Genomic DNA, 57,671 nt, shown 5'->3' with positions numbered 1-57,671 from the left:
CCTCTTCGATGCTAAGCCCACTAATCCGTGTGAAGAAGTCAATTTCGGCTGCCGTATATGCTTTAAGCGTAACGTCAGGGTACTTTTCGTGTAAAATACGCAACGAATCAACATAATATTGGAAAGGCACATTTGTATTGTGACCGCCTACAATATGGAATTCGCGTACACCTGGGTGAATATGTGGCTCTACATAGTCAATCATTTGCTGACCTGTTAACGTGTAGGAACCTTCTTGTCCTTCATCACGGCGGAAGCTGCAAAATGCGCAGTGTGCTTCACACACATTTGTGAAGTAGAGCGACATATTTTCAATAAAATAAACTTTTTTACCGTTCTTACGCATGTTCGCGAGATTCGCCAATTGACCCAAGGTCAAAAGGTCATCTGTTTTGTACAAATAAACGCCGTCTTCTAACGTTAGACGTTCGCCGCGTTCTACTTTGTCTGCAATCTCGGCCATACGAGGATCAGCATGACGGGTCATGAGCATCGTCATTGGATTGCCTCCTTTGTTATGAGCAGCATGTTGAACATGAATCATAATCATGAAAATGTGTGTTAGTAAGGTTGTTCGTCCCTAGACAAAATAAAAACTCCGCGGCGGAGACGTTCCGTCGGAGATGCAGTGAAACGAATCACATATAAAGACATTAGTTTGTCACCGCGACTAAAAATGTTCACATCTATTATACCCTTGCCTTACGAACGGGGCAATACATTCCACAACCATACAAGGGGAGTTTTCCCATTGCACATAATCCCTTGTAGGATGAAATCGGGATGGTTATACTTAGAAATATGAGGAGGGATTTATAATGATTACAATTAGTGAATTAGCGATTGAAAAAATACAAGATATGATCGCCCAAGAGGAAAACGAGGGCTTATTCTTACGAATTGGTGTTCGTCCGGGCGGATGCAGCGGTTTCTCTTACGGCATGGGCTTTGACGACGAGGAAACAGCAGAGGACGTAAACTTAGAAGTTAGCGGCATGAAAGTCGTTATTGATAAGGAAAGTGTACCTCACCTTAGCGGACTCGTCATTGACTATAAAGAGTCGGGCATGTCTGGTGGGTTCACGATCGACAACCCGAACGCCGTCGCTTCGTGTGGCTGCGGATCATCTTTCCGTACAGCGATTGCTGAAGGCAAAGCGGAGAAGTGCGACGATTAATTCGCGTGGTTGAGCGCTTTTTCAAATCGGTGGTCTGATCGCTTGCCTACGCGTTAGCTATGTGCGATAAATGACGAGGGTTGCGGATTACACCGCAATAATGAGCGTTAACAACCCCGAAAATGTTTAATAACAACCCTTATTTCGGTGTTTTAGGATTGTTAATCACGACCTCTCGAACGGTAGATTCGTTAATTACCGTGCGGGAGGTTTTTATTTTGACTTTGAAAAAACGAAAGAGATGGATTTCTATTGAAGAAATTACTTACCCGGAAATCACGTTAGAGCAGGCTCTTGAGCTGGCCGTGAGTGTTAAATGATTCGGAAGGGCTGTGCAAGAGAACGCTAAAGGATTACGCAAAAGATTACGGATGCTTCTTGAAGTGGTTAGCGAAAAACTTTTCGCGGTATCTGACCTTTTGCAGTGGATATGGCGTTCACGTATACGAAATAAAACCCCGTGTTATTCAACGGGGCCTTTTTCGTATGATTTGCGATCTGTAACGCCTAAATATTCTTTTAATCCGTCTTGAAGAATCCGAGAGAAATTAACGTTTGCTTCCTCGGCAGCGTCATTAAGCCATTTCGGAATAGTTAACGTCTTTTTTGTCGCTTTCTCCGCCATATAGTCGCGAAACGGAGGCATCCACACTTCAATTAAAGCGGCGGACTGGTTAGATTCAAGGATAATGTCAACCGTTCTCGACGATGCTGGAATGTCGTCGCCGTCCTCTTCCAATCCGTAAAGGTGTAGCGCCAGGCATTCCTTCGCCATATTGAACGCTTCCTCTTCGGTATCTCCACATGTTAATGCTCCCGGTAAATCGGGAAACTCAACGGAGATACCATCGTCTGCGTAGTCAAAGATTGCGGGATATATATAACGATCTTTCACATTTTCCACCACCTTGTATGTGCCAAAGCTGTATAAAATACTTTCTTTGGCTTTTAGCTATATAAAACTTCCACAGGCTAGGGACTATTTAAGCCCCGCCTGTTTCAGTATACTTTCAAATGTTTTTCGAGGTAAGTCTTTCTTAGGGTGAGGGATGGTGACTTTTCCTTTTTTGGTCGGATGTTTAAATTGATGATGACTACCTTCAATATGTACCAAAAACCAGCCGTCTTCTTGTATTAGCTTAATGACATCCCTCGAAGGCTTGCTCGCCATTACTGCACCTCCTCGTAAATTGATTATAGTACGTATAAAAACACGTGTCAATATTATATAGGGATTATTTTCCTTGATACTAAAAAACCTTCGATACTGTCGTTTCACCCCTTCAGTTACCCTATATTATGAGAGTGAATTGACCCGAGTCACAAGGGAATGACCCCACAAATTGCACCGTTTGCACCGTTAGAGAGGTTTTATTTATGTGCGGTCCTAACTTTCAATTTTGTCATGCAAGGTAATAAATTTCGATGGCAACTCGACTTCTCAAGCACTATATTTACTAGAGAAAACATTTACTAGAGGAGTGTTAGTCTTGAGAAAATCACCGCTTAACAAAGTGAAAATGTTCGTATCTGCCTTGCTCGGCACAAGCTTGCTATTCAGCAGTGCAGTCGCATTCGCGGCACCTGCACCGAAGCAGCAGGAGAAGCCGAAGCAGGTCAAGACGATTTGGGATAACATGAATGCGAATAAGATGTACAACGATATCAAGCATTTGTCAAAAGCACCGCGTGTGGCTGGGACAGATGGAGAATATAAAGCCGTTCAATATATTCATAATCGATTTAAAAAACTTGGCTATGAAACGAAAATTCAGCAGTTCGAGTTTAAAGATTGGGACAAGAAGAAAGGGAAATCCCACAATGTCATCGCAACGCTGAAGCCTAACACAAGCAAAAAGACAAATGAGATTGTCATTATTGGTGCGCATCACGATTCTGTAAAGGGTTCACCGGGTGCGATTGACGATGCTTCAGGCGTAGCAGTTATTTTGGAGCTAGCTCGTTTATTTGCGGACCAAAAACGGGATACAGAGATCCGGTTCGTTTCTGTTGGAGCGGAAGAGTTTGGACTATATGGCGCTAAACATTATGTGAACACGTTAAGCCAAGACGAAATCAAACGAATTGTTGGCCAGTTTCATATCGATATGGTAGGTAATAAGGCTGCCAAACAAATGGCTGCCCTTACGGTGGATGGCAAGAAAAATATAGTGACTGATTTGGGAGCAACATTCGGGCAGAAATATGCAAACAAATTTTCAACTTCCCAAATTAGTGCGAGTGACCACGCGGCATTTGCAGCAAAAGGTATTCCTGCTGCCGTGTTCTCGCATATGCCGTTAGATTTGGCGTATCATGCACCAACAGATACGATCGACAAAATAAGCAACGCGAAATTACGTGAAGCGGCGACTGTAGTGGGTGCTTCCGTGTACAAAATTACAGATCCTGCGACGCCATCTTTTAAGCAGGTCCATACATTTTTTACACCAGTAGATTACAAGTTTATAAGTTTAGAGGAACTGTTTGGCCTACCGCCAGTAGAAAACAATGAAGAAAAAGAAGAAAATAAAAAGTAAAGAAACGTGCAATTGAAGTAGCCGCTTCAAAGGGGTGGCTTAAAACTAAAGGTATTACCAAGATAGGCCGTTACCTTGCCGCGGACGGCCTATTTCTTTATGTTCTGGATAAATGGATACATATACAGCTAAAGGAGTACCTTGCATATGAAGTCTCAACCCTCAAAGCGTATTAAAGTTGAGCCAGGATTTTGGGCAGGTTTACGTCAACTAGGGATTGCAGCCCACGATGTAGCTCGCAGAGCACAACTGCCACTCACCATTATTACGGAAACAGTAGTCACTACCGCTCAATATTTTGCGATCTGGCAGGCCTATTCCGATCTCATTGGTGACACTGCCGAAGGAATCATCAAGCTTGCGACCGCATTTGACACAGCGAAGTATCCTCCGACCGTCTTAGCGACTTACCACTCTCGTGACTATCGCGATGCTCTAAACCGAATGGTTCGGTACAAACAACTGTGTCCCCCTGAAAGCTTGCGTATAACCGAGGAGGGGGAGTACTGTACAATCAAACTGGAATGGCTAAATACAGAGCAACCCGGTCCGCCGATGCTGGTTGGTATCACGCTGGCATTTCTTCTGGAGCTTGGACGTCGGGGCACAGGTCAGCCTTTGACAGCGGAGCTCGTCGAATTTTCGCACGCAATGGGAGACGTACAAGCTCTTGAAAATTACTTTGGCTGCTGTATCCGGGTTGGTGCAACATGTAACCGGCTGACGCTACATCGAAGCGATTTGGACCTCCCCTTTACGTCGTATAACGAAGAGCTGTTAGAGATCCTTACTCCCGTGTTGGACAGATCGTTGAATGAACACCAGCACAGCCACTCATTTACCGAAATGGTCAAATGGATCATAAAGCGTAGTCTTACAGGAGGAAATCCTAACATTCAGGCTGTCGCCAAGGAACTGGGTATGAGTGATCGAACCTTACAGCGCCGGCTTACTGACAAAAATACGAGCTTCAAACAGCTGTTGACACGAGCTAAACATGAGCAGGCACGTGAGTACTTGAGAGATCCTTCCCTCGATATTAAAGAGATAGCTTTCTTAATTGGATATGAAGACCAAAACTCATTCTACCGCGCGTTCCGCCTCTGGGAAGGTGTTACTCCTTCAGCTTGGCGCAATGAACATCTAGGTTCAAACTCGAACTAAGTTTTATCGTTTGGCGTGTGAAGCAAGAAATTTGGCGCAATAGGCTAGTTACTGTAAGATCCAGACCAAGTAATATAATCACTATTCGAAGTGCGAAATTTTAACTACAAACAGTACAAGCACTTTTTAAAGGAGAAATGGTTGTATGGATATGGGATTAAACAGCAAAACCGCTTTAGTTACAGGATCAACTAAAGGTATAGGTAAAGCAATTGCTATTGAACTTGCCAAAGAAGGTGTAAATGTACTCATTAATGGGCGAAATTATGATGAGGTAGAACGGACAGTAAATGAAATGAAGTCAGATTTCCCGACTACTTCTCCTCAAAATGCTACATGCGATATCGTCGATATTCAACAAAGAGAGGCTTTATTTCTTAAATACCCCCATATAGATATTTTAGTTAACAATATGGGTATTTATGAAGTTATGCAATATGAGGACATTGACGATGAAGTATGGGAAAAGTACTTCCGTACTAATGTTCTTGCTGCTAATGGATTATGTAGATTTTATTTACCTAAAATGCTGGAAAATAATTTTGGCCGCATGATCTTTATTGCAAGTGAAGAGGCAATTATGCCTTCAGGACTAATGCCCCAGTACGGTATGACAAAGTCAATGCTCTTATCATTGTCAAGAAGCTTATCTAAATTAACAATAGGAACAGAAGTTACCGTTAACACGATTATGCCAGGACCAACACTCTCTGAAAATGTGTATCAAATCATTGAGGGGATGTACCCTAATGATGATAGGCCTTTTTTAGAAATAGAAAAAGAATTTGTGACAACGAACTTGCCTCAATCTGAAATACAGCGATTTATCAAGCCGATTGAAATCGGGAGACTAGCTACATTTATGTGCAGTCCTTATGCATCAGCATTTAGAGGTTCGCCAATCCGGATGGATGGGGGAATGGTGCCGGCTATTTTTTAAAAAACAGAAAAAGGGCTCTCCATACACGGTTTACAAGTGTTGGAGTGCCCCATCTATGATCGTCTGAATTGATTATTTTACAATTTTAAGGTTCGTTTTGAAGTAATCGAACTCCATCATAAGGCTATTGAATTGTTTGCCCTCTTTGGATTCTGGTTCAAATGGGTTAGATTGCGGCGTTGTGCCCACCCATACAAATTCATCGTTCTCTGCGATTTTCTCGCCGAGTCCAGGACCTTCTTCTTTGCTCATCGCTTCGAAGTTTTTCTTCGACATTTTATGAATAGTGAACAAAGATTCGGAGTCTTTTTTACCGTCTGGTGTAAAATTGAATTCTACAATCAAATCGACACCTGGAAGTTCCTGCATATCTTTACGCTCTTCCATTTTCACTGTATTAGCCCATTTCTCTGGCATAGCAAGTGTGAATTGTCCTTCTTTGCTCGTGAACACGTTAGCATTTGGCGTTTGAGTCTCTTGTTTATTATTGTTAGTCGTGTTGTTCGTTTCTGTTTTTACTTCAGGCTTTGCTGTTGCTGCCTCTTTATCCCCACAGCCTGCTAGTAATGCGATAGACATGACTGCTCCAAATAGAATCATCCACTTACTTTTGTTGTTACGCATAATTGTTATCCTCCTGATGTATACCGCTTGTTGTTTATGTGTTCATATTAACAATAAATAAATCGTTAATTGTAACAGATAGGTAAAGAAACCATAACAATCTAATGAAAAATCGGTGAAAATTTTGTCATACTATGAATATTTTCAGAAAAATCGAGTTCGAAGCAAATAAAAAAGCCTCGCTGCGTTAAGTTCATACCTAACGTATCAAGGCCATTTTAATTAGATATAAAGATGTAGGCTATCTAAACTATAAAAACGTTTTGTTTACCATTATGCCAATCAAGTAGAAACAGAAAAGGGAAAACACACAGCTAAATACGCTGAGGGCACGATGTTTTTGTTTCCAAAAGCGAAAGCTAACGACTAGAATAGCGACGTTTACAACGACTAATGCGATAGACATGGAAACGATAGCGATCCAATATAACACTTCAAAAAATCCGGCTTGATCCATGACGGCCTCCCACCTTATGTACAAATATCATAATAAATGAACACGTGCAATTACGATTAAGTCACTTTATACGATACCATCCGAAAGTTGGAAATGACAAGCACGAATCTGTGTCCATTTCGTTTCAATCCTCGATTCTATTTAAAATAAGGCAAGTGCCTTGGACAAAGATACAGGAACGACTGCCTTCCCATGAGTATGTATAAGTAAGAAGGAGGGGGATGTACGCATGGAAATGAGACAGTTGGCTAGCAAATGGATCAAAACCGAGGTGCTCTTGTCAGATTCACGCGTAGCGGGTTACATCCCAGCAACACGTTTTTATAATACGTCTAATTTGTTTCATATGTTGAATCAGTTTGGATTCGTGGTCATCAAGCCTGTAGTGGGTGGTGGCGGAGCAGGTGTAATTAAGATAACGAAGGAAGGTCACACATACAGCTATACGAATATGGACAAAAAAAGCTCGTTTGCTGGATTTGATGCCATGGTTCGGTCTTTATCCACCGTGAAAAAGAAGCGAGCTTATTTAATCCAACGTGGTATTCGGCTCGCGACCATTGAAGGGCGACCAATCGATTATCGGGTAAAAGTGGTTAGAACGAACGGTGTATGGGAGTTTCGTTCTATGGTCGGTAGGCTGGCACGAAAAGGATTGTTTATTACGAATTTATGCAAAGGTGGGACGATGATGACGGCGGCGCAAGGGATTGGTCAGTCGTTGTCGGAACGATTTGTGCAACCGAAAAAAAATGAGATGCGTGATCTGACTAACATTTGCGCGTCTATATTTGAAATGAATTTTCCGGAACTCGATAAACTTGGATTTGATTATGGCCTTGATGAAATGGGGCAAATCTGGATATTTGAAGTAAATACGCGACCGCAATAACAGAGGCCATATAGGATGATAACGAAACATATGAGGCTACTATAAAATGTTTTTTCAAAATCTGCAAATATAATTAAATCTTTTTATTAAAAATCGACAAAAAAAGATGTGAATAATCATATCCACATCATCCCCATTGGTAGAAGCCGTATTTCGACAGTTATTAACAATCTATACACAATTTTTCCACATCAACCTGTGGATAAAGGAACGCTTGTTCCGCTTTTTGCCGAGTGCTATGATGAAGATCGCTTAATTACATTTAGGAAAGGTTGTGATTAGGATGGCTTTACTTTCCGACGATATGCTTATGGACTCATATGAGCAAGCCGTCAAATTACGATTAGATGAAGAATTTATCGTGTTGTTGCTCGCGGAAATGAAGAAACGCCGCCTACTACCAACCCTCTTCCAGATGCCGGTAAGCAGATAAAAGAACCGGAAATAAAGCGGCTTTACTCCCAAACCAACCCGTTAATGTACGCTGAAGCATGGCAGTGCTCGCAGTACATGATATGTAAGCATACGAGATCGACAGAACTATTATTTTGTGTACCCCACATTTGTACGGAAAGTTCGTCCGGTTGGTATGGAGCGTAAGGTCCAATATAATCTTCGAGTTTGCCGCTGTCGACGGCTGGGTTCGCACAATTCGGGCAGAGTAGTTCCGGGTTGATGATGCCGTTGCAAAGTGGACAAACATGGAACAAGGGTATCCTCCTCCAACAAAAACAGATTAGGAGTAGGATACCCTTTCTTTCGTTGTCTATGACAACGACTGATTAGCGTTTCATGCTGCTGCTATGTCCAGGGGACAGCTTGGCAGATGGATCAATATATACTTTCGCGTTGTTAATCGCGGTGGGTGCTTCACCAAATCCGACGGCAATCAACTTCAGCTTGCCTGGATATGTCGTAATGTCGCCAGCTGCAAATATACCTGGGACGTTCGTCTCCATGCGTGAATCGACAATGATCGATCCGCCATCAATTTGCAAGCCCCATTCTTCGATCGGGCCAAGCGAAGATACAAAGCCGAAGTTCACAATTACTGCGTCAACATCGATGTCTCTTGCCTCTTTCGATTTCACATCCGCAATCGTAACACGGTTAATACGGTTTCCGTCACCGTGTAGGTGGGTGATTTCAGTAGGTGTTACAACTTGCACCTTCGAATTCATCAGCGTTTCTACACTGTGCTCATGCGCACGGAACTTGTCGCGACGGTGAATAAGCGTTACTTGCTCCGCAATCGGCTCAAGCATAAGTGCCCAGTCTACAGCAGAGTCGCCGCCGCCGCTAATTAACACCTTCTGGCCTTTAAAGCGCTGCAAATCACTAATAAAGTAATACAAGTTCGAACCTTCGTATTGCTCTGCTCCTGGCAGATCAAGGCGGCGTGGCTCAAATGCGCCGATGCCAGCCGTAATGATAACCGCTTTAGCTTTATGCACAGCCTTGTTCGTTTTGACCTCGAACGAGCGCTCATCCAGCTTTTTCACATTAATGACCTTCTCTTCCAAACGAACATCTGGATTAAAGAACTCCATCTGCTCCTTTAAGCGGTCAACAAGCTCTTGTGCCGTGACTTTAGGAAACCCAGCCACGTCATAAATATATTTTTCCGGGTAAAGCGCGGCTAATTGTCCGCCAAGTTGCGGCATGCTGTCAATAATTCGAACGGAAGCATGCCTCATGCCACCATAAAATGCAGCGAACATACCTGCTGGGCCGCCTCCGATAATTAAAATATCAACAACATCCTGCTGTGTATCTGCTTGTGTAGTCAAGGTAAGAGCACCTCCAAAGTAACGATGTCAGACCAACGATGTTGGTCAATCTGCGTGTATTCGCATCCCCATTATAAACTTCCTTTGCACAGAATGAAACTCTGAATTTCTAAATCTTTCAAGTTCGTCGACAATAAGTGCTCGAAAAATATTCCCAAAACTATCGCGGTTAAATTTCACCCTCCAAAAAAGATAATTAAAGCGCTTTCACAAATGCCTATCAAGAAAATATGCTTGTAATTTGGAGCGAAACTTAGTATGATTTCATTTGAATTGTTTACAATTTTGCGACACTTTAATTGGTATTGGACGAACCGAGTTGTTGTTTCTTCGTATGGCCCATGCTGATCTTTGGATTTTCAGTACGTTATTATTAAGGTACAACGATTGGATTCGTTTCAGTAATAGCATCAACATGCGTATTTTTGTGTAGTTTTTCACAATTTAAATTTTCACCTAATGCGCAATCGTTTTTAACGATATTTAAGGCTTAATGTGGCATGATAAAAACAATACGTTTTTCGATCTTGGAAGGAGTAGAAATGATGAGCAACATACCTAAAATTGTCATTCTCGGTGCAGGTTATGGCGGTATTATGGCAGCACAGCGTTTACAAAAAGAATTGAACTACAACGAAGCGGACGTGACGTTGGTAAGCAAGCATGATTACCACTACTTCACGACACACTTGCATATGCCAGCTGCTGGTACGGATGCGATTGACAATGCTCGCGTATCGATTTCCAAACTTGTCGATGAGTTCAAAATCGACACGGTTAAATCGACTGTGCAAGAAATTCGGATTGAAGACAAGAAAGTTATCTTGGAAGACGGAACATTGTCTTACGACTACTTGGTTATCGGCGTTGGTGGTGAAGTCGAGACATTCGGTATCCCAGGTATGACTGAAAATGCATTCTTCATTCGCAGCATTAACTCTGTGCGCGTAATCTGTGAGCACATCGAGCACCAATTTGCTTTGTATAAGCAAGATGAGACTCGTGCAGACCGTCTGAACTTTGTTGTTGGTGGTGCTGGCTTTACAGGTATCGAGTTCGTAGGTGAGTTGTCTGATCGCATTCCACAATTGTGTAAGCAATTCGACGTGGATCCTTCCCTCGTTAACATTTACAACATTGAAGCGGCTCCTACAGCACTTCCAGGTTTCGATCCTGCGCTTGTTGAATACGCGATGAACGTCTTGAAAAAGAAAGGCGTTACGTTCAAGCTTGCAACAGCAATTAAAGAGTGCACACCAGAAGGCGTATTGCTTGCGACTGATGAAGAAATTAAAGCAGCAACTGTTGTCTGGACAGGTGGCGTACGCGGTAACAGCATGATCGAGAAAGCGGGTATCGAAGCTATGCGTGGTCGCGTTAAAGTTGACGAGCACTTGCGCGCTCCAGGTCATGACAATATCTTTATCGTGGGTGACAACTCTTTGGTAATCAACCCAGAGATCGATCGTCCATACCCGCCAACAGCGCAAATGGCGATGCAGCAAGGTCCAGTAGTTGCAAGCAACATTGTTGCTTCCATCCGCAATCAACCATTGAAGAAGTTCACTTACGAGAACAAAGGTACAGTTGCTTCTTTGGGTAAAGGCCAAGCAATCGGCGTAGTAGGCAAGACGAAGTTGACAGGCTTCTGGGCAGCTCAACTTAAAAAAGTTATTGATATCCGTTGGTTGTTCATCATCGGCGGCTTCTCCTTGGCATTCAAAAAAGGGAAGTTCTTCTAAGCCATATGCGACATTGCAGCGTACAAGTGCGTGGTTTGTTGACTCGTGATGAGCTAGAGCGATACAACGCCCTGATGGAAGTCGGGACATTTTTGGAATCGCAACAACAGTATGATCTTGCATATACGGTGCAAAAAGAGGTCGATATCCTCATTCAGCCGGCTATTGAGCGACTGAAGGAAAAAGGCCGCGATCGCGACCGGATGACGGCTGAGTATTTGGCTCGTCTGGAACAAGACGATGACGAAGAATTAGCGTAACATAGAACCGCCAATCGCACGATTGAACTCGTGCTGTTGGCGGTTTTTTTGTATGTACAATCATCCAAGCTGTACGTGGAAATGGGCATGAAAAAGCCGGAACCATAAGATGTTCCGGCAGGTAAGGATGTGCTATTCGTTACAGCTTCATCATATCATTCATTTTGTCAGGCGTAAGCAAGTTGCCGACGAAGAAAGAGCCGAATTCGCCAAAACGAGCGCTTACTTCATCAAAGCGCATTTCGTAGATTAATTTCTTGAATTGCAGCATATCGTCGCTGAACAACGTAACGCCCCACTCCCAGTCGTCGAGACCGACGGAGCCGGTAATGATTTGCTTTACTTTGCCAGCGTAACCGCGGCCAATCATACCGTGGCTGCGCATCATTGCGCGACGCTCGTCCATCGACAACATGTACCAGTTGTCAGCCAGTTCGCGCTTCTTGTTCATCGGATAGAAGCAAATATGTCTCGTCTTCGGCAATGTTGGCTTCAAACGAGCAATGACTTCAGGGTTTTCCATTGGATCTTCAGTTGAACCAGGCTTAGCCATGTAGTTGCTTAATTCTACGACGCTTACATAAGAATAAGAAGGGATCGTAAATTGAGCGAAAGATGTTTTGTTAAACTCGTTCTCCAACTCGTTCAACTCTTCCATCGTTTCGCGCAAATGGAACAGCACGAAATCCGCTTTTTGGCCTACGATGCTGTACACCGCAGTGCTACCTTGCTTGCTTTCCTCTGTATCCGTCCATTTCTGCCACAGCTCATGCAGCTCGTCCAAAGCGTGTGCACGCTCTTCGTCATCTGCCTTTTTCCAAAGTGTCCAGTTAATAGAACGGAATTCATGCAGGGCATACCAACCGTCTAACGTCATTGCTGCTTCGCTCATGCTTTACTCCTCCGTTATCATAAGGATTGGCTTGCAATCCATGGATATTTTTGTTGCATAATGCCATTGTAGCCTATACAAGTGTGCAGGAGCAACGGGCGCATGACAAATGTCACCGAATGTTCGTTGATTTTTGACAGGTGGATCAGTACACTTAAACTAGCGGATCAATATGAAAAATATGTCTGTGAATCAATTATACATAATGAGAAATGTGTAGAGGAGGATGAGCATGGGTTTAGGCTGGGTGATGATTATCATCTTAATGGTACTTTTCTTCGTGATGATGTTCGGTATCGGATTTATTTTGAACATGTTAATGAAGACGACGTGGTTTCCAGTCGGTTTTTTCGTTATTATCGTATTCCCGGCTACGTTTTACCTCATTTGGGATGAGAGCTTATCTTGGGGCGAGAACATTGCAGCATACGGGCCATACGGCTTCTTAACGGCTGTGGCAGGTTTTGCTGGCGCTATTGTAAGCGGTATGACGATTGAAGCACTACGCAAAAGTGGATACAAAATGTATTAAGGCGTGAAGGATGCTTCGCGTCTTTTTCTACTTAGGTCTTACGTTATAATCGTTGGAAGTGGTCAGCACAAGGAAGGACATTAGCGGATGAAATTAGAACGAGAAATAAAACATTCGGAACGGACAGCTGTTGTGATAGGAGCGACCGGACTTATTGGTCGCGAGTTAGTAAAGCTATTAGCTGCGGAGCAATCGTATGCTCGTGTTGTGGCGCTCGTCCGGAAGCTGCCTGAGCAGGGAGAGGCAGCGTGGTTTGAACACCCGAAGCTGGAATGGCGCGTCGTTAACTTTAACCGTCTGCATGAAGCGGAGCCAATGATGGCCGACGTAGATGATCTGTTCTGTTGCCTAGGCACGTCGATTAGAGTCGCGAAGTCGCGCGAAATGTTTCGGCGCGTTGACTATGAGTATCCGCTGGCAGCTGCGCGTGCAGCGTTGCGAGCAGGGGCGGCACGCATGTTCGTCGTGACCGCGCTGGGGGCAGATGCCAAGTCACGCATTTTCTACAGTCGCACGAAGGGCGAGCTGGAGGACGCGTTGCAGGAACTGCCGTTTAGCGCCCTCTATTTGTTCCGCCCGTCGTTGCTGCTCGGCGATCGCAGCGAGCGGCGCCTAGGCGAAATGGCAGGGGCAATCGTCATGCGGGCGCTGGACCCGATTATGGCCCGTGGCCGGCTCAAACGCTACCGTGCGATTACGGGTCTGACGGTAGCTCAAGGCATTGTTGCTGCTACGAGGCAGGAGGCGCGTGTCGTACATGTAGTTCCCTCCGACAAGATTGAGGAGTGGGCGGCATTGACATAGCTATAACCGAGATCGACCCATTGACGGGGTGGATTGAAATCCTTTACAATGGAAACGTTAAAGGGTATACGATACGAATGAAAGGGTAAGGTACAACGTCTAATGTGGAACTAATCCTATCTGTTACAAGACATTTTGAGCTAAATAATTTATCAAAATGACAGTTCAGAGGGGATAGTCTGCCTTTTTTAGGCGGTACATCAGCCATTCATTTCTTCATCGTATATGAGGTGCAACAACAGCGAGGGCATGAGCAAGAGCAGCAGATGGATTCAGAATCGTGGAATCCGGCTAGGCTGTCGTCTATTCGCTTTAGGGTTGTCACCCCCATTTTCATATTAGCCGCTATTGTTTGTGTACCCGTGATGGATGTATCTCACCTCACGTGCAGACGAGATAGTGTTGTTTGGCTAACGTGAGATGTCCGTATGAATGAATGTTACATAGCTGATACGATATCCTCTCTGGGCAACCAGGGAGGTTTTTTTGTGTACGGAAACAATGAAATGAACAACGACAACGATCGCCTTGATCGGAAGTCATTCCGTGAGCCTACAGGTCGGCTGCTGCTAGAATCGAGCGATCTTGAAGCTTATGTAAGCGGGCGCTTTTTGTTCAAGTTGCCTCATATGCTTCGCGTTTACGCCGGTGAGTGCATCGGTCTTATCGGTGCAAATGGGGTTGGAAAAACGACATTGATGCGAATGTTGGCAGGTCTACGTGAACCTGATCAAGGGAATGTGACAATGAACGCGTTAGCGTCTTTCGTGCCGCAGCTTGATGATGTGCGTGAAGAACGGTCAGACGAAGCTCATTTAAGCGGCGGAGAGCGTACAAAGCTGCGCTTGGAGGCGGCTTTAAATGAGGGTGTTGAACTGTTGCTGTTGGATGAGCCGACGAGCCATCTTGATGTCGAAGGCTTGGAAGAGCTGGAACAGCGTCTGGCTGCTTTCTTGAAAAAAGGGGCTGTTGTGCTTATTTCCCACGATAGAACGCTGTTGAATCGTTTATGTACGCGGATGTGGGAGTTAGAAAATCATAAGCTTGCGTTCTACAATGGAAATTATGAGCATTTCCAACGGGAAAAAGCGCGCATGCGGCTGGAACAGCAGCGCGCGTATGACGGTTATATAGCGGAACGTGCTCGCTTGCGTGAAGCTATAGAAGACAAAAAGGTACACGCACGTCGTGTAGGCAGTACGGCGAAGCAAAAAGGCCAAAACAGCAAATCGATAGCCTTTGCAAGACCTTTTTTCAATAAGAAGAAAGGTAAAGTAGAGAAAACGGTCAAAGCGATGGAAAAACGTTTAGAACAGCTAGACGTTGTCGAGCGTCCGTTTGAGCTTGCCCCTTCACTATTCGATGCGGCTTGTCATCATCCGCTGCGCAGCAAAAGTGCAATCGAGGTGAAGGAGCTAGAGCTTCGCCTAAGCTCGTCTAATCGCGTACTGGCGCAGGATGCGGCCTTCCGGATTCGCCCAGGCATGCGTGTGGCGCTGATCGGACCGAACGGCTCCGGTAAGACGACGCTGCTGCGCGCATTGTGGCAAGCATTTGGCGCTGAACAGCCATTATCGAATGGACACAATGGGCAGTTCGATCAACATGCAGAATACATGCAGAATTCCTTCAATAGCATCGCAAATAGCATGGCAAATAGTATCCCAAATAGCAAGGAGCGCACGATTTCTGAGCAACTCGACGCTGCTGCAGCGGAGCATGCACTTTGTGTCGAAGGCAGCATTCGCTTTTCACCAAGCGCACGTATGGCTTATTTTGACCAGAAGTTATATGCGCTTAACCCTTACGATTCTGTATTAGAAAACGTAATGAAGTGGAGCGCTTATGACCAGACGAAAGTACGCACCGCGCTGGCCAGACTTCGATTGCGTCGGGAAGATGCGCTTAAGCCCGTATGGCAATTAAGCGGAGGTGAGAAAGTAAAGGCGCAGCTTGTAAAGCTGTTTATGAGCGAAGCAAATGTGCTGCTGCTGGATGAGCCCACCAATTACTTGGATATTGACGCTCGCGAGGACTTGGAGCAGGTGTTGACCGAATATCCGGGAACACTGTTGTTCGCTTCGCACGACCGGGTATTTATGGAGCAAGTTGCTACTCATGCGTTGATGTTCTCGGAGGGGCGTATCGTTTGGCTGACGGCAGAACAATTGCGCAACCGCCTTGGATTGGGGGCTGGATCTCAAGAAACAACGTCAGTGGATCTCGCTGAACACGAACATAGCGATCATGGTTCACTGTCTTTCGATGAGCAAATGAAGCTCGAATTAGAATGGTCCACCCTGCTCGGGAAATTGTCTGCCCCGCGCAAGGATGACGATATGGCGAAGCTGGAGCAGCGCTATACAGAGCTATTGCAACTGCGTCGCCACCTACTGAAGTAAGTTGCGAAGCCGGAGTTTGTACGCTAAGCTTGAATGATTGGCCCAGTCATTGTCATTTAAGACTGGCATATATCTAAATTGTTGGATAGGGGCGATCATGATGTTTATTGTGCAAGGCAGCGCTCGCGATGGTGGCAATACGGAGCAGCTAACCGCGATTGTTACAGAAGGAATCGAGTCAACAACGGTACAGTTGCGAGACAAACGACTGGAACCCATTGTGGATCAACGTCATGATCCGAACGGATTTTCCCCGATTGATGATGATATGAATCAACTCGTACGCGAGATGATGGAGCACGATGCGATTGTATTTGCAACGCCGCTTTATTGGTACGGTATGTCAGGGCATATGAAGACGTTCATCGATCGCTGGTCGCAATGTTTGCGTGACGATTCTTTGCAATTCAAAGAGCGAATGAAAGGCAAGAAAGCTTATGTTGTCATCGTCGGCGGACCACAGGCGAAAATGAATGGTTTAGCGCTGGTACAGCAATTCCGGCACATTTTTGACTTTATGGGCATGCAATTTGAAGGTTGGATTATCGGCCGCGGCTCTAAGCCTGGCGATATATTAGAAGATACGCAAACACTCGCTGAGGCAAGGGCGTTGAATGTGATATTGAAAGCACAGAAGTAGTGCTAGATACAAGTAAAGAGCTAGGGGATGATCCCTAGCTCTTTTTATACGTTAAAATATTTTTTTGACTCTCCATTGTTGGTTCAGACCGCCTGAGTTACTCCACAGATGTACTTTTCCGCCATCTTTGGAAGCGAACTGTTCCACTTCAATGACTTTTCCGCTGTGTGCGGAAACGATTGTATAGTAACCATCACCTGTGTCAACAAATCTCCACAGTTGATTCGAACCGCCTGTGTTGCTCCATTGGTGTATTTTTGCTCCATTATGTGTACCGAAATGCTCGGCTTCTAACACTTTACCACTGTGCGCTGATACGATGGAAAAAGTACCGCCACCAGCGTCTACGATTCTCCACTGCTGATTCGTGCCGCCTGTGTAGCTCCATTGATGAATTTTTGCACCATCATGAGTGCCATATTTCTCGACTTCTAACACTTTGTTGCTATGTTTAGCGTAAAGCACGTATGTACCGTTCGGTACGAATGGTGCATTTTCTTCAGCTGCGGATACATTCTTCGCTGGACTTGCAATCATGAGAAGCATGAAACAAAAGCATAAAAATAAAATCATCACTTTGTTACGATTAGCTGTCAGAGATTGAAACATGTCCTATCACTCCTTAAAAATGTTTTCAAAGATTAACAAAATAGATCATGATCTTTCTTTGATGCCTGCTTATCTGTGCATTCATGATGAATTATTTACATCTGCTTGCTTTGCTCCTCCTTTTTCCAAGTATTTATATTCCACATCATGAATAATAACACATCACCTCACTTCTTGATACATATTTTAGGTGAAAAAATATTTAATTTATTAATTTAAAATTTAATACCAAAATATCAATTGAATAATTAAATAATATGTTTAATAGTTAAATCACACATAAAATTTAAATTTTATATTTAATTGCGTATTTAAATCAATTAATGAATTTTTGTGCGCATCCAAAAAAACCGGAGATACTACTCAAGCAGGTGTCTTTTCTTGCTGATACCTGTTGCCGTTACCACCATTTTGTCGGACGAGGGGGTGCTTTTTGTGTTACAATGAGTAAACATGAAAGCACGGAGGAGAAGGTGATAAACGCGATGCGGATGTCAAATATGCTTCATTTTACAGAGCATCATCGCTATGTGACGTACCGAGAATTCAGTCTTAGCGAATTAGACAACAAAATGCTGTCGCACGTTTACCAACCGATGGTTGGGGCGTTTGCGATCGGACTGTACCACCTTCTCAGTCAGCACGTTCCAGCCGACCAAGTCGGATATTCGGTGGTGGATTCGCAGCGGCGGTTATTTTTGCTGCTAGGATTAGAACCGAGTGAAAAGGGACGTGCTTACTTTATTGAGCAATCGTCTAAATTAGAAGCCGTTGGGCTGCTGCAAACGTCCCGTTTGCTCATGCCGGATGCGGATGATTATATGTTCGAATACGAGCTTCAGCAGCCGCTAAGCCCGAATGATTTTTTCCAGACGCAGCATCTAACGTTGTTGCTGCGCGACAAAGTAGGCAAATATGCAGTGCTGTCACTGCGCGAGCAATTTGGTACAAAGGAACCTTTTGACTGTAGGCAGGCAGAGGTGCAGCGTGAAAATATTTCAATCCCGTTCTATGAGCTATTTCGTCTCAATACGCACGTGATTGACTACGAGTTGGAGCAAGCGCTACAAGAAGTAGCTCCAAGCCGCAGTTCAAGCAACAGTGCGGAGAACGGAACGGATACAGCTACTGATTTGAATTACGCCGACATTATTACACGCTTTCCGAAGCAGTCGTTCAATCGTTCTTTTGTAGAGAAGTTGCGATATGATCGTGAAAGTATGGGCATCATTAATCATGTTGTGCGCAAATTCGATCTCACGTTGCAGGAAACGTGTCGTTTGTTGGATGAGGATGGCGTGTTTGAATCAGACGGCCGAATTATACTGGACGAATTGCAGCATCGTGCACATTTGCATTTCCGCCAAAATAAACGTCGCAGCGAATGGCGTGAACGGGAACAGAGCAAAATGTCGAATGCTCAGGAGGCACGCTCAGCACAGCCAGCGGCAACCCCCGAGCATGAGCAGGAGCAAGAAGTCGCGGTGCAAATGGAATTTTACGTGGAAGTGCCTACGCAATTTCAGAGCAAGTGCGATGTGCATCAGTACAATATGATGCTGCGCAACACGCCGTATACGCGCTTGCTGGAGCGATTTTTCCCAGGTGCGGTACCCGATTCATTTCTTGATATGTTTACTAAAATGGACTTGAATTATAAATTGCCTGATGAAGTGATTAATGTGCTCATCCACTATTTAATGACGATGTTGGCTGAAGGCTCCGAGCAGCGCTTGAATCGTAACTTTGTGGAAGCGATCGTCACGAATATGTTAGCGAAGCAAGTGAAGACGTACGAACAAGCGGTGCTGTATATTCGTCAGCAAGGCCAGCAGACGCAGCAACTGCAAGCGAAAGATGGGCAGGGAACGCGGAGCGCTAGTAACGGACAAGCACGCAATCGAGGCAGATATGGCAATAAGCCAGCGAAGCCCGTTATTCCAGTTGTGCAACCCAAGCAAACACCAGGTGGCAAGACTTTATCGCAGGCTGATTTAGATCGGGCGCTGGAGCTTGCTAAGCGTCTCGATGGAGGCAGTCGTTAATTATTGAAATTATACGTTATTATAGCTAATCAGACGAAGAAGGAGGTGTTGCGCATGGAATCATTAGGTGACATTATGAAGCAGTTGCCGCTTAGTGGAAGGCGGGCTCAAGCGGAGCAAAAGATGGCGGAAATGTTAGAAGATCCGCTCATTATGCAATTCAGGAGCAAGTATCCTTGGTTGGACGACCGAACACTGCGAATTAATATGAGTAAGTTATATCAATATTTAACCGAATATCGTCGCTGTTCGAATTGTCCGGGACTCGATAATTGTCAGAACGACTTTCGTGGTCACTACACAATGCTGAGTGCTGAAAATGTTAATGGCCATGCGCTCATCTACGATCGGAAAGTACCGTGCAAAAAGCTTACCGCTTATGAACGTCAGCGTACGATTCAAAATCGCGTGCGTTCGTTCTATGTAGACGAAACGGCGTTCAAGCAAGGCTATTCGCCAGAAGAGATGATTCGCAATGATTATGAGCGTACTCCGGCTGTTACGGCTGTCATGGAGTATGCCGTTCAAATTAAAGAGAACGGCTTGCAGCCAGAAGGTCTGTATTTGTACGGGCCGTTCGGCACGGGCAAGACGTACTTAATGAGCTATGTGCTATACGAGTTGGCACGGGTTGATTATACGGGCGTCATCGTGTACATGCCCGAATTCGTTGAGGACTTGAAGTCAATGTTCCAAGAGCCGCAAAAGCTGCGCGATACGATCGAGATGATGAAGGAAGCGGATCTGCTCGTGTTTGACGATATTGGTGCTGAAAATATGACACCTTGGGTACGCGACCATGTGCTCGGCTCGATCTTGAATTATCGGATGAATCGTAAGCCGACACTGTATACGTCCAACTATGATATGGATGGTTTAATGAAGCATTTTAGCTATACGCGTGATGGCGAAGATATTCATAAAGCAGAGCGGATTATGGACCGGATACGTCCTTTTGTGAATATTATTGAGGTTCAAGGTAGCAATAAACGTGGCAACGGGCCGGCTCCCAAACAATAGCATCCTAAATGATAGGCGACAAACCGTCTAACACCGCTGTAAGCGTGGTGTTAGACGGTTTTTTCATGTTACGTGGTCGTGATTCAAATGGAGTCGCGTAATGGAGCGGGAATTGTCGTCACAATAAACACAGCGCTTTAATCTTGTAGTATCGAGTAAAAGGGGTCTACGGGCCTTTTATTTTGGTGGTAGCGATTTCGAATGAAAGGTAGCAATTGCACTTAACACACAGTGAACGAATCCTTGCACAGCAAACAGGATAAGCACAAATGGCACAAACAGCTTCAGCTTCTGCTCATCTGTCACGATCATAACGATATCCTGTACAATCCGATCAGGTCTCACAAACACATCCCAGCTATTCCAGCGCACAAACCTGCCGATATAAATGCCAAAGCTGCTCAACAACAACACGATAATGGCAAACGCCCAACTCGTAGCGGCACCGTACGCTTTTTTTACGACCTGTTGAACGGTGTATAACGAATAGAAGCTTAACAAGACCCCGATTAGGGCAGCAGAAAAAAATAAGATCAAATGATACCAAAATTCAATATCGTGTGTGAAGCGAACACCAGGTTCAGGTTTGAAATGGATGAACAGATGCAGCATATCGGTGATTAAATAGGCGGAGTTCGGAAAAAATAATAACCATAGCAAGCCGACGACTGTGATCAGCAAGGTGCGCGGCCACTGTTTAGGTTGCATATGATAAAAAACAAGATGTAGCATACAGGCGAAGCCAACAGGAACCCATGCCAAGAACATATCCCAGTTGAGGAAGGTGTAAATGGTTCGGCCCGTATATGCTCTTACGTACATGCCTAATAACGAACAGCATATTGTCGCGGTCAATAAAAGTCCTAACATGATGATGGAGTGTAATGGAACAAATGGCGCCGACATTTTGCGTGATCGGGGATGGAACGAATCCAATAAAATGACCTCCAAGCAATACGTTATGAGATGTTCATAATAAAAAGCCCGGTCGCTCACGTGCGAACCGGACCTTGGGCATGTTAGGTGACTGAAGCAGTCATCAAGCTTCTCAATTATTCAAGAATGAACTTCACGATCACCATGCCGAAGAAGACGACAGTCATGAAACCGCCCATGGCTGCAAAGCCCATGAATGTATCACCCAAGTCATCCCGCGGCTCTTCCATAACATGCTCTCGAGGGTCGACGTTTCTTACTTCCATAGCGAGTCCTCCATCTGTTATGTCTTATCGTCGCAATGAGCTGTATCATACAACGATGACAGGTATTTTAACCCAATTTGCTCGTATATAGTATATCGAACTGCGCTACGACTGTAAAGTATTGGCCCTACTTAGGGTGTGACAAATTGGGTACAATTGTACTGGTCACTTTCGCAAAAGTGACCGAACTGTGGTATACTTTACTTGTTGACTCAGAATATAAGCTCTTTATAATAAAGGAGGAACCTATCATGGCAATCGTAAATGTGTCTGACAAATCATTTAAGTCTGATGTTGAAGATAAAAAAGGTGTAGTTCTCGTTGATTTCTGGGCACCTTGGTGTGGTCCTTGCAAACAAATCGCTCCAATCTTGGATGAGTTGGATGCGGATCTCGCTGGTGCAGCTACAGTGGCAAAAGTAAACGTGGACGAGAATCCAGAGTCTGCTTCCCGCTTTGGCGTAATGAGCATCCCTACACTCATCGCATTCAAAGACGGCCAGCCTGTTGATAAAGTTGTAGGCTTGCAATCTAAAGATGCATTGAAGAACTTGATCGGTAAACATCAATAATTCAACACACATAACCCTCCCGACGTTAGAGCTCTCTCTTTCAAGGGAGGGTTTTTTTGGTTGTCTTGCAGTACGTGATCACGATGAATGTACATACTTTATTAACTTTTCAACCCATTATTTGTATAGATTGATCGTTTGATTTGTGATATGTTCCATCAGGACATATACAACAAGATTAGAACGAGGTGGGTCGCTGTGACTGAACAGCAAGTGGAAAGCTTTAAAGGATTTAATTTGGATGATGTAAATCCTCCAGAACGGAAACAACATCAAATGACGATGGAGGACGTTGCTTCTACCTACGGAGCCTCCCTTTTTTTCAAGCGCTGGGCTGCGTATGTCATCGATTTCGTATTTTTAGGGAGTTTGCTCGCGGGGTTATTTCTTTTTGAACATAATAAGACGGCGTCGAGTTGGTTGCTAATTAGTTGGTTAGCGTTAATTTGCGCTTATTTTTTGTTTTTAGAAGGGCTGACAGGCTACACATTAGGCAAATTTGTGCTGCGGATTCAAGTGGTGAAGCGGGATGGTAAGCCGCCAGGCATTGTGAAGTCGCTCATTCGTTCTTTCATGCGTTTAATTGAAGCGAATCCGATCTTAATTGGAGCGTTGCCAGCTGGTGTTGCCGTACTGGCATCGAGGAAGAAGCAGCGTCTAGGCGACATGTTGGCCGATACATTTGTCGTGAATGTAAGGGATTTATTTGAAGTCAGCAAAAGAAAAAATATCGTATTGCTAATTACATTTTCCATAAGTGCTGTTGTGGCGATGCTGTTCGTCTTTTTTGGTATTCGTGCTATAGCTTCGGATTCCGCTGTCGCGGCGGAGAAGAAGTTCAGAACGAATGATGGTTTATTTCAGATTACAGCGACTGAGGACTGGATTCATGATTATAAGTTCGATGCTGATCGTGAGACCGGTCTTGCCATTAAAGATAAAAGAGAGCAACGTTTACTGTACATAAACTCTTACAAAAGAAGTGAGCTGGCTACAACTTACACACTGGATACTTATGTGGAAGAAATAAAAGAACAATTTCCAGCTAAAGTTAGCGTATCATCAGAGCGACGTGTGACCCTTAAAAACGGTGACCCTGCGATGGAACTGATCATGAAAGAGGATAATAGTACATATATTTACACGGTTGTAGGTACACAAGATTATTATCATCATGTCATCGCGGGTGTTGTAAATTACAAATACGCAACATACAAAGATGAGCTTCATAAGATCGTGGCCAGCTTTAGGCCGGCATACGGTAATTAATAGCTCTTACAAAGCTTTCCTAGCTTTCCTGTTAGGAAGGCTTTTTCTTTGTTGCTCACTCGTATACAATAAGAAAAGGGGAACAATAGGGGAACAAGCGGAAAGGAGATGCCCGTTTGAGTGAAGATGACAAGCAACACCCATCCCATAAAGGGAATGGCGGGAATGGTGCAGCTGAAATAGAAAAGCCTGCTATCTCGCGCTCTGAGCGCTGGAAGGAACGTTGGCATGAACGATACGTAGACGAGAAAGAGCAGGAGCTGACGGGCAAAGACCTTGAGGAACGTGAACAAGCGTTGGAACGTATCCGCAATAAGCTTGCTCTGCTCCCTGATTCGTCAGGCTGCTATTTGATGAAAAATCGCGATGGCCACATCATATATGTAGGGAAAGCGAAAGTGTTAAAAAATCGCGTCCGCTCTTATTTTTCAGGTAGTCATGACGGGAAGACGCAGCGTTTGGTGTCTGAAATACGTGATTTTGAGTATATTGTTACCTCGTCCAATATGGAGGCGCTCATTTTAGAGTGTAACTTGATTAAGAAGCATCATCCGCGTTATAACGTCTTGCTGAAAGATGATAAGACGTTTCCTTATATAAAAATTACGAACGAGCGCCATCCCCGCTTGGAGGTGACTCGCAAAGTGTTTAAGGATAAGGCGAAGTATTTCGGCCCTTATCCGAATTCGTATGCAGCCCAGCAGACGAAAAAGCTGCTTGATCGCTTATATCCGCTGCGCAAATGTCGCACACTGCCGGATCGGGTCTGCTTGTATTACCATATCGGGCAGTGCTTGGCCCCGTGTGTAGAGGAAGTCACGGAAGTGCAGTATGAAACGATGGTGCAGGAGATTGCGAAATTTCTGAACGGTGGCCACGATGAGATTAAGAAAGAATTAAAGCGTAAAATGGAGGAAGCGGCAGAAGAACTTCATTTTGAGCGGGCCAAGGAGTACCGTGATCAGTTATTGGCGATTGATGCGATTATGGAGAAGCAGAAGATTAATACGGCAGACAATCAAGATCGAGACGTATTCGGGTATGCGGTCGATAAGGGTTGGATGTGTGTACAAATTTTGTACGTGCGCCAAGGGAAGTTGATCGAGCGTCATACGACGAAGTTTCCGTACTATGGCCATGCATACGATGATTTCATGACGTTTGTTACGCAATATTATAGTGAGAATCCAGCCGTGCCGAAGGAAATTTTGCTGCCCGAGCCTTATGCGGAGGAAGCGGGCTTGGAGTTGGAACTGAAGCAGGAGTCGGAGTTGGAGCGGGAAGCGGAACGCGAGTCCATTCACGAGTCTGAACAAGAGACGGACGAAGCAACGGAATTAGATACATTGCAGGAGCAGGCCGATACAGGTGTAGAAGCGCTCCAACAGTGGTTAAAGACGAAGGTGCTTGTGCCGAAGCGTGGTTTGAAAAAGCAAATGATTACGATGGCCGCAGACAATGCGCGTGTAGTGCTGAATGAGAAATTTAAGCTGCTGGAGCGTGATGAGGAGCGTACGCTGCACGCAGTCGAACGATTAGGTGAGGCCATAGGGATTGATATTGCAGGCGGCCGTATCGAGGCATTTGATAACTCTAACATCCAAGGTGCTGACCCGGTGTCTGCAATGGTCGTATTTGTTGACGGTAAGCCAGATAAGAAGGAATATCGCAAATATAAAGTACGGACCGTACAAGGCCCTGACGATTATGAAACGATGCGAGAAGTGATTCGCCGCCGTTATGAGCGCGTGCTCAAGGAGCAGTTGGAGCTGCCAGGCCTCATTATTGTGGACGGCGGGCGAGGACAAATATCTGCTGCGCTTGACGTGCTGGAAAATGAGCTTGGACTTGCTGTGCCGGTCTGCGGCTTAGTCAAAGATGCCAAGCACAAAACGGCACAGCTTATGGCTGGCGATCCGCCGCAAGTCGTGCCGCTGCCGCGAGACAGTCAAGAATTTTACTTGTTGCAGCGCATCCAAGACGAGGTGCATCGCTTCGCCATTACGTTTCACCGCGAGCGGCGTGCCAAATCGATGGTTACATCGGCATTGGATTCGATTCCGGGCATTGGCGAGAAGCGGCGCAAAATGCTGCTCAAGCATTTTGGCTCGCTTAAAAAAATACGCGAGGCTGCGGTTGAAGATTTCCGCCCAGTCGGAATTGGCGACAAGCTGGCACGCACCATTTTGCAATCGCTGCGCAACGAGCAGGAAGATGAGCCTGTAGCAGATGATGAGCGGATATCCGATGAGTCCCAGTAGCAAATGAGTCTTAGTAGGCAACAGTAACGATACTAATCCAGTAAAGAACCCTTAACCCATTTCGCTTTGGTTCAGCTGAATCCGAGGCGGAAGAGTTAAGGGTTCTTTTTATAGTAGGGCATTTAGCCAGTGAACTTTGCGAATGGCCTGCTGTGATAGGCGCGAATGACATACACAATAACGATAGGCAATAGCAAGTAAGTGATACCAACGAATACACTGCCGAGTGATCCGCTCCATAAAAAATATTGCGACATAAGTATCGTGTCAATCATCAAGTGTGCAAATAAAGCAGTCCAAAATCCGTGTTTCACCATAATAAACAAAAAGCAGAACCCGATTATAAGCAGTTCAAGTGGCCGGGAATAGAACGGATATACCGGATAAAGGACATGTCCGAATGCCCAAATCAAGGTTGGAATCATGCCTGCGAGCCACGGATTGCGTAGCCACCGTAAAAATAAACCTACCCCGAACAAACGATACACGACTTCTTCTGAAATGGCTGCTACCCAAGCAAGTAACGGGAAAAAAGCCATGTATGTCATATTGAGAGGCGATTGTTGGGCATCATTCGCCGTCCAAGTATCAAACCCCCGTTCTAAGCAGAAGAAAATGATCGTCTGAACGCCAAGCAACAACCCAGCAAAAAGAAGTCCAAGCCAAAGGGAGCGCACAAGATGATGACCAAAATGCGCATTACGCCATGTTGGCATCAGGTCGCCGTACGTCGTGTCTTTCCATAATTGGCGTCCTGCGACGAGCGCAAAATAGACTCCAATGCCTTGAATAAGTGTAATTCCGTATTGAATGAGCGAAATAAATGTCAAATTGAGCTTGGCAGCTGGTACTTCTAGTTCCAGCGCAATTTGGCTAGGCAGTACATTCCAAATGTGCAGCAGTGAAATTCCGCCCGACACGAGTGTCAGCGCGATCATCGTGTTGGAACCGAAGCGAACCGTGTTCCGATATCGAATGCACATCAAAATAGCGAGTGCACTGAGGGCAAATGAGACCCACAAATAACCGTAACGGTATACGTTTTGTGCCGTATCTGTCTGCTTCTGAATGAGTTGTTCATAAGCATCAGGAACGACCCACACAGGTTCGGCTCGAATAACGGCACGGTCGGCCACTTCAACTTCAATATGCAGCTTGGATTGTCCTACTTTTGCGGTCGGGACGTGAAACAGATAAGTATGATTGGGCAGTTCGCGATCCAGTACGAACGATTGTTTCTTCCAGCCGAGTGAATAAGCCGCTTCCTCTGCAAGTTTGGCTTGCTGCGTCTGATGTGTAGCTGTCGATGGTGATGAATCAGGCAGTGACTGCTGTGTTCTTTTTGTGGATGTGGATGTAAGTGTATCATCGCTCACGAAACCAAATCCGACGACACTGCCTGTTGTCAGATGAATGTCAACACGTAGTGTCCCAGCTTGCTCACCTGCAAGGACAGGAAGCAGGACGCGATACGTATCCATAGGCGCCTGTTTATCCCAGCGCTTGTACTGTTCGAGTACGCCTTCCTTATTGACGTAGCCCGAAAACATTTTGTTCGTCGTATACACGACCGAAGTATCGCTGTGTGGAGCGACCCTAATGTCTCCGCTCCATTGCTGTTGGATGAATGAAGTCGCTCGTGCTTCGGCCTCTGACTTGGACAGTAAGCGCAAGTTAGGCTCCACTGCTTGCTGGCTCTGTAGTTGTGGGATGATGATCTGCATCATCAGGAATAATAGAAATCCAATAGCGGATGCAGCTATTAGAAAGCGTGGCAGACGAGTACGGTTTTGCTTCAATTTCATGTGAGGTTCACCTCCATTTTGTTCGTGCAAATAAGATTATTTGTATAGTTTAGCAAGAGAAGGCTTGAAAATCGACGTTTTACGAAATGACAGCGTGAAAACAACCGTTTGTAAGCGTTATCTGCCGCTATTTCACCGCTTTTTATTGCATTTTTGCGCGTTCTATGACTTTGTGTGTGGCTAACTAAACGTTTATAATCTCGTTATGAATCGAATAACAAGCCGAGTTTCGCATAGTTGCGAAAGCGGGGGAACCGAATTTTTGGGGTGAATTTCGTACTGATTAACGACGTGAAAGTAGGATATTGTGCTTTCCGTATCGTTGGTCAGATGAATAGGGCGACCTGGACGTGCCCGAATCCGTCAGCTAACCTCGTAGGCATTTTACGTCAGGATACCAGCGCGAGCATTGGGATTTCCAGTGCTTTTTTTCGTGACTAAAAAGAGGTGTAAGCTCTGAAAACATTGCTTTCAGCAAAACGTTGGCATTTGACGCCCCCGCAAACTTTAGTATCAGGGTTCGCATTTATTATTTTATTTGGGGCATTTTTACTTATGCTTCCGTTGTCCAACACCGACGGAAAAACTTTATCCTTTATCGACGCGCTCTTCACCGCTACATCCGCGACGTGTGTAACGGGGCTAGTTGTCGTGGATACGGGAACACATTTTACGCTGTTCGGGCAAATTGTGCTTCTATGTTTGATTCAAGTGGGCGGCTTAGGATTTATGACGATGGCAACACTGATTGCCTTTGCCTTCAAAAAGCGGATTTCGCTTAAAGATCGGCTTATTTTGCAGGAAGCGTTAAATCAAGGCAGCATGGAGGGGATCGTGCGCCTTATTCGGAAAGTAGTCATGTTTGCTTTTATTATCGAAGGGACGGCGGCGATCTTGTTCGCTCTCCGCTGGTCATTTGATATGCCGATTGGACAGGCTATATATTATGGGATTTTTCATGCCATTTCCTTATTTAACAATGCGGGATTTGATTTGTTTGGCCCGATTAGTGGTCCGTTCTCTAGCTTCACCAGTTATGTAGGGGACCCTATCGTGAACCTCGTCACCATGTTTTTAATTATATCGGGCGGCCTCGGCTTTATTGTGCTGTCAGACTTGTTCGATTATAAGACGACTAAGCGGCTTTCGCTGCATAGTAAAGTGGTTATATCGATGACGAGCTTGCTAATTGTCCTAGGTGCGATCGTTATTCTCGTATTCGAGTTTACGAACACTAAGACATTAGGCAGTATGAACGGGTGGGAGAAGTTCTGGGCTTCGCTGTTCCAATCCGTATCACCACGTACGGCAGGGCCTAACTCCATCGATATCGGGGCTATGCGCCAAGCATCACAGTTTTTTATTATTATTTTGATGTTTATCGGTGCTTCGCCAGGGTCGACAGGCGGTGGGATTAAGACGACGACGTTTGCCATATTGATTGGCGCGGTTATTGCGATGATTCGCGGTAAAGAGGATATTGTATTGTTTCGTAACCGCCTTGCGATTGACCGTATTTTTAAAGCGGTAACACTAACGCTGCTGGCTTTGTCGTGGGTCATCATCATTACGATGATTTTGACGACGACCGAGGATCAACTGTTCATCAAAATTTTGTTTGAAACGACATCAGCATTTGGCACGGTCGGCCTGTCGATGGGCATTACGCCTGAATTGTCTGATATCGGCAAGTTGTTGTTATGTGTAACGATGTTTGCTGGCCGGCTTGGACCACTGACATTGGCGTACGCGCTTGGACCGAAAAGCGAGCGCGAGCTGTACCGTCATCCAGAAGGTAAAATTACAATTGGATAACCTTGCACACAGGAATGAACAGGTTCCCACAAGGCAAGCATCAATTGGTGGCTACGAGGGAATAAATAGTTGAATGAGTATTGGACGAAGGGGATTACGTCAAGATGGTGTTACAGCAATTTGCAGTCGTCGGCATGGGCCGATTTGGATCTAGTTTAGCAAAGGAGCTCGTGAAGCTCGGGCATCAGGTGCTAGGCATCGATAAAGATGAGGAAGTCGTAGACGAAATGAACGGCATTGTTACTCATGCTGTGGTCGCAGATGCGACTGATGAGGAAGTGCTGCGCTCGCTCGGCATCCGCAACTTTGACTGCGTCATCGTTGCGATTGGCAACGATATTCAGACGAGCATACTCGTCAGCATTCAGATGAAGGAGCTCGGTCTCAAGCGGGTCGTTGCGAAGGCCGTAACCGAGTTGCATGGCAGAGTACTCGACCGAATTGGTGTCGATCGGATTATTTACCCTGAGCGAGACATGGGTATTCGGGTCGCGCATCAACTTGTCTCTCCGAACTTGCTCGATTATATCGAGCTGTCTAAAGATTACACAATTGTAGAGCTTAGTGTGCCGAATTGCTTGGATGGCATGTCGCTTCGAGATTTAAATACACGTTCGCGCTTCGGGTGCAGCATTGTTGCTCTCAACAAAGAGGGCGGAATTATTATTGCGCCGACGGCGGAAGATGTCCTTAGTGAAAAAGACATTATGGTCCTCATTGGTACGAATGAGCAAATTGAAGAATTTGAGGACGTTATCATTGATAGACTGTAATAAACGGTGATAAGCAGTAATAAAGGGGGTCGTGACTTCTAAACGTTCTAAACGTTTGGGTCACGACCCTCTTTGTTTATGTTACACATACCGGCTCCAGTTGGTTGCCCCTTGTACCGTTTCATCAATAAATTGGCGTGCGGTTTGATTGAGCGCTGCTTGCTCGGCATACACGAGCGACATAATTCGTTCGGTCTGTTCCAGTTCTTTCATATGAACGGTAATTAACTCGTTATGTTCTAACAGCTCCTGCCGTAAGTACGACTTGGGCAGCAACGCAGCGGCCTGACACGTTGTAATTAACCTCATAATAGCTTCAAAAGAATCGATCTCCATACGAATATCGGGCATGATGCGATATCTGCGAAATAAATCATCGGTCAATTTTCGATACCACGTTCCATTTGAAAATAGCAACATCGGCAGCCCGTTCAACTGTGCCATCGACCACGACTTTTGCTTAGCAAGCTCGTGATATTTAGGCAGAACAAGTTGCAAATGGTCAGCGAATAAAGGAATACAAATCAGTCCAGGCTCACGTATCGCGTCCGCGACGAGGCCTAAGTTTACTTTTTGCTCGCGGATAAGCGATATAATTTCGTGTGTTTTGCCCGTCACTGCTTTTAATTGGGCACTCGGGTGCTTGTCCATAAAGCGTGAGACGAACATAGGCAGCGTCGTTTGTAGCGTCGTTAGACTGGCTCCGATCGTAACCGTGGCATTTCCTTCTGATTTATAATCAGCGATAGATTTCAAGAAGGTCAATTGTCGACTCCGAACGTCTAGCGCAAACTCATAGGTCATTTGTCCCACTCTTGTAAGTTCAAGCCGTTTGCCTTTACGGACAAACAATTCTACTCCTAGCTCATTTTCTAAGCGAGCAATTTGTCGAGATAATGCAGGCTGCGAAACGTTTAAGCGTTTGGAAGCTTGGTTGACGGTAGATAATTCGACGACTGTTGCAAAAGATTCAAGCAAATCAAGCATGCGCAGCACCTCCGAAAAGGAATAGGTTTAGGTAAAAAATACAATTAAAATGATCGTTATGCGTTTTAGTTATAAAAAATATAACAACATTGCAATTCCATTATAAGTGGAAAAGGAGTAACATGGAAGTGTCACAAGTTGTTCACAAAGAGAGAAGATGGTTGCGAAAATGTGACCGTTAGCGTGTCGAAACATGAAAAGAAGGTCATTCATGATGTCCAACAAATTGTCATTGTTCGACAAAATGTTGACGCTTTCAACACGCACTAGTAAAATGAGGATGCTTTATTACCAAAATCTACTGGCTACACATCAGAAAGGGGAAACGGCACGCTTATGAAACGGGGTTATTTTTACTCGCGGAAGTTGCACTCGTTGCTGGGAGTTATTCCATTGGGCTTCTTTCTTATTACGCACATGGTTTCTAACTTCTCCGCATTTGAAGGCGGGAAAGAATCGTTTCAAGACAAGGTAGCACTCATTAACGGATTACCGTTAGTGTTTTTCTTGGAATTGTTTGGGATTTGGCTGCCACTCTTATACCATGGGGTGTACGGATTGTACATTGCTTATACGTCGCGTAACAACGTCGGCAACTACAATTACGGCCGCAACGTTGCCTTTTTGCTGCAGCGTATAACCGGAGTTATTACGTTCATCTTCGTTACGTGGCATGTGTACGAAACTCGCGTGCAAATCGCGCTAGGCAATTTGAGGCATGAGGACTTGGGCACTTATATGAACGGCATATTCGCAAATCCGTTCATGCTGGCCTTCTACGTCGTTGGCGCAGTGGCAGCATCTTACCATTTTGCAAACGGTCTGTGGGCGTTTTTTGTAAGCTGGGGTGTGACCGTTGGTCCGCGTGCGCAAGCTGTATCCGCAAAAATTTGCATGGGCTTATTTGTCATCATGTCCGTGTTGTTTGTGCTGGCTATCGTCGGCATGCGTAAAGAAGAGTTCGAAGCGGCAAGCGCATTGCTTGAAACCGCGAAATCGGTTATCGGTTAAAGGGAGAGTGACTTGCAATGGCTAAACAGAACATTATCGTTGTTGGCGGCGGCCTAGCAGGGTTGATGGCGACGGTTAAAGCAGCGGAAGCAGGCGTTCATGTCGACCTGTTTTCTTTAGTACCTGTTAAACGTTCCCACTCTGTGTGTGCGCAAGGTGGAATTAATGGAGCAGTAAATACAAAAGGCGAAGGTGACTCCCCGTGGGAGCACTTTGACGATACAGTTTATGGTGGCGACTTCTTAGCGAATCAGCCTCCGATTAAGGCGATGTGTGATGCAGCGCCAGGCATTATTCACTTGATGGACCGGATGGGGGTTATGTTTAACCGTACTCCGGAGGGCTTGCTTGATTTCCGTCGCTTTGGCGGTACGAAGCATTCCCGGACGGCATTTGCAGGCGCGACAACAGGCCAGCAATTGCTGTATGCCCTTGATGAGCAAGCTCGTCGCTGGGAAGCGGCAGGACTTGTTACAAAATACGAGCATTCCGAGTTCTTATCCGCTGTAGTGGATGACGATGGCGTGTGCCGCGGTATTTGTGCGCAAGACTTGCACTCGATGGAAGTGAAGACGTTCAAGGCTGACGCCGTCATTTTGGCGACGGGTGGCCCAGGTATCATTTTCGGTAAAACAACTAACTCCGTTATTAATACAGGGACAGCGGCGAGTGCCGTGTACCAACAGGGCGTATCTTATGCCAATGGTGAGTTTATTCAAATTCACCCAACAGCTATTCCAGGTGATGACAAGTTGCGTCTCATGTCCGAGTCGGCTCGTGGTGAGGGTGGACGTATTTGGACATACAAGGATGGCAAGCCTTGGTATTTCCTTGAGGAGAAGTATCCGGCTTACGGAAACCTTGTTCCGCGCGATATCGCGACACGGGAAATTTTCCATGTGTGTGTCGACATGAAACTCGGCGTCAATGGCGAGAACATGGTTTATCTCGATCTGTCGCATAAAGACCCGAAGGAACTGGACGTTAAGCTGGGCGGCATTATCGAAATTTACGAGAAGTTCATGGGCGACGACCCGCGTAAAATTCCGATGAAAATCTTCCCTGGCGTTCACTACTCAATGGGCGGCATGTGGGTGGACTACAATCAAATGACGAACATTCCGGGCTTGTTTGCGGCTGGTGAATGCGAGTATCAGTATCATGGTGCGAACCGTCTTGGAGCGAACTCGTTGTTGTCTGCCATTTATGGCGGTATGGTAGCAGGGCCGAAAGCGGTTGAATACATTCGTGGCTTGAAAAAAGCGACTGAGGACGTTAGCTCTAGCGTGTTCGACAGAGAGACGAAGAAGCGTACCGATCATTACGAGAGCTTACTGAAGATGGACGGCTCCGAAAACGCTTACGTGCTACATAAAGAGCTGGGCGAATGGATGACGAACAATATGACGGTTGTTCGCTACAACAGCAAGCTGGAAGAAACGATTGGCAAAATTAAAGAGCTGAAGCAGCGCTATTCCAATATTAACATGACAGATACAGCGCGTTGGAACAACCAAGGTGTGGCCTTTACCCGTCAGTTGTGGAACATGCTTGAATTGGCAGAAGCAATGACTTTGGGCGCACTTCTACGCGACGAGAGTCGTGGCGCGCACTACAAGCCAGAGTTCTTAGAGCGTAATGATGAAGAGTTCATGAAGACGACGATGGCAAAATGGACGCCTGATGGCCCGCAAATCAGCTACGACGAAATTGATGTGTCCTTGATTAAACCGCGTAAGCGCGACTATTCGTCGGATAAGAAGAAAGGAGAATAAACGATGGCGGAAGCAGTGGCTCAATCTAAGAAGATTAAGTTCGTCGTAACGCGCCAAGATGATCCGAATGCGAAGTCGTATACGGAGGAGTTCGAGATTGCTTACCGTCCGAACATGAACGTCATTAGCGCACTGATGGAAATACAACGTAACCCGGTTAATTCCGGAGGCGGCAAGACGGCTCCTATTTGTTGGGAGTCGAACTGCTTGGAAGAGGTGTGCGGAGCTTGCTCCATGGTCATTAACGGCAAGCCACGTCAAGCATGTACGGCGCTAGTTGATAAATTGGAGCAGCCGATTCGACTTGAGCCGATGAAGACGTTCCCTGTCGTGCGCGATCTTGTTATTAATCGCGAGCGTATGTTCAATGCGTTGAAAAGCGTGAAGGCTTGGATTCCGATTGACGGTACGTACGACCTCGGACCTGGCCCGCGCATGGCGGAAACGAAGCGTCAGTGGGCGTATGAGCTGTCTAAGTGTATGACATGCGGTGTGTGTCTGGAAGCTTGTCCTAACGTCAATGACAAGACAAGTTTCATTGGTCCTGCACCTGTGTCGCAGGTACGCTTGTTTAATGCTCATCCGACGGGAGAAATGAACAAGGACGAGCGTTTGGAGGTTCTGTTGGACGATGGCGGTATTGAGGGCTGTGGCAACTCACAGAACTGTGTACGCTCGTGTCCTAAAGGTATACCGCTCACAACATCAATCGCCGAAATGAACCGCGATACGACAAAGCTCATGTTTAAACGCTGGTTCCAGATGTAACGACGTTGCATCTAAGATAAAAGCGAGAGGGCAAGCTATTGACGCTTGCCCTCTTTTCCTATCGATATATTAGGGATAATGGAATGTATTGGCGTGGGAAAAGATTACAAAATTCCTGATTATTGAAAAAACAAGCCCCGAAGTGCACGGAAATGTGAAAAAAATTTGACGATTTAGCGATTTTTAAGTTCCCCTAAACGACATTTTATTCTATAGTAATTTATGGATATGGTTCTGTTGCACCTACAATCATTTGCCAAAAATGCATAAAATAATAGCGATTTAAGTCGCACGATAGGGGGCATCGTCAATGATTGTCCATTTATGTCGGAATGATTGGGCGGAATGGAGAGCAAGTAGCCTCTTTGTGCATCTAAAGCGCATCGTAGATGAGTGGGACCCCTTGGGATTGTTAGCGCTTGGAGCTCCAAAGGATGAGTACGATTGCTTGAGTCTGTATGTAACACGATTGTTTGCAGCACGTCCAGACGTCATGAGTATGGTACAGCAGCTAGAGGAGAACATCGAAGAGCATTTTGGGATAGGCCCTTCCGTTATGAATGGAGAAAGACGTGAGTTATGGAGAAAAAAGATGGTGTCGTTCTGTGAGCGAGTATTGTCAGATCGAATGCTGTTTGAATGCTTGGAGCAAGATTTAGAATCCCTTCCTGAATTAAAACAACTTAGTCAGTCCTCAATGTGCAGCTGTTGCATGTGTAAAGGAAGTTAATGCGATTATATTTACACTTGGTAATCGTTGTCGAAAGTAACAGAAGTGAAGGTAGCGCCCGTACGCTAGATTGCTAATGGGTTAGCGAAATCGAGTAACGGGACGCTGTAAAGGTAATGAACTGGATCATTCATGCGGTATGGTTTCAAATTGAAGCGTATAAAATGGTTGTGTTACTTGAACAGTTTACGCATGAGTTGGAAACGATGCTTAGAACCGGGATACCGGAAGCTGAAGTCGAACCATGTCGTTTGACGAAGCACGCTTTTTTCATGGCTGAATGCTTGAAAGCTAAAGTGGCCATGGTAGCGTCCAATCCCGCTTTCCCCTACGCCACCAAACGGTAAATATGGCGTCGCAAAGTGCATAAGCGTATCGTTTATACATCCTCCACCAAACGATATACGGCTAATAACGTGCTGCTCTAGCTGACGATCATTCGTAAACAAATATAATGCAAGCGGTTTCGGCCTTTCGATAATGGCCCGTTCAACCTCTTCAAATGAGTCGTAGGTGAGGACGGGCAGTATGGGGCCGAAAATCTCTTCTTGCATGACGGGCATCTCCCATGTCACGTCTGTTAGTACGGTCGGCGACATGCGACGTGTCGTTGCATCTGAGCTACCGCCGAATGCGATTGCTCCGTTATCCATAAACGTTGCTAAACGTTCAAAATGGCGCTTACTGACGATTGAAGCGTACTCCCCACTGTTTAATGGGTCTTCACCAAAAAACTGCTGTACGGCCCGCTCAAGCTCGTGTATGAGCTCGTCGTAACGCGAACGATGGACGTAAATGTAGTCCGGGGCAACGCAAGTTTGACCCGCATTCGTCCATTTGCCAAAAGCGATGCGCTTCGCTGCTAAGCGAATGTCTGCGTCGGCGTGAACGACGCAAGGGCTTTTACCACCCAGTTCTAACGTGACGGGTGTAAGACGTTTAGCGGCCGCTTGCATAATGATTTTGCCAATCGCTACGCTGCCTGTAAAAAAGATATGGTCAAACGGAAGCGCAGTCAGCTGTTGACTCGTCTCTGCGCCGCCTTCGATGACAGTGACATGCTGCGGATCGAAGGTATCACGAATGAGCTTAGCTAGGCATGCGCTCGTGTGTGGAGTAAGTTCAGACGGCTTCAATATCGCCGTATTTCCAGCAGCTATTGCGCCGATCAGCGGTGCAATGGCGAGCTGAAACGGGTAATTCCAAGGCGATATAATTAAGGTGCAGCCGTAAGGTTCCGGCACAATCATCCCGCGGCTTCCGACATGAGTTAAAGCGGTACGCACTTTGCGCGGCTTCGCCCAACGCCGTACGTGCTTGATCGCCATTCGCACTTCATCTAATACAACGCCGACTTCTGTCATATAAGCTTCGCCTTGGCTTTTACCCAAGTCTTGTTGCAGCGCTTGCATGATTGGCTGCTCCATACGCCTGATAGCGGCTTGCAAGGTGATGAGTGCTTGGCGTCTTTCATTTACATGTAGTGTTCTGCCTGCGCGAAAATAAGCTTGCTGCTGGGCAAATACTTCGTGGAATGGCAACGTTGTCATTGACAGACCTCCTCTATTCTCCTCTCATTAAACCACAAGTTCATACCGTTTGCATTGCACTTGCAGCTCCTGCATAATAAAGAAACGATCATGTAGTTTGATGGAAAGCGAAGGTGATGCGAATGAATAGGGTACCTTCAAACCCTAAGCACATTCCTAACCCCAGCAGACGGCGTTTGTTACGCAGGCTTATTGGAGGTCTCCTTAGTATGCCGTTTCTTGTAGCGGGCTACAGCTTCTTTATTGAGCGACGCTTCATATACGTTCGCACAGAGACGATTAAGCTTGAGCGCTTGCCGCAAGTGTTTGATGGGCTTCGTATTGCGCATATTTCAGACATTCATTTTGGACATTACTTTGATGAGAATCATCTAGCACAGCTTGTGCAACAGATACAGGCTGAACAGCCGGATATGATATGCTTAACGGGTGATTTATTAGACAGCGAGTTTAGTGCAGCGGACAAAGCAGTGGCCGCATTAAGCCAGCTTAAGGCGCCATTCGGTAAATTTGCTGTACTCGGCAACCACGATTATAGGCGCGGGATCGATTTGGCGACAAATGTGCTTGTGCAAACGGGTTTTCAAGTGCTGACGAATCGGAATCATGTGATAGAGCGACAAGGGCATCGGCTTGCCATAGCAGGCATTGACGATGTGTTGGACGGAAGGCCGGATATGGAACAGGCGTTATCGGGGATATCGGCTGACACTTGCTGTATGTTGCTTGCCCATGAACCGGATTGGGCAGATGTCAGTTATAATTATGCGGTCGATTTGCAACTGTCGGGGCATAGTCATGGTGGCCAAGTGCGCATTCCTTTAGTAGGAGCGATATTGCTGCCTGAGCTTGGTCAAAAATACGCGGACGGTTATTATGAGCTGCGCAGCGGCAACAGCGCAGTAAATTCGCTTGCTGTGTACACGAGCCGAGGTGTGGGCACAACCATAATGCCTGTACGGTTCTCGTGTCCACCGGAATGGACTTTAATTACTTTAAGCGCCTAACGATATATACAGAACTAGGATTAGAGAGGGGAAATCGCATGTTGCAGTCCGTCGCTATCATTTCGGATATACACGGAAACTTGCAAGCGCTGGAGGCGGTGCTTGCTGACATTAAGCGCCAAGATATTGATCGCATCTACTGTCTAGGAGATTTGGTCGGCAAAGGTCCTAATCCAGTTGAAGTCATGGACCAAATTATGTCCAGCTGTGACATCGTTGTGCGTGGAAACTGGGATGAACTCGTCGTGCGAATTACGGACGACATTAATTTTAGTTGGCATGCGGACAAGTTGGGTAAAGCAAGATTGGAGCAGCTTGAGAAACTGCCTTTCTCCTATGACTTTATTATGAGCGGTCGTCATATTCGCCTGCTGCATGCATCGCCGCAAAGTGTGTACCATCGGGTACAGCCGTGGGATGATAAGGAAAAACGGATCGGGATGTTTGAATTTACGCCAAGTTTAACGGACCCGCTGCATCCATGCCAAGAGCCGGATGTCGTGATATATGGTGATATACATAATGCTTATTTGCAACATCTACGCGGTAAGACGCTCGCAAACTGCGGTAGCGTGGGCAATCCGCTCGATATGACGCAGGCGTCTTATATGATTGTGCAAGGCTCGCTCGGTCATGTAGAGGTCGAAGAGTTCACGATTCAATTCAGACGCGTGCCTTATGAAATCGAACAGGCCGTACGTGCGGCGGAGGCGACTGATATGCCAGGACTGAAGCCTTACGTGCGTGAGCTGCGCACCGGAGTGTATCGTGGTTTGCAGCAAACAGAGGATTAATAACGCGTTGTCTCGTAGTTGTGTAGTCGTGTAATCGTGTCGTTATGCAGGGGCATGTGGTCATGTCAACGTGACCATGCACCTCATTTCCAGCGAGTCATGGTGGCGTGTTCAGCTATACGGGAAGGTGAAAAGGTGGGGACACAGAAGTTGAAAGCACAGCAATGGTTTACACACCCTGTCGGCATGGCTGTTAGCGCAACATTGGCAACGTTGTTATGGGGAAGTGCGATGCCTGCGATCAAGATCGGATACGAGGCGCTGGGCATCGGCTCAGCTGCAATCTACGAGCAGTGGGTATTTGCAGGATATCGTTTCACGTTGGCCGGATTGCTATTAGTTCTATTCGCGGCGGTGGTGGACCGCTCTTCGAACGCGATCGATGCGACGGGTGGTGCGGCTAAGTCAGGTCGTTCCCTGTCAATCTGGGCGCTAAGAGGGAATATCGGCTGGCGTGTAACAAGGCTGGCAGCGGTACAGACATTTTTACAATACATATTTTTTTATATCGGGTTGAGCTTGAGTACGGGCATGAAAGGGGCCATCATTACAGGGGCGACGAGTTTGTTCCAAATGGTCATTGCCCGGATGATTGATCGCTCTGAGACGTTTACGCCAGCGAAGACGTTTGGCTTGACGCTCGGATTTGCCGGAGTCGCAATTGTCACGTTGAATCAAGGCGGGCTCACGATGTCACTGAACATCGGTGATTTATGTTTGCTGGTGTCTGCCTTGTTCGGGGCATGCGGCAACGTGCTAGCTCGTCATGAAGCGCGACAATTGCCCGTGCTATGGCTCACGGGGAGACAAATGCTATTAGGTGGTATCGGCCTGACTGTGATTGGAGCTTGGAAAGCTGGAATTGCACCGTTTCAATGGGATGCTGCAACGATCGGGCTGCTCACTTACTTAGCCTTTTTGTCGGCAGCAGGCTTTAGCTTGTGGAACTTAGTGATGAAATATAACCGAGTTAGCACGGTATCCATGTTCTTGTTCTTGATTCCGGTGTTTGGTGTACTGTTGTCTGCTTGGTTGTTGGACGAAGTATGGAACGTATGGACATTTGTCGCTCTGTTCCTCGTTGTAGCGGGAATTGTGGTCGTAAATCGTGCATCTGTAGTCCGGACGGTGAACAAGGATTCTCGGGCGGCAAGTTAGCGCTAAATGAGTGATGTTGTCACGTTGAATGTGCACGTTTCTACATTTGTTACACAACGGTAATATTTCTGTTATCGTCACATAATGTTCGCAGGGTATATTTATTAGCAAGACCCCCTTTTGATGAATATAAATCCCTTGAGATGGACCCTGAGCACGTAGCGGGTCCTCTTTTTTTTTGCGCAAAAAAAGCCGCTCAATCGAGCGGCACAATTTGTTTCTGCTTTTCTTTGTAATACACCCACGACGTAAATCCGATTTCCTTCAGCCGTGTACGTACTTCATCCCATTCGTCACCGACACGTTCGGGCTTGTGGGCATCAGAGCCGAAAGTCACATCGACACCGTAATGAAGTGCCCGCGCTAAAATATCGTCAGCAGGGTACCAACCACCGCTTAGTTTCGTCTTGCCAGACGTATTAATCTCGATAGCTACACCGCATGCTGCGATGGTCTGCAACGTTTCATCGATCACATCAGGCGTTCTGATGCCTGAAAATGAAGGATAGTTGCCTTTCATCGCGTCAATATGGCCAAGAATCTGAAACATACCGGACTGGGCCGAAGCTTGAATCTGCTTGAAGTAGGCGCGCTTGATATCCCTTTTTTCATCCGTGTTCAAGTTCTTCCACCGATTTTTATTGAATATGCTAACTTCATTAATATGATGAACGGATCCGATAATGTAATCGAACGGGTGTTGCGTTAGTATCTCGTGATACAATTGTGCATGTGCAGGGAAGAAGTCAGCCTCGATGCCAAGTAGTACATCAATTCGTCCTTTGTACTCTTCTTTCAAGCGTAGCACTTCGTTCACATAGTTAGTGAAATCGCTCTTCTTCATCGTAATTTTCGGAAATGGTTGGTCTTCCTCACTGCCGAAATAAGGCGTATGGTCTGAAATTCCTATGACGTGCAGCCCGTGGCGAATACCAGCTTCAACATAATCGCGGATCGTTCCGTTAGCATGTCCGCAACGCTCATGGTGGGTGTGCAAGTCAAATTTCATAAGAACGTAACAGCCTCCTTATTCAGAACCAATAAACTGAGTTTCGGGCATTCCTTTTAAATCGCTTAAAAACTGCTGCATAGCCGAACTCAAATAGCGTCCTGACCGATACATGACGCCAACGGGATGAGCGGTCTCCAACTCGACGATCGGGACGATGCGCAGTGAACCGCGCCGCAGCTCTGTACCTACTGACAGCTTGGAAATGATCGCTGCTCCCAAATTGAGTTCTACCATCCGCTTAACTTCTTCGCTGCTGGATAGTTCCATCACGATATGCGGCTGGATGTTGTATTTGCGAAACACTTCATCGGCAAATTTACGCCCCAGTGTATCTGGTGATAACATAATGAGTGGGATTTCCCGCAACATTTCGATCGTCGGATGCTGGCAACCCGCTAACGGATGATCAGGGCTGACGACGAGCTCAAACGTATCGTAATACAACACGGATGAGACAAGGTTCGGATTTTTTTCATTCAAGTAGCCGATCCCGATGTCTACAGTGCCATTCTCAATCTGTGTCACGACTTGGTTGGATGGCATGGACAATATTTTGGTCTTAATGAGCGGAAATTGATCTTGAAAATAAGACAGCACACGTGGCAAAATTTGAATGGCGATCGAAGTCGTCGTTCCTAGCACGATATGCCCTTGTGGAATTTGATTTAGATCCGCTAATTTTTGTTTCATGTCGTCTACAATATCTAGGATGCGCTGCGCGTGCTCTAAAAACACCTCGCCACTATCCGTTAATGTTACTGGCTGATTGCGGTCGATAAGTACGGTCTTGAATTCATCTTCTAAGCTTTTAATTTGAGCGGACACCGCAGGTTGTGTGAGATTAAGCAGTTCCCCTGCTTTGCGGAAGCTCATCGTCTTTGAAATGGTAATAAGCGTTTCCAATTGACTTAAATTCACGGATTTACCTCCTTCCGAACAAAGCAATTGTCATTGCGCGACAGGTGTTGTGTGAGGATAACCATATTTTTTACAAGATGTTTAAATTAATTTATCATTTTTATCGTGGTAATAAAATTGTTTTGTCATTATACTTCTAATTATAGTTGAAGTGGGCGAAAGGAGCAATGTTTCCAAGTTAAGCGATTGCACTTAAAGGATGTGTATACATGGAAAAAGCTATGCATAACGACTCGATTCGTCGACCCAACGATAATCTGTCGCGAAAATGGATGATGTACGATTGGGCCAATTCGGGGTTCTCTACAACGATGATGGCTGCAGTGTTACCGATATTTTATTTAAGTGTGGCGGGAGCCCATTTAGAGGGAGCGCAAGCGAGCGGATATTGGGCGTATACCCAAACGATTGCGATGTTGATCGTCGCTATATGCGCTCCGGTGTCAGGTGCAATAGCCGACTTGTCTCAACGCAAAATGACCTTTTTGCGTACATTTGCATGGGCAGGAGCGACGGCTAGCGCACTGATGATGTTTGCGGGCGAAGGTGACTGGTTATACGTCTCTGCGCTTTATGTTATCGCTATACTCGGCTTCTCTGGCGGGAATACGTTTTACGATTCTTTGCTACCGGATATTGCATCACCGGAACAGCGAGATGACGTTTCGGCCAAGGGATATATGTTCGGCTACATTGGTGGCGGCATTTTGTTGGCCATCAACATTGTGATGATGGAAATGTGGGAGCCGCTCGGGTTCGCGAACAAATTGGTGGCGACGCAATTCGTATTTTTAAGTGTAGGGATATGGTGGTTTGTGTTCTCGTTACCGTTGTTCCGTGCCATGCGTGATCCGAAGCAGGTCGTGAAGCGTCCGCTGCCGTACTACGCGAAGTACGGGTTTACGCGGGTGTTTCAAACGGTACGTAAAGTCAAGCAGTATCCTGAACTGCTGAAATATATGGTTGCGTTTTGGTTTTTTAATGATGGCATTTCCACGATTATCGGAATGTCAGCAATTTATGGGGCGGAGATCGGTATTCAGACGACGCATCTGATCGTTGCGCTGCTGATTACGCAGTTTGTCGGGATTCCGTTTACATTTCTGTTCGGAAAGTTTGCGCACCGGATCGGGTCTAAGCGTTCACTGTATGTGTCGCTAAGCATCTATGCGGTCATTGTGTGCGTAGGCTACTTTATGGAGACGGCGCTTCATTTTTATATACTGGCCTTTATGGTCGGGATCGTGCAGGGAGGCAGTCAGGCTGTGGCTCGTTCGATTTACAGCCAAATGGTGCCGCGTAGTCGGGCAGCAGAGTTCTTCGGTTTCTTAAGCTTGTCGAGCAAAATGTCAGCAGCGGTTGGTCCGGCGGTGTTCGGAACGGTGAGCTTGTTGACGGGTTCGACGCGAGTGGCGATTTTGTCTATTTTGGCGTTCTTTATTATCGGCATCGTGCTCTTGACGTTTGTTAATATTGAAAAAGGGAAGCGCGAAGCGGAGCTTGAGGATACTAGAGGTTAGTTGCGGACTGGCGTTCCGCTATGCAGGCTGATTCAGTCGATGGATAGGGTTTGAAGGTCAGGGGATACATCCTTGGAATTCCGCCACACCAGTACGAACCTGTTTGTTCGCCAACATGGAGAGAGGGATGTCTCGCCGTCATGTTCAATGACGTTGGAGACATCCCTCTTTGTTATGTTTCATCTTGTGTAATTTTCTTTTTTATCCATTGGTACAGCTCGACTAGGAGCACGAGTAGCGCACCTACACCAATCAACGTTGTGATCTGTGCAAGGGCAACCATAGGTGAGAATCCCGTTAGATATTCGATTAGCAACCATCTCCTGATCGGTATGGCCGTTACGCAGCAGGAGGTGACTTCCTACTCGAACGGATAAATATTTTGACGATTTCCACTATTGGAATAATGGAAAGGGCCGCGCCAATGACGATCAGCCACTGATTGCCCGTTAGCGGGGTAACGCTAAACAGATCGTTCAGGAACGGGAGCAAAATCACGATTAAGACGAGCAAGCCAGAAATAATCGCCGCATAGTTCATATATTTGTTCGAGAACAAGCCGATACGGAACAACGATTCATGATTGGAACGTACGTTATATGCATGCGTAAGCTGAAGTAAGCCTAACGTTGCAAATGCCATCGTAATCGCGACGGCTTCGGTATAATGCGTCAGCCCCCAATAATAGGTGCCGAGCGTCAAGGCGGCTTCAATCAAGCCTTGGTAAATGATGCTCGTGCCAACCCCTTCAGCAAAAATACTGCTCGTTGATGCACGTGGCGGCTGGTTCATAATGTTCGGCTCTGCCATTTCTAACCCTAAAGCTAAGGCTGGCAGGGTGTCGGTAACTAAGTTGATCCACAAAATATGGATCGGGGAAAGAATTTTCCAACTCAGCAAGGTTGCGATGAACAGGGTAACGACTTCACCTAAGTTGGCAGACAGCAAGAACTGAATCGTCTTGCGAATGTTGCTGTACACTTTACGTCCTTCCTCGACGGCGATAACGATTGTCGAGAAATTGTCGTCTGCGAGCACCATGTCGGAGACGCCTTTGGTTACTTCGGTTCCGGTGATGCCCATGCCGACGCCGATGTCGGAAGCTTTAAGGGCAGGGGCGTCGTTGACGCCATCGCCTGTCATGGCGACGACTTTGCCTCGTTTTTTCCAAGCTTGCACGATACGTACTTTATGTTCTGGCGATACGCGCGCGTAAACCGAATATTGGGTCACTTTTTCCGCAAAGTCTTGGTCGCTAATTTGGTTCAGCTCTGCGCCAGTGATGACGCCGCTCTCATCTTGAATGATGTTCAGCTCTTTTGCAATGGCAGCTGCCGTATCGCGATGATCGCCCGTAATCATAACGGGACGAATACCAGCAGCTTGGCAAATGCGCACCGCTTCCTTCACTTCTTCGCGCGGCGGATCAATCATACCGACGAGACCGATGAAGGTGAGGTCGCGTTCAACGACATCCGGTGACAAATCAGCCGGAATGGAAGGCTCATCTTTGTAAGCCAAAGCTAATACGCGCAGCGCTTTGCTGGCCATCTCTTTGTTCGCTGCTGCAATTTGCTGCCGATGCTCGGCAGACAAGGGCTCAGTGCGGCCATGTTGGAAAATGTGCGTGCAGCGCTCAAGCAGCACATCCGGTGCGCCCTTGGTCATGCTGCGGAAAGGCGTGTGTGCGGCTGACATATCATGAATCGTCGTCATCAGCTTCCGGTCCGAATCGAACGGAATTTCCGCTTTACGTGGGAAGCGCTGCTCGCCTTCGCGCTTGTCGAACCCTTTGTTATAGGCAAAGTCGACGAGTGCGGTTTCGGTTGGATCACCGATTAACGAGATGCCTTTACCGTGTTCACCTTCACCTGCAACCTTCGAGTCGTTGCAGAGCGTCATGACTTGGACAAATGCCTCGTAGCCTGGCAACTGATCGCGAGCGGCTTCTACCTCTTCCGCCGCAGTCACCTTGCCGTCTACATAAATGCGTTGGACGGTCATTTTGTTCTGCGTCAGTGTACCCGTCTTATCGGAGCAAATAATTTCCGTACTACCAAGCGTCTCGACCGCAGGTAGCCTACGAATAATCGCCTTGCGCTTCGCCATTCTTTGCACGCCGAGCGCTAATATAATCGTGACGATCGCAGGCAAACCTTCTGGGATCGCGGCAACGGCCAATGAAATGGACGTTAACACCATTTCCAATAAGTCGCGGCCTTGCAGCCAGCCGATGATGAAAATGAGGATCGCAACCGCAATAATAATAATCGTAAAATATTTGCCCAACTCGTTGAGCTTTTTTTGCAGGGGAGTGACATCGGTATCTTCTTGGGAAATAAAGCTGGCGATTTTCCCAACTTCAGTCTGCGTTCCTGTCGACGTGACGACGCCGACGCCACGGCCGTACGTGACACTGCTACTCATATAGGCCATATTTTTACGGTCGCCGATCACGATGTCGGCTTTTTCTAACGGATCGACTTGTTTCTCAACAGGTACCGATTCCCCCGTTAACGCGGCCTCCTCGATTTTGAGCGAGGCGGATTCAATCAGGCGCATATCGGCAGGTACAACGTTGCCGGCTTCCAACAACACAATGTCCCCAGGCACAAGCTCTTCCGCCTTGACTGTACGAACTTGCCCCTGCCGCTGTACGGCGGCACTCGGGGAAGACATCTGCTTGAGCGCGGACAACGCTTGCTCCGCCTTGTTCTCTTGGATGACGCCTAAGACGGCGTTCAACACGACGACGAACAAAATAATAATCGAATCGGCAATCTCGCCGAGTACACCTGCCAGCACCGCCGCCACGAGCAAAATAATGATCATAACGTCTTTAAATTGCTCGAGTATACGGGCTAGAATCGATTTGCGCTTCGCCTCTTGCAACATATTTTTGCCGTAACGTTCTTGGCGGGTTACTACCTCGGTGTCGCTTAATCCCTCATTGGAAGTTTGCAATTGGGATATGCTTTGCTCGACGGTTAGCGTATGAAACGGATGCTCGGTGTTACTATGTTCATTTGGATGTTGGCTCTGATTTTGGTTGTGATTCAACTCGCTCTGCTCCATTCCTGTCATCTCCTATCTTGTACTAGTGTGAAAATTAAAGCTTAAAAATATGTACTCGTGAAAATACAAATACACATGCGTAACGTGCAATTGGCTGGAAACCGATGTATGATAAAAGAGAGAGATAAACATAAGCGAGCGAGTGCAAAAGCGTATTTGCTCCAGTTTGTAAGCGCTTAGCTAAGACAACATGGGTTAAAGGAGAGAACATCATCATGAAAGAAGCAAAGCAAACATTCTGGAAAGAAGCGGTTGTGTATCAAATTTATCCGCGCAGCTTTAAGGATAGTAACGGCGACGGAATCGGGGATTTGCAAGGTATTATTTCGAAGCTAGACTATTTGAAAGAGCTGGGCATTAACGTCATTTGGCTTTCTCCGGTTTACAATTCGCCCAATGATGATAACGGTTACGACATTAGCGACTACCGTGCGATTCATGAGGAATTCGGTACGATGGCAGACTGGGAAGAGCTAATTGAAGGCATGCACCAACGGGGAATCAAGCTTGTGATGGACTTGGTTGTGAACCATACGTCGGATGAGCATAATTGGTTCGTATCGTCCCGCGAAGCAGATAGCCCTTATCGTGATTATTATTATTGGCGTGCAGGCAAGGATGGCTTTGAGCCGAACAACTGGACGTCGGTATTTAGCGGTTCTGCTTGGGAGTATGATGAGCGTTCAGATGAATACTTCTTACACTTGTTCTCGAAAAAGCAGCCCGACTTAAATTGGGAAAACCCACGCTTGCGTGCGGAAATATATGAAATGATGCGCTGGTGGCTCGATAAAGGGGTTGACGGATTCCGTATGGACGTCATCAACTTTATTTCGAAGACGCCGGGGCTGCCTAGTGTTGGTGATGATCGCTACGCTTGGGGTGGCGAGCATTTTATGAACGGACCAAAGTTGATGGAGCATCTGCTTGAAATGAAGCGTGAGGTGCTTGATCGCTATGATGAGGTATTAACGGTCGGTGAAATGCCGGGCGTAAACGAAATACAGGCGCAAGAAATTACGGATGAACATGATGGCGCGCTTAATATGGTGTTCCAATTCGAACACGTTGATATTGGTTCCGGCCCAGGTGGCAAATGGGACTTAGCACCGTGGACGCTGCACCAGTTGCGCGGTATTTTGCATAAATGGCAAGTCGGCTTGGCGGATAGAGGCTGGAACAGCTTGTATTTGAACAACCACGATCAGCCGCGGATGGTGTCGCGTTTTGGCGATGACGGTCAATATCGTGGCGAGTCAGCTAAAATGTTAGCGACACTGTTGCACACGCTGAAAGGCACGCCATACATTTACCAAGGCGAAGAGATGGGCATGACGAACGTGCGTTTTGATAGCATCGCGCAGTACAAAGACATCGAGACGCTGAACATGTACAAGGAAGCGGTAGAACAGCACGGCAAACATCCAGCTGATGTGATGCAGTCTATCTATGTCAAAGGACGCGATAATGCGCGTACACCTGTGCAATGGGATGAGAGCGAGCATGGCGGCTTTACAACAGGTACACCTTGGCTGGAAGCGAATCCGAATTATAAGGCGATCAATGCGAAGCAAGTGCTTGCCGATCCGAATTCGATTTTCTATTACTATCAAGCCCTTATCCGTCTGCGTAAGCAGCATCCAATTATGGTATACGGTGACTACCGTCTCTTCTTGGAGCACGATGACAACATTTACGCATACACGCGTACGTGGGAAGGAAAGACGTGGGTCGTGGTGCTTAACTTTGCGAAGCATGATGTGGCGTTCCATTGTCCAGCGGAGTGGAAGGGTCAGAGCTTCACGCGTGTGATCGGCAACTATGACGATATACCGTTCGCAACACTCGAAGATGCAACATTGCGTCCGTTCGAGGCGTTGGTGTTGGAAATCGTTTAATTGTTTAGGTAATGGATATAGTTAGTGTGGTTTATAACGTTAATACGATTAGTGTGGTTAGAGCCTCAGCCGTTAGGTTGAGGTTCTAACCTTTTTTTTATGGGGGAAATAGGTTGGGATCTAAATATATAAGTCTATTTTACCGATGATTATGAAAGTAGTGGGTGAAAATACCTATTTTTAATACGCAGAAGTTATAAAGAGAACAGAAGGGGTTGTATGGCAGTTGAAGACCACTATACAAGTTATCATTATCATTATTTTGCTAGGCGTTATTAGTACGATGGGTGTATATATTTATAACGAGCTTGAGGACAAAAAGCGAATTTACGTTCAATCCACGAAGGTTAATCAGCAGCCAACTGTTGAAAAAGAAGCTCGATCAGAAGTTAAAAAGCCCGAAAAGCCCGAAAAGTCCGAAAAGCCTGCAGAAGCAACGGCAACAGCTAAGGTTAAAGTTGAAAAGCCTGCTGCTGATGTACAGCTACCTATAGATGTAAAGAAAAAGAAGGCAAGTGATAAAACAGCTAGTGAAAATCCGCTATGGATCAGTAATGATCAAATAAGAGAAGCTATTAAAGCGGGTAAAAGATATGATTATAGAGATCGTTTTAAACTGCCAGTTGTTGAGGACCAAATAGATGGAGAGATTTATGAAGCATATATTTCAACTCCTTACTATAGAGCTGCTCAAAAGTCGTATATCGAATATTATCATAAAGATAGGACCATAACTGTGGCGGAAGTTAGGAAAAATGTACGTATGGATAGGATTATACTAGAAATTCATTTTAGACATAACGCAAAGTTTTACGCAGTGAATTTGTTTCAAGATGGAAATGAAGTTGAAATTAGCGATGTCGGAAATTCACCATCAGAAAACAATTTTAAGTTAGTATATATTGACCCTGAGGCATTTATTTTTGATGACCCTATGCTTGTAAAAGTGTTTGCAAAAGATGATCCAAGTCAGTATAAGACATTTGAACTCATCCTGTCGGATTATTTGAAATAAACTTAATTGAGCTATTTTAAAAAACAGCGAGCGGATAATGCATCTTTCCGAGGCGCTGTTTTTTATTGCGCACTCATAATATCTCTATAAAGCGGTGCTTTTTAATGGATAATATTGTTTACACTCTTGGGATACATTGATAAAATTATTTAAAATAAACGTGAACGACTACACATTGTAAGAAGGGAGCTAAATTGCCTTGGTTCCAGCCCCCATCCGTACTTTACGATCTGAAATTGAGCATCAAATGAAAACGCATAACTATAGATTGATCCAATTAAGTCAAAAGTCAGGATTAATGAACGGTCATTTAAGTTTAATATTGAATGCAAATCCACCCCGTCCGATGACGATTAAGCAGTTAGATGCTATTGGTCGGGCTTTTGACCAGCCGGAAGGTTGGCTTTATGAATTGTACCCTGAAGAATGTTTCCGTCATGAAAAATTATCACGGCCCCGTGTTATTCCGTATTTCATTCGATGTGTTCAAATTGGTCGTTTCGATTGTGTCGAGGCGGTCGTATCGATAATGCTGGAAGATCTAAAAAGCTCTTTGTCGATTCTATTTGAAGTCGCAGAGCAGTTATTTCATAACGACTCGAAACAGGAGTCCATTCCTTTTTATAAGTATGTCATTGAGAATGAAAGAAACAACTTTTCGGATATATTTGTTATGAGTCAATATCGCTATTTTGTTGCTTCGCAAGGATTGGATGCCGAAGAGAATTGGAAAGCGGTCATTCGCTTTGAACCGTATCGGAAGCGGTTACCGGAAAATATACAGCTGGATGCGCACCTCAAACTAGCTAATCTGTGCTTTACGCTGCAAAAGTGGAAGGACCTGGAGCGGTATGCTGATGAGTTGAGGGGATTGGCTATTGTATTACATGAAAATGAATTGCGCAAAAAGAAAAGCAAAAAGATTACCGAGTCACTAAAAGCAACGTACCATTTAGTAGCGTATTATGGGCAGGGTTTCCTATTGAAAGCATTGGCCCTCGAAAATCAAGAATGTTATGAGGAATCAAAAAAATATACATTAGGTTATGCTGACCTTAGTGAGTTTGAATTATTAAATGAAATAGGACGTTCAGAAGTTCAAAAGTTCCAAGTGTGGGCAAAATCAAACTTGTATCGATTAGAACTATTGATGGGTAATATGGCCATTCTAAATGATTATGTTAATTTTTTAAAGGTACATACTAAAGAGTTGTTTCCTGCATTACTAACCATCGTAAAAATGGCGAATAGACATCAATTTGATATTGAGCATATTTTAGAACAATTTTCTGATGAAATTAATCAATTTAACATGTATGAAGATATATTTAATAAGGATCGTAATATTCAATTCACATTCGATATGTCCATCTATTACTTCAATCGAAAAAAGTATATTGAAGGACTAGACAAGCTCTCCCATTGCCTTACTTTATGCCAAGGGATGAATAGTAACAGAGCTTTCTTAATAGAATGTATTAAGCTACATGAAGAATATAGTTTGAAAGTTGACGAGGATCAAACTTACTAATAGGTAAGAGTAGGAATAAATTGAGATTTAATAATGTACGTAATTACTGTAAGAAGGGAGCTTATTGTATTGGTTCCAGCCCCCATCCGTACTTTGCGATCTGAAATTGAACATCAAATGAAGATTCACAACTATACACTGAGCAAATTAAGTCAACAATCCGGAATAAATAATGGTCATTTAAGCTTAATCCTGAACGCAAACCCGCCCCGCCCGATGACGATTAAGCAGCTAGATGCAATTGGAAGAGCCTTTGACCAGCCGGAAGGTTGGCTTTATGAGCTGTACTCTGAAGAATGTTTTCGTCATGAAAAAGTATCACGCCCCCGTGTTATCCCATATTTCATTAAGTGTGTTCAAATTGGTCGTTTCGATTGCGTCGAGGCGGTCGTATCGATAATGCTGGAAGATCTAAAAAGCTCTTTGCTGATTCTATTTGAAGTCGCTGAACAGCTATTCCATACGGGGCTGAAACAGGAATCCATTCCTTTTTATCGGTATGTCATTGAGAATGAAAGAAATAACTTTTCGGATATATTTGTTATGAGTCAATATCGCCTTTTTGTTGCTTCACAAGGGTTGGATGCTGAGGAAAACTGGAGAGCGGTCATTCGCTTTGAACCATATCGTAAGCGGTTACCGGAAAATATCCAGCTGGATGCACATCTTAAATTAGCTAACCTATGTTTTACGCTTCAAAAATGGAAGGACATGGAGCGGTATGCCGACGAATTAAGAGAACTCGCAACCATTTTATATAAAAATGAGCTGCGAAAAAAGAATAGTGATAAGATTTCGGAACCTCTGAAAGCAACATATCATTTGGTTGCTTATTATGGATTAGGTTTTCTTTTAAAAGCACTAGCTTTAAAACATCAAGGGTTTTATGAGCAATCGAAAGAATATACACTAGGTTATGCTGATCTTAGTTGGTTTGAAACCCTAGATGAGACAGGGCAATTTGAAGTTAAAAGGTTCCAGTTGTGGGCCAAAGGAAATTTGTTCACATTAGATATGCTAATTGGAAATATTGGTGTTCTGCCTGATTATTTGCAGTATCTAAGGGTTAATCCACATGAGATTTTGCCTGGATTAGTGACGATCGTTAAAGCGGCAAATATGCACACTTTTCAAATCGAAGATGTTTTACATGAGTTCTCATATGAAATAAGTCGATTTGATAAATATGAGGATGTCTTTAAAAGAGGATTGCATTTACGCTTTAGATTCGATTTAGCTACATACTATTTTCAAAGAGGGAAGTATGTAGAAGGGATAGATACTATTTCTTTCTGTATCGCTTTGTGTCAGGGAATGAATAGTGATGAGACGTTCTTATTGGAGTGTATCAAATTATATGAAGAACATAAATTTAAGACTTAGACTTGATCGAGATAATATGTGATTATAAAGTGAAATTGATCATTTTCACACTCTCTCTTTCTTTATTGAAGTAGAGTGATAAAATTATAGAGAAGTGTACCGGTTAATTTTGGTGCGTGTAGAAATTAATAATATATGAGAACTTTGACTATTGTTTAGAAGGGAGCTACTTATCTTGGTTCCAGCCCCCATCCGTACTTTGCGATCTGAAATTGAACATCAAATGAAGATTCATAACTATAGATTGATCAAGTTAAGTCAAGAGTCCGGAATAATGAACGGTCATTTAAGCTTAATATTGAATGCAAATCCACCTCGTCCGATGACGATTAAGCAGTTAGATGCTATTGGAAGGGCCTTTGACCAGCCGGAAGGTTGGCTTTATGAGCTGTATCCTGAAGAATGCTTTCGTCATGAAAAAGTATCACGGCCCCGTGTTATCCCGTATTTCATTCGATGTGTTCAAATTGGCCGTTTCGATTGCGTCGAGACGGTCGTATCGATAATGCTGGAAGATCTAAAAAGCTCTTTACCGATTCTATTTGAAGTCGCTGAACAGCTATTCCATACGGGGCTGAAACAGGAATCCATTCCTTTTTATCGGTATGTCATTGATAATGAAAGAAATAACTTTTCGGATATATTTGTTATGAGTCAATATCGCCTTTTTGTTGCTTCACAAGGGTTGGATGCTGAGGAAAACTGGAAAGCGGTCATTCGCTTTGAACCATATCGTAAGCGGTTACCGGAAAATATTCAGCTGGATGCACATCTTAAATTAGCTAATCTATGTTCTACCCTTCAAAAGTGGAAGGACATGGAGAGGTATGCCGATGAATTGCGGGAATTGGCAATTGCTTTATACGAAAATGAATTACGTAAAAAGAAAAGCACAAAGGGTGTTGAGCCTCTAAAGGCAGCGTATCATTTAGTAGTATATTATGGTCACGGATTCCTTCTAAAAGCAGATGCCTTATCAAAACAAGAACGTTATGAACAAGCAATAGAATACACGTTAGGCTACGCTGATCTTAGTTGGTTTGAAGTGCTAGATGAATTAGGAAGATCTGAAATTGAAAAATTCCATTTATGGGCTAAGGCTAATTTATATAACTTAGATTTAATGGTTGGTAGAATCGGTGTTTTGCCTGAATATATACAATTTATAAAGGAAAATCCACAAGAGATTTTGCCTTCATTGTTATGCATTGTTAAGTCTGCAAATAAATATAAATTCCATATTGAAGATGTATTAAATTTATTTGCTAATGAGATAAGTCATTTTGGTAAATATGAGGACATATTTAATAAGAATCGAAATTTGCGCTTCAGATTTGAGTTGTCTGTATATTACTTTCAAAGAGGAAAATATGTGGAAGGTCTAGATAACATCTCTATGTGTATTGATTTGTATCAGGAAATGAATAGTGATCAGGCGTTCTTAATGGAATGTATAAAGTTATATGAGAAACATTCGTCTAAGACTAAGGAAGAACAAAAGTAGAGGACGGTTTGTCCTATACAATTGTCGTCAATCTATTAAGGAATAAACTTCCGACTTGTAGAGGGCGATTTTTTGTATTTCTATGGTTAAAGATTTAATAAAAACAACATGTATAGGATTCTATTAGTAAGTTAAGATGTATTAGAATGAGTTTATAAAGTACGGACATGGATTTTAAATGATGATATCGAAATATAAATGATTATCTAGCGATGGATCTCACTTGAGTAAGATTTAAACATCGCATGGATAATTTTGTTTACACTCGCAGAAGGTGTTGGTAAAATGAATTTAAAATTATCGTTGGAATAAAATAGTGTAAGAAGGGAGTTTATTGTCTTGGTTCAAGCACCTGTCCGTACCTTACGATCAGAGATTGAACATCAAATGAAACTACATAACTATACATTAAGTAAATTAAGTCAAGAATCAGGAATAATGAACGGCCATTTGAGTCTAATCTTAAATGCAAATCCACATCGTCCTATGACGATTAAGCAGCTAGATGCATTAGCAAAAGCTTTTAACCAGCCTCCGGGATGGCTTTATGATATGTATCCTGATGAATGCTTTCGTAATGAAAAAGTATCACGGCCTCGAATAGTCCCATATTTAGTTCGCTGCGTTGAAGTTGGTTGTTCGGATTGTATTGATGCAGTCGTATCTAGAATGCTGGATGATTTAAAAAGTTCCCTACCGATTTTATTCTCTGTCGCAGAACAATTGTTTCATAGCGGAGCAAAGCGGGAATCGATTCCTTTTTATCAGTACGTAATTGATAATGAAAAGAACAACTTTGCGGACTTATTTGTCATGAGTCAATATCGTGTGTTTGTTGCTTCACAGGGAATCAATGCAGAGGAAAACTGGAAGGCAATCATTCGTTTTGAGTCATATCGAAAGCGGTTACCGGAAAATATTCAGTTGGATGCGCTTCTAAAGCTGGCTAATTTATGTTTTACGCTTCAGAAGTGGGGGGATATGGAGAGGTTTTCCGACGAGTTAAGGGAGTTAGCGACAATTTTATATAAGGAAGAGTTGCGCAAAAGTATAAATAATATGTCTTATAAGATTATAAATACAACGCATCACTTGGTTGTGTATTATGGTAATGGTTTCTTGCTGAAAGCGGTGGCACTAGAAAATCAGGGTCATTATAAAGAGGCTAAAAGCTATACGTTAGGTTATGTTGACCTTGGTTGGTTTGAGCTAATGGATGAAAGAGGACAAATAGCAGTACAAAAGTTTAAATTATGGGCTGCTGCTAATTTATATAATTTAGACTTGTTGATTGGTAAAATAGATATACTACCTGAATATTTGCAGTTTTTAGAGAAAAATCCTCAAGAGCTATTGCCTTCATTACTAAAAATTATTAAGTCGGCTAATTTACATAGGTTTCAAATAGAAGATATAATTCATAGATATTCTAAAGAAATTATTCAGTTTGAAAATTACCAAGATGTAATTAGTAAGGGATTACATGTGCGCTTTAGATTTGAATTAGGATCCTACTTTTTTCAAAAAATGAGATTTATTGAAGGGTTGGACAATATTATGTTGTGTCTTGCGTTATGTCAAGGTATTAACAGTGACAAACTTTTTATAAAATGTGTTAAAGTCTACGAGGAGTATAAGAGTTATGCAACGGAGGAACAAAAACAAACCTATAAAAAAATCATCGAGGAGGCATAATGATGAGAGTATGTTTGCTTTCGTTGCTCCTATTGCTAGCGCTTTTTTTTGGTGATGCTTTAGTAAATAGTCAAGTGAATGTGGTTGAAATGGGCGTAACAAGTATAAAACTTGCAGATAATGGGGTAGGAGGATATCAGTAATTTTAGCACTCTTCGGAGTGCTTTTTTTATTCTCCTATATTTTTTAGTCATCAAAATCTAGGAGGCTGGTATAAAGTGGATTTATAAATTGTAAAAGGGAGGTATATATGATTAGTGGAGATTTAACAAAGAACGTTCCTACGCTTGATGGGCTTCGACAGCTGGCAGGAGCAGTTTGTTGCACTCCATCCCATTCATTCGCGAATGGAAATGAAGCACACGGAAGTGTTCTTACACAAGTCATACAGAAGACGGAAGTATTACGGAATCAACTGGTACAGTTAGTGTTGCAAAAAGATAGTTTTGTCGACGATGATGTCTTGAAGTTAAGTCAAGATTTAGATCAACACATCATGTTGATTCAGAAAAAGATAGGGAGGGTGAATTGAAATGAATCGTTGTCGTAAATGGCTTATACACTATCGCGGGTCGATGACCCAAAAGGAAGTAGCTGCTTTGTCCATGATTGAGCGTAGCTCTTACTCTAATATTGAGCGGGGCAGACGTGATCCAAGTGTTCAAGTAGCGAAGCGCATTGGACAAGTTCTGGGATGTGATTGGAAACTCTTTTATGAAGATATTAATCCAATTATGGGTACAGAAGAAAAGGCCATGCTTATTGGTAGTAAGCACAGCCATAATTAATAAAACATCCAATTAATATAATACTCCAAGTTACGTACAAAATGTAGCTTCAGTTTGAAGTGCAATTTTCACCACGAGTTACTTTACAGCTTTGCAACCCTTTTAAATATACCCATGAACAGCATTTTATAAGAAGGCATTTGCTTATTTTTAAAAACTTATCAAACGTATACTATATACTTCAATCTCTCACTACTATGTGTCAATTAGCAACCTATTAGCTGAGAGTTGTGAATTCAAGCACTCTATGGAGTGCTTTTTTTTGTTTGGGTTGACTAGTGTTGAATACGGGCAGGTCATACTGCTTGTGTGAATTGGTGATAAATGCGGACTTCCTGGCTGAAAAACAAAATTGGCGCTCATTTATTTTTATGTAAACTTTACAAGTGAAAAACGTTCTCGACACAAAATGTGCGATATAATGTTTGGTGTGGAAGACACATTTTGCTAGGGAGGTTTCACTGTGAAAAAACGCGTATGTATGACGCTATTGCTAGGAATGTCGCTGCTGATTAGTTCAGTTGCAAGTGCCCGTCCAGCATCGTTTCAAGACACCGAGCCAAATAACACCAAGAGTCAAGCCAATGTCATTACTGCTCACGCTGCGGTTAGCGGCAGTTTTAAGACAGAGGGTGATATTGTTGATTATTTTGCCTTCACAGCGCCTAAATCAGGAAAGCTTCTTATCATTTTGCAACCCGTATTTACAAGCGATCCTTACAACCTACACCTTGAAGATGCAGACAAGACGTTAGCTTCAGATACCGCAGATGGCTCAACTGAGTTGAGAAGATTAGTTAAACTTGATGTGGAAGCAGGAAAAAAATACTACATCAAAGTGGACCCTGTTGAGAAACCTGCAACGCATTACAACGGTTATCACTTATCTACTAGCTACTTACAATAAGAAGGTTCACGCCCTAGTGATTAGGGCGTTTTTTTATTTCATTAGGAGGCGAATTATCGACAGGAGGTTGATTTTCCCAATCAATAAGATGGATAATGGAAATTAACTGCATGAGAGAGGAAGCCTTCAGCTGTGAAGCTACTTCGAGGTCAAAAGGTTAATGTCACGAAAGGCAGAAATGTAACGAATATCGCCTAAATATCGGGTGGGAATCGTCGGTTGCGCAAATGGAAATTGACGGAGCGGCCTGTTTGCATGATGTGCCATTATTACATAAAAGAATAGCGTATACGTCGTTACAGCGGAATATAAATGAAAACATAACACGTTTAAACGGAAATGAAATCGTTTCCATTAGGGTCGGTGAAATCATTCTACTATGTTGTGAAAAAGGAGTGGGTCGTAATGAAGCTCACG

The 57,671-nt window shown here is 44.7% G+C and carries 56 protein-coding genes and 1 riboswitch (2 of these 57 cut by a window edge); of the genes, 40 read left to right on the top strand and 16 right to left on the bottom strand.

Annotation, left to right across the window (positions count from 1 at the left end):
* Window positions 1–499, bottom strand: partial view of an aminofutalosine synthase MqnE gene (gene mqnE / locus KIK04_RS05780; RefSeq protein ID WP_232277351.1) — the start only. It extends 608 nt beyond the left edge of the window; the window shows 499 of its 1,107 coding nt (coding positions 1–499); it begins with the start codon at window positions 497–499; its stop codon lies off the left edge, out of view.
* A 319-nt stretch (window positions 500–818) separates the two neighbouring features.
* Between mqnE and KIK04_RS05775 the strand changes: the two genes are divergently transcribed.
* Window positions 819–1,178 (top strand): HesB/IscA family protein, encoded by a 360-nt coding sequence (locus tag KIK04_RS05775; RefSeq protein ID WP_232277350.1) that lies wholly within the window; start codon window positions 819–821, stop codon window positions 1,176–1,178.
* A 463-nt stretch (window positions 1,179–1,641) separates the two neighbouring features.
* On the opposite strand, the gene KIK04_RS05770 is transcribed toward KIK04_RS05775, so the two are convergent.
* Window positions 1,642–2,073, bottom strand: a complete 432-nt coding sequence (locus KIK04_RS05770; protein ID WP_232277349.1) for a type II toxin-antitoxin system HicB family antitoxin — start codon at window positions 2,071–2,073, stop codon at window positions 1,642–1,644.
* Window positions 2,074–2,157: 84 nt separating this feature from the next.
* On the bottom strand, window positions 2,158–2,349 hold the full coding sequence (locus tag KIK04_RS05765; RefSeq protein WP_232277348.1) for a type II toxin-antitoxin system HicA family toxin: 192 nt from the start codon (window positions 2,347–2,349) through the stop codon (window positions 2,158–2,160).
* A 319-nt stretch (window positions 2,350–2,668) separates the two neighbouring features.
* On the opposite strand from KIK04_RS05765, the gene KIK04_RS05760 reads away from it, so the two are divergent.
* The 3 genes from KIK04_RS05760 (at window position 2,669) to KIK04_RS05750 (ending at window position 5,822) form a co-directional block, all read left to right on the top strand.
* The gene (locus tag KIK04_RS05760) at window positions 2,669–3,718 is read left to right on the top strand and encodes a M20/M25/M40 family metallo-hydrolase (RefSeq protein ID WP_232277347.1); all 1,050 of its coding nucleotides are present in this window, start codon (window positions 2,669–2,671) and stop codon (window positions 3,716–3,718) included.
* Between the two features lie 147 nt (window positions 3,719–3,865).
* Complete coding sequence (locus KIK04_RS05755; protein WP_232277346.1) at window positions 3,866–4,882, top strand: AraC family transcriptional regulator; 1,017 nt, start codon at window positions 3,866–3,868, stop codon at window positions 4,880–4,882.
* A 145-nt stretch (window positions 4,883–5,027) separates the two neighbouring features.
* On the top strand, window positions 5,028–5,822 hold the full coding sequence (locus KIK04_RS05750; RefSeq protein WP_232277345.1) for an SDR family NAD(P)-dependent oxidoreductase: 795 nt from the start codon (window positions 5,028–5,030) through the stop codon (window positions 5,820–5,822).
* 72 nt (window positions 5,823–5,894) lie between these two features.
* Here KIK04_RS05750 and KIK04_RS05745 read toward each other — a convergent pair whose 3' ends face one another.
* Window positions 5,895–6,446 (bottom strand): hypothetical protein, encoded by a 552-nt coding sequence (locus KIK04_RS05745; protein ID WP_232277344.1) that lies wholly within the window; start codon window positions 6,444–6,446, stop codon window positions 5,895–5,897.
* Window positions 6,447–7,132: 686 nt separating this feature from the next.
* Here KIK04_RS05745 and KIK04_RS05740 point away from each other — a divergent pair.
* Both KIK04_RS05740 and sda read left to right on the top strand, forming a co-directional pair.
* Entirely contained in the window at window positions 7,133–7,795 is a 663-nt protein-coding gene (locus tag KIK04_RS05740) for a YheC/YheD family protein (protein ID WP_232277343.1), read from the top strand.
* 283 nt (window positions 7,796–8,078) lie between these two features.
* Window positions 8,079–8,228, top strand: a complete 150-nt coding sequence (sda, locus tag KIK04_RS05735) for a sporulation histidine kinase inhibitor Sda (RefSeq protein WP_232277342.1) — start codon at window positions 8,079–8,081, stop codon at window positions 8,226–8,228.
* Window positions 8,229–8,577: 349 nt separating this feature from the next.
* On the opposite strand, the gene KIK04_RS05730 is transcribed toward sda, so the two are convergent.
* Window positions 8,578–9,585: an NAD(P)/FAD-dependent oxidoreductase gene (locus KIK04_RS05730; protein WP_269670998.1), complete on the bottom strand. Its 1,008-nt coding sequence runs from the start codon at window positions 9,583–9,585 to the stop codon at window positions 8,578–8,580.
* A 545-nt stretch (window positions 9,586–10,130) separates the two neighbouring features.
* Here KIK04_RS05730 and KIK04_RS05725 point away from each other — a divergent pair.
* Both KIK04_RS05725 and KIK04_RS05720 read left to right on the top strand, forming a co-directional pair.
* Window positions 10,131–11,327: an NAD(P)/FAD-dependent oxidoreductase gene (locus KIK04_RS05725; protein WP_232278609.1), complete on the top strand. Its 1,197-nt coding sequence runs from the start codon at window positions 10,131–10,133 to the stop codon at window positions 11,325–11,327.
* A 5-nt stretch (window positions 11,328–11,332) separates the two neighbouring features.
* Window positions 11,333–11,587 (top strand): hypothetical protein, encoded by a 255-nt coding sequence (locus tag KIK04_RS05720; RefSeq protein WP_232277341.1) that lies wholly within the window; start codon window positions 11,333–11,335, stop codon window positions 11,585–11,587.
* Between the two features lie 139 nt (window positions 11,588–11,726).
* On the opposite strand, the gene hemQ is transcribed toward KIK04_RS05720, so the two are convergent.
* Complete coding sequence (hemQ, locus tag KIK04_RS05715) at window positions 11,727–12,479, bottom strand: hydrogen peroxide-dependent heme synthase (RefSeq protein WP_232277340.1); 753 nt, start codon at window positions 12,477–12,479, stop codon at window positions 11,727–11,729.
* A gap of 232 nt (window positions 12,480–12,711) precedes the next feature.
* Here hemQ and KIK04_RS05710 point away from each other — a divergent pair, with 232 nt between their 5' ends.
* From KIK04_RS05710 to KIK04_RS05690, 5 genes are all read left to right on the top strand, one after another.
* Window positions 12,712–13,011 carry a YuiB family protein gene (locus tag KIK04_RS05710; protein WP_332330000.1) on the top strand — a complete coding sequence of 100 codons (300 nt, stop codon included), beginning with the start codon at window positions 12,712–12,714 and terminating at the stop codon, window positions 13,009–13,011.
* A gap of 87 nt (window positions 13,012–13,098) precedes the next feature.
* Window positions 13,099–13,815: an NAD(P)H-binding protein gene (locus KIK04_RS05705; protein ID WP_232277338.1), complete on the top strand. Its 717-nt coding sequence runs from the start codon at window positions 13,099–13,101 to the stop codon at window positions 13,813–13,815.
* A gap of 230 nt (window positions 13,816–14,045) precedes the next feature.
* Window positions 14,046–14,234 (top strand): hypothetical protein, encoded by a 189-nt coding sequence (locus KIK04_RS05700; RefSeq protein WP_232277337.1) that lies wholly within the window; start codon window positions 14,046–14,048, stop codon window positions 14,232–14,234.
* 69 nt (window positions 14,235–14,303) lie between these two features.
* Entirely contained in the window at window positions 14,304–16,217 is a 1,914-nt protein-coding gene (locus KIK04_RS05695) for an ATP-binding cassette domain-containing protein (RefSeq protein WP_232277336.1), read from the top strand.
* A gap of 100 nt (window positions 16,218–16,317) precedes the next feature.
* Entirely contained in the window at window positions 16,318–16,857 is a 540-nt protein-coding gene (locus KIK04_RS05690; protein ID WP_232278608.1) for a flavodoxin family protein, read from the top strand.
* Between the two features lie 51 nt (window positions 16,858–16,908).
* Here KIK04_RS05690 and KIK04_RS05685 read toward each other — a convergent pair whose 3' ends face one another.
* The gene (locus KIK04_RS05685; protein ID WP_232277335.1) at window positions 16,909–17,466 is read right to left on the bottom strand and encodes an RICIN domain-containing protein; all 558 of its coding nucleotides are present in this window, start codon (window positions 17,464–17,466) and stop codon (window positions 16,909–16,911) included.
* A gap of 485 nt (window positions 17,467–17,951) precedes the next feature.
* Between KIK04_RS05685 and KIK04_RS05680 the strand changes: the two genes are divergently transcribed.
* The gene (locus KIK04_RS05680) at window positions 17,952–19,511 is read left to right on the top strand and encodes a DnaD domain protein (protein WP_232277334.1); all 1,560 of its coding nucleotides are present in this window, start codon (window positions 17,952–17,954) and stop codon (window positions 19,509–19,511) included.
* 54 nt (window positions 19,512–19,565) lie between these two features.
* Window positions 19,566–20,531 (top strand): primosomal protein DnaI, encoded by a 966-nt coding sequence (gene dnaI / locus KIK04_RS05675; RefSeq protein WP_232277333.1) that lies wholly within the window; start codon window positions 19,566–19,568, stop codon window positions 20,529–20,531.
* Between the two features lie 177 nt (window positions 20,532–20,708).
* Here dnaI and KIK04_RS05670 read toward each other — a convergent pair whose 3' ends face one another.
* On the bottom strand, window positions 20,709–21,353 hold the full coding sequence (locus KIK04_RS05670; RefSeq protein WP_232277332.1) for a DUF1361 domain-containing protein: 645 nt from the start codon (window positions 21,351–21,353) through the stop codon (window positions 20,709–20,711).
* On the opposite strand from KIK04_RS05670, the gene KIK04_RS05665 reads away from it, so the two are divergent.
* Window positions 21,352–21,507, top strand: coding sequence for a hypothetical protein (locus tag KIK04_RS05665; protein WP_232277331.1), 156 nt, complete (start codon window positions 21,352–21,354; stop codon window positions 21,505–21,507). The two genes, KIK04_RS05670 and KIK04_RS05665, sit on opposite strands and share 2 nt — an antisense overlap.
* A gap of 76 nt (window positions 21,508–21,583) precedes the next feature.
* Here the strand turns inward: KIK04_RS05665 and KIK04_RS05660 are convergent, their stop codons facing one another.
* A complete protein-coding gene (locus tag KIK04_RS05660; protein WP_232277330.1) occupies window positions 21,584–21,733 on the bottom strand; it encodes a YqzM family protein in 150 nt (49 codons plus the stop codon).
* 251 nt (window positions 21,734–21,984) lie between these two features.
* Between KIK04_RS05660 and trxA the strand changes: the two genes are divergently transcribed.
* From trxA to uvrC, 3 genes are all read left to right on the top strand, one after another.
* On the top strand, window positions 21,985–22,305 hold the full coding sequence (trxA, locus tag KIK04_RS05655; RefSeq protein WP_232277329.1) for a thioredoxin: 321 nt from the start codon (window positions 21,985–21,987) through the stop codon (window positions 22,303–22,305).
* 198 nt (window positions 22,306–22,503) lie between these two features.
* Window positions 22,504–23,574 carry an RDD family protein gene (locus KIK04_RS05650; RefSeq protein WP_232277328.1) on the top strand — a complete coding sequence of 357 codons (1,071 nt, stop codon included), beginning with the start codon at window positions 22,504–22,506 and terminating at the stop codon, window positions 23,572–23,574.
* Window positions 23,575–23,834: 260 nt separating this feature from the next.
* Window positions 23,835–25,835: an excinuclease ABC subunit UvrC gene (uvrC, locus tag KIK04_RS05645; RefSeq protein ID WP_269671023.1), complete on the top strand. Its 2,001-nt coding sequence runs from the start codon at window positions 23,835–23,837 to the stop codon at window positions 25,833–25,835.
* Window positions 25,836–25,957: 122 nt separating this feature from the next.
* Here uvrC and KIK04_RS05640 read toward each other — a convergent pair whose 3' ends face one another.
* Entirely contained in the window at window positions 25,958–27,640 is a 1,683-nt protein-coding gene (locus tag KIK04_RS05640; RefSeq protein WP_232277327.1) for a CPBP family intramembrane glutamic endopeptidase, read from the bottom strand.
* Window positions 27,641–27,850: 210 nt separating this feature from the next.
* Window positions 27,851–28,038, top strand: a riboswitch (cyclic di-AMP (ydaO/yuaA leader).
* A 91-nt stretch (window positions 28,039–28,129) separates the two neighbouring features.
* Here KIK04_RS05640 and KIK04_RS05635 point away from each other — a divergent pair.
* Both KIK04_RS05635 and KIK04_RS05630 read left to right on the top strand, forming a co-directional pair.
* Entirely contained in the window at window positions 28,130–29,455 is a 1,326-nt protein-coding gene (locus KIK04_RS05635) for a TrkH family potassium uptake protein (protein WP_442951139.1), read from the top strand.
* A 104-nt stretch (window positions 29,456–29,559) separates the two neighbouring features.
* Window positions 29,560–30,228, top strand: coding sequence for a potassium channel family protein (locus tag KIK04_RS05630; RefSeq protein WP_232277326.1), 669 nt, complete (start codon window positions 29,560–29,562; stop codon window positions 30,226–30,228).
* Between the two features lie 81 nt (window positions 30,229–30,309).
* Here the strand turns inward: KIK04_RS05630 and KIK04_RS05625 are convergent, their stop codons facing one another.
* Window positions 30,310–31,215: a LysR family transcriptional regulator gene (locus tag KIK04_RS05625; protein ID WP_232277325.1), complete on the bottom strand. Its 906-nt coding sequence runs from the start codon at window positions 31,213–31,215 to the stop codon at window positions 30,310–30,312.
* A gap of 336 nt (window positions 31,216–31,551) precedes the next feature.
* Here KIK04_RS05625 and KIK04_RS05620 point away from each other — a divergent pair, with 336 nt between their 5' ends.
* The 4 genes from KIK04_RS05620 (at window position 31,552) to KIK04_RS05605 (ending at window position 35,499) form a co-directional block, all read left to right on the top strand.
* On the top strand, window positions 31,552–32,226 hold the full coding sequence (locus tag KIK04_RS05620; RefSeq protein ID WP_232277324.1) for a succinate dehydrogenase cytochrome b558 subunit: 675 nt from the start codon (window positions 31,552–31,554) through the stop codon (window positions 32,224–32,226).
* Window positions 32,227–32,243: 17 nt separating this feature from the next.
* A complete protein-coding gene (gene sdhA, locus KIK04_RS05615; protein WP_232277323.1) occupies window positions 32,244–34,001 on the top strand; it encodes a succinate dehydrogenase flavoprotein subunit in 1,758 nt (585 codons plus the stop codon).
* A gap of 3 nt (window positions 34,002–34,004) precedes the next feature.
* Window positions 34,005–34,769: a succinate dehydrogenase iron-sulfur subunit gene (sdhB, locus tag KIK04_RS05610; RefSeq protein ID WP_232277322.1), complete on the top strand. Its 765-nt coding sequence runs from the start codon at window positions 34,005–34,007 to the stop codon at window positions 34,767–34,769.
* Window positions 34,770–35,079: 310 nt separating this feature from the next.
* The gene (locus tag KIK04_RS05605; RefSeq protein ID WP_232277321.1) at window positions 35,080–35,499 is read left to right on the top strand and encodes a hypothetical protein; all 420 of its coding nucleotides are present in this window, start codon (window positions 35,080–35,082) and stop codon (window positions 35,497–35,499) included.
* Window positions 35,500–35,672: 173 nt separating this feature from the next.
* Here the strand turns inward: KIK04_RS05605 and KIK04_RS05600 are convergent, their stop codons facing one another.
* A complete protein-coding gene (locus KIK04_RS05600; protein ID WP_232277320.1) occupies window positions 35,673–37,049 on the bottom strand; it encodes an aldehyde dehydrogenase in 1,377 nt (458 codons plus the stop codon).
* 209 nt (window positions 37,050–37,258) lie between these two features.
* Between KIK04_RS05600 and KIK04_RS05595 the strand changes: the two genes are divergently transcribed.
* Genes KIK04_RS05595 through KIK04_RS05585 form a run of 3 tightly spaced genes read left to right on the top strand, consistent with a single transcriptional unit; the run spans window position 37,259 to window position 40,008 of the window.
* A complete protein-coding gene (locus KIK04_RS05595; RefSeq protein WP_232277319.1) occupies window positions 37,259–38,056 on the top strand; it encodes a metallophosphoesterase in 798 nt (265 codons plus the stop codon).
* A gap of 41 nt (window positions 38,057–38,097) precedes the next feature.
* Complete coding sequence (locus KIK04_RS05590; RefSeq protein ID WP_232278605.1) at window positions 38,098–38,850, top strand: metallophosphoesterase family protein; 753 nt, start codon at window positions 38,098–38,100, stop codon at window positions 38,848–38,850.
* 54 nt (window positions 38,851–38,904) lie between these two features.
* Entirely contained in the window at window positions 38,905–40,008 is a 1,104-nt protein-coding gene (locus tag KIK04_RS05585) for a DMT family transporter (RefSeq protein ID WP_232277318.1), read from the top strand.
* Between the two features lie 196 nt (window positions 40,009–40,204).
* Here the strand turns inward: KIK04_RS05585 and KIK04_RS05580 are convergent, their stop codons facing one another.
* Window positions 40,205–41,017 carry a histidinol-phosphatase gene (locus tag KIK04_RS05580; protein ID WP_232277317.1) on the bottom strand — a complete coding sequence of 271 codons (813 nt, stop codon included), beginning with the start codon at window positions 41,015–41,017 and terminating at the stop codon, window positions 40,205–40,207.
* Window positions 41,018–41,035: 18 nt separating this feature from the next.
* A complete protein-coding gene (locus KIK04_RS05575; RefSeq protein ID WP_232277316.1) occupies window positions 41,036–41,938 on the bottom strand; it encodes a LysR family transcriptional regulator in 903 nt (300 codons plus the stop codon).
* A 209-nt stretch (window positions 41,939–42,147) separates the two neighbouring features.
* Between KIK04_RS05575 and KIK04_RS05570 the strand changes: the two genes are divergently transcribed.
* Complete coding sequence (locus tag KIK04_RS05570; protein WP_232277315.1) at window positions 42,148–43,458, top strand: MFS transporter; 1,311 nt, start codon at window positions 42,148–42,150, stop codon at window positions 43,456–43,458.
* A gap of 172 nt (window positions 43,459–43,630) precedes the next feature.
* Here KIK04_RS05570 and KIK04_RS05565 read toward each other — a convergent pair whose 3' ends face one another.
* Window positions 43,631–43,774 (bottom strand): hypothetical protein, encoded by a 144-nt coding sequence (locus tag KIK04_RS05565; RefSeq protein WP_232277314.1) that lies wholly within the window; start codon window positions 43,772–43,774, stop codon window positions 43,631–43,633.
* Between the two features lie 23 nt (window positions 43,775–43,797).
* Window positions 43,798–46,533, bottom strand: coding sequence for a calcium-translocating P-type ATPase, SERCA-type (locus KIK04_RS05560; protein ID WP_232277313.1), 2,736 nt, complete (start codon window positions 46,531–46,533; stop codon window positions 43,798–43,800).
* A 215-nt stretch (window positions 46,534–46,748) separates the two neighbouring features.
* On the opposite strand from KIK04_RS05560, the gene KIK04_RS05555 reads away from it, so the two are divergent.
* The 11 genes from KIK04_RS05555 to KIK04_RS05505 all read left to right on the top strand — a co-directional run.
* On the top strand, window positions 46,749–48,431 hold the full coding sequence (locus KIK04_RS05555; protein WP_232277312.1) for a glycoside hydrolase family 13 protein: 1,683 nt from the start codon (window positions 46,749–46,751) through the stop codon (window positions 48,429–48,431).
* A 226-nt stretch (window positions 48,432–48,657) separates the two neighbouring features.
* Complete coding sequence (locus KIK04_RS05550) at window positions 48,658–49,446, top strand: hypothetical protein (RefSeq protein ID WP_232277311.1); 789 nt, start codon at window positions 48,658–48,660, stop codon at window positions 49,444–49,446.
* 199 nt (window positions 49,447–49,645) lie between these two features.
* A complete protein-coding gene (locus KIK04_RS05545; protein WP_232277310.1) occupies window positions 49,646–50,977 on the top strand; it encodes a DNA-binding protein in 1,332 nt (443 codons plus the stop codon).
* Window positions 50,978–51,010: 33 nt separating this feature from the next.
* Window positions 51,011–52,360 (top strand): helix-turn-helix domain-containing protein, encoded by a 1,350-nt coding sequence (locus KIK04_RS05540; RefSeq protein WP_232277309.1) that lies wholly within the window; start codon window positions 51,011–51,013, stop codon window positions 52,358–52,360.
* 274 nt (window positions 52,361–52,634) lie between these two features.
* Entirely contained in the window at window positions 52,635–53,864 is a 1,230-nt protein-coding gene (locus KIK04_RS05535; protein WP_232277308.1) for a DNA-binding protein, read from the top strand.
* 339 nt (window positions 53,865–54,203) lie between these two features.
* The gene (locus KIK04_RS05530) at window positions 54,204–55,559 is read left to right on the top strand and encodes a helix-turn-helix domain-containing protein (protein ID WP_332329999.1); all 1,356 of its coding nucleotides are present in this window, start codon (window positions 54,204–54,206) and stop codon (window positions 55,557–55,559) included.
* The gene (locus tag KIK04_RS05525) at window positions 55,559–55,702 is read left to right on the top strand and encodes a hypothetical protein (protein WP_232278898.1); all 144 of its coding nucleotides are present in this window, start codon (window positions 55,559–55,561) and stop codon (window positions 55,700–55,702) included. The genes KIK04_RS05530 and KIK04_RS05525 overlap by 1 nt, the downstream gene beginning before the upstream one ends.
* A gap of 107 nt (window positions 55,703–55,809) precedes the next feature.
* Window positions 55,810–56,091 (top strand): aspartyl-phosphate phosphatase Spo0E family protein, encoded by a 282-nt coding sequence (locus KIK04_RS05520; RefSeq protein ID WP_232277307.1) that lies wholly within the window; start codon window positions 55,810–55,812, stop codon window positions 56,089–56,091.
* A gap of 1 nt (window position 56,092) precedes the next feature.
* Window positions 56,093–56,347 carry a helix-turn-helix transcriptional regulator gene (locus tag KIK04_RS05515; protein WP_232277306.1) on the top strand — a complete coding sequence of 85 codons (255 nt, stop codon included), beginning with the start codon at window positions 56,093–56,095 and terminating at the stop codon, window positions 56,345–56,347.
* Window positions 56,348–56,810: 463 nt separating this feature from the next.
* Window positions 56,811–57,254: a hypothetical protein gene (locus KIK04_RS05510; protein ID WP_232277305.1), complete on the top strand. Its 444-nt coding sequence runs from the start codon at window positions 56,811–56,813 to the stop codon at window positions 57,252–57,254.
* Window positions 57,255–57,659: 405 nt separating this feature from the next.
* Window positions 57,660–57,671: the 5' end (the start) of a sterol desaturase family protein gene (locus tag KIK04_RS05505; protein ID WP_232277304.1), read on the top strand. The gene runs 675 nt beyond the window's last position; 12 of the gene's 687 nt are visible here — the first part of the coding sequence; it begins with the start codon at window positions 57,660–57,662; its stop codon lies off the right edge, out of view.

This window comes from Paenibacillus sp. 481 (assembly GCF_021223605.1).
In the GTDB taxonomy this organism is placed as follows: domain Bacteria; phylum Bacillota; class Bacilli; order Paenibacillales; family Paenibacillaceae; genus Paenibacillus_B.
The sequence above is the reverse complement of the archived record's forward strand: the minus strand, read 5'-3'. Positions and strand labels throughout refer to the sequence as shown.

Coding starts and splice junctions, on each gene's coding strand:
- KIK04_RS05775 (WP_232277350.1), top strand. CDS start 819: ATGATTACAATTAGTGAATTAGCGATTGAAAAAATACAAGATATGATC.
- KIK04_RS05765 (WP_232277348.1), bottom strand. CDS start 2,349: ATGGCGAGCAAGCCTTCGAGGGATGTCATTAAGCTAATACAAGAAGAC.
- KIK04_RS05755 (WP_232277346.1), top strand. CDS start 3,866: ATGAAGTCTCAACCCTCAAAGCGTATTAAAGTTGAGCCAGGATTTTGG.
- KIK04_RS05750 (WP_232277345.1), top strand. CDS start 5,028: ATGGATATGGGATTAAACAGCAAAACCGCTTTAGTTACAGGATCAACT.
- KIK04_RS05745 (WP_232277344.1), bottom strand. CDS start 6,446: ATGCGTAACAACAAAAGTAAGTGGATGATTCTATTTGGAGCAGTCATG.
- KIK04_RS05740 (WP_232277343.1), top strand. CDS start 7,133: ATGGAAATGAGACAGTTGGCTAGCAAATGGATCAAAACCGAGGTGCTC.
- sda (WP_232277342.1), top strand. CDS start 8,079: ATGGCTTTACTTTCCGACGATATGCTTATGGACTCATATGAGCAAGCC.
- KIK04_RS05725 (WP_232278609.1), top strand. CDS start 10,131: ATGAGCAACATACCTAAAATTGTCATTCTCGGTGCAGGTTATGGCGGT.
- KIK04_RS05720 (WP_232277341.1), top strand. CDS start 11,333: ATGCGACATTGCAGCGTACAAGTGCGTGGTTTGTTGACTCGTGATGAG.
- hemQ (WP_232277340.1), bottom strand. CDS start 12,479: ATGAGCGAAGCAGCAATGACGTTAGACGGTTGGTATGCCCTGCATGAA.
- KIK04_RS05710 (WP_332330000.1), top strand. CDS start 12,712: ATGGGTTTAGGCTGGGTGATGATTATCATCTTAATGGTACTTTTCTTC.
- KIK04_RS05705 (WP_232277338.1), top strand. CDS start 13,099: ATGAAATTAGAACGAGAAATAAAACATTCGGAACGGACAGCTGTTGTG.
- KIK04_RS05690 (WP_232278608.1), top strand. CDS start 16,318: ATGTTTATTGTGCAAGGCAGCGCTCGCGATGGTGGCAATACGGAGCAG.
- KIK04_RS05685 (WP_232277335.1), bottom strand. CDS start 17,466: ATGTTTCAATCTCTGACAGCTAATCGTAACAAAGTGATGATTTTATTT.
- KIK04_RS05680 (WP_232277334.1), top strand. CDS start 17,952: ATGCGGATGTCAAATATGCTTCATTTTACAGAGCATCATCGCTATGTG.
- dnaI (WP_232277333.1), top strand. CDS start 19,566: ATGGAATCATTAGGTGACATTATGAAGCAGTTGCCGCTTAGTGGAAGG.
- KIK04_RS05665 (WP_232277331.1), top strand. CDS start 21,352: ATGCCTAATAACGAACAGCATATTGTCGCGGTCAATAAAAGTCCTAAC.
- KIK04_RS05670 (WP_232277332.1), bottom strand. CDS start 21,353: ATGTACGTAAGAGCATATACGGGCCGAACCATTTACACCTTCCTCAAC.
- KIK04_RS05660 (WP_232277330.1), bottom strand. CDS start 21,733: ATGGAAGTAAGAAACGTCGACCCTCGAGAGCATGTTATGGAAGAGCCG.
- trxA (WP_232277329.1), top strand. CDS start 21,985: ATGGCAATCGTAAATGTGTCTGACAAATCATTTAAGTCTGATGTTGAA.
- KIK04_RS05640 (WP_232277327.1), bottom strand. CDS start 27,640: ATGAAATTGAAGCAAAACCGTACTCGTCTGCCACGCTTTCTAATAGCT.
- KIK04_RS05630 (WP_232277326.1), top strand. CDS start 29,560: ATGGTGTTACAGCAATTTGCAGTCGTCGGCATGGGCCGATTTGGATCT.
- KIK04_RS05625 (WP_232277325.1), bottom strand. CDS start 31,215: ATGCTTGATTTGCTTGAATCTTTTGCAACAGTCGTCGAATTATCTACC.
- KIK04_RS05620 (WP_232277324.1), top strand. CDS start 31,552: ATGAAACGGGGTTATTTTTACTCGCGGAAGTTGCACTCGTTGCTGGGA.
- sdhA (WP_232277323.1), top strand. CDS start 32,244: ATGGCTAAACAGAACATTATCGTTGTTGGCGGCGGCCTAGCAGGGTTG.
- sdhB (WP_232277322.1), top strand. CDS start 34,005: ATGGCGGAAGCAGTGGCTCAATCTAAGAAGATTAAGTTCGTCGTAACG.
- KIK04_RS05605 (WP_232277321.1), top strand. CDS start 35,080: ATGATTGTCCATTTATGTCGGAATGATTGGGCGGAATGGAGAGCAAGT.
- KIK04_RS05600 (WP_232277320.1), bottom strand. CDS start 37,049: ATGACAACGTTGCCATTCCACGAAGTATTTGCCCAGCAGCAAGCTTAT.
- KIK04_RS05595 (WP_232277319.1), top strand. CDS start 37,259: ATGCCGTTTCTTGTAGCGGGCTACAGCTTCTTTATTGAGCGACGCTTC.
- KIK04_RS05585 (WP_232277318.1), top strand. CDS start 38,905: ATGTGGTCATGTCAACGTGACCATGCACCTCATTTCCAGCGAGTCATG.
- KIK04_RS05580 (WP_232277317.1), bottom strand. CDS start 41,017: ATGAAATTTGACTTGCACACCCACCATGAGCGTTGCGGACATGCTAAC.
- KIK04_RS05570 (WP_232277315.1), top strand. CDS start 42,148: ATGGAAAAAGCTATGCATAACGACTCGATTCGTCGACCCAACGATAAT.
- KIK04_RS05560 (WP_232277313.1), bottom strand. CDS start 46,533: ATGGAGCAGAGCGAGTTGAATCACAACCAAAATCAGAGCCAACATCCA.
- KIK04_RS05555 (WP_232277312.1), top strand. CDS start 46,749: ATGAAAGAAGCAAAGCAAACATTCTGGAAAGAAGCGGTTGTGTATCAA.
- KIK04_RS05540 (WP_232277309.1), top strand. CDS start 51,011: ATGTACGTAATTACTGTAAGAAGGGAGCTTATTGTATTGGTTCCAGCC.
- KIK04_RS05535 (WP_232277308.1), top strand. CDS start 52,635: ATGAACGGTCATTTAAGCTTAATATTGAATGCAAATCCACCTCGTCCG.
- KIK04_RS05525 (WP_232278898.1), top strand. CDS start 55,559: ATGATGAGAGTATGTTTGCTTTCGTTGCTCCTATTGCTAGCGCTTTTT.
- KIK04_RS05520 (WP_232277307.1), top strand. CDS start 55,810: ATGATTAGTGGAGATTTAACAAAGAACGTTCCTACGCTTGATGGGCTT.
- KIK04_RS05515 (WP_232277306.1), top strand. CDS start 56,093: ATGAATCGTTGTCGTAAATGGCTTATACACTATCGCGGGTCGATGACC.